Here is a 54,509-nt window from a genome sequence, read left to right on the forward strand (position 1 = left end):
TGCTGGCGCCGGCGCCGGAACAAAGAAGCCTCCCTGTGGGAGGCTTTGTCGCGTCTGGCGTTCTCCGGAGGCTCAGCGCTGCTTGGACGGAAAGCTGATGGTGAAGCTCGCGCCTTGGCCGGGCGCGCTGTCCAGCCGGATCTCGCCTTTCAAGATGGTGTGCACGATGTTGTGCACCATGGCCAGTCCCAGGCCCACGCCGCTTCGCCCCATTTGCGTGGTGAAGAAGGGGTCGAACACCTTGTCCTGCAGTTCCGGCGCAATGCCCTTGCCGTCGTCGGAGTAGCTCAGCAGCAACATCTCTTTCTGCGCTTGCAGCCGGATGCCGATGTGGCCGCGATCATGTCCGTCGAAGCCGTGGGCAAGGCTGTTGGCGATCAGATGGGACAGCAGCTGTTCCAAAGCCCCCGGATAATTCTCGATTTGCAGCTCAGGAGGCGCCTCCAGCGTCAGCCGGATGTCCGGATAGTGTTCCGGCGGCAGCAGCGCCTGGGTTAGCTGGGCGATGGTTTGAGCGGGCTTGAACGCGCGTTTGGGTTGGTTGAGCCGGTCGGAGGCGATCAGCTTGAAGCGGCCGATCAGATCGCCGGCCAGTTCGCTGTTTCTTTGCAGCAGTTCGCTGGTTTCGACCGCCTTGCGCAGGAAGTCTTGCAGATTGCCGCGCGAGAGTTGCTTGGCTTCGTCGGCGCGAATGATGGACTTGAGGTCCGCGTGCAATACCGAGGCGCTGAGCAGGATATTCCCTATCGGCGTGTTCAATTCGTGGGCCATGCCGGCGACCATGCGGGCGAGCGCGGTCTGCTTTTCCGCGATGCTGATTTGCTGCATGGCCTGCTTGAGTTCGGCGGTCCGCTTGGCGACGCGCTCTTCCAGGTGGCTGTTGAGCTGTTGCAGCTCGGATTCCGCCTGTTTGCGCAAGCTGATGTCGGAGTAGGTGCCTATCATGCGCGAAGGCCGTCCCTGTTCGTCGCGGCCCACCACCATGCCGCGGCTCAGCAGCCAGATCCAGCCGTCCCCGGCGCGGAAGCGATGTTCCGAGGTGAACGAGCCTTCCGGCCGCTGCCGGTAGCCGTTGATGCCGGCCTGCACCGCGGGCAGGTCGTCTGGGTGGATGCCGGTGTGCCAGAGCTGGAACGCGCCGCTGTCCCGCTCCTCCAGTCCCAGCAGTTGCCGGCAGCGGGCGGAGAGAAAGACCGCGTCGCCGGCGATGTCCCAGTCCCAGACGCCGTCGCCGGCGCCTTCCAGCGCGAAGTGCCAGCGCTCTTCGCTTTCGCGCAGGGCCTGCAGCGCTTTTTGCTCCCCGGCCCGCAGCGATTCGAACTCTCGTCTCACCCGCTCGGCTTCGTCCGCGCGAAGGATGGCGTCTTCCTGTTCCCTGGCCTTGTCGTGATAGACCTGATGCAGATCGCGTTCGACCATGGCGCGGAATTGGCTGAGCAATTGCTTGTGGGTGGGGCTGTAGGGATTTTCGGCGCTGTCGAGCACGCAGATGGTGCCGAAGATGTCTTGGTTCGGCCAGATCAAGGGCATGCCCAGATAGGAGATCATGCCCAGCTTGATGTCGGGATTGTGATCCCAGTCCGGGTCTTTCAAGGCGTTGGGCACCAGCAGCTCCCTGCGGCTGCTCATCACGGTCTCGCAATACAGGCCGGTGTCGAGGTCGGCCAATTCGTCTTCTTCGTAGGGGTTGCCCGGACTGTGGCTGGAGAGAAAGACTTTGATGCGGGGCGCCTGCTTTTGCATGATCAGCGCGGCGGGGATGTCGACGATTTTGGCCAGCAGATCCAGCACCTGCTGCCACTTTTCCGACAGTTCGTGGCTGATGCTCAGGTTTTGGGTGTCGATCTTGATGGCCGGCATCGGGGGCTCCATGTTTTGCTAAGCGCATTCATCTTTTTAGCATATGGGCCGATGCCGGCGGGGCGGGCTTTGAATCGTTTACAGCATCAGGTTGAGCATGCGGTCGATGCGCACGCGGCTCAGGCGGGTCAGCAGCTTTTTGATTTGCTCGGGGTAGGTGCGCACGTCTTCCAGTTCGCGGTAATGCAGCAACTGCCGGCTGTGGCGCAGAATGTTTTCCTGTTCCTGCTGGTTCTGATGCTTGAGTTCGGCCTTGGGGTCGCTGATCAGCAGCGCGTTTTCCATGTCCAGTCGGAAGGCGCGCGGATTGAGATTGTTGCCGGTCAGCAGCATGTGGCGCTGATCGCTGAACATGCCTTTGAGGTGGTAGGTGTTGTCGCCGTCTTTCCACTGATGCACGCGCAGCTGGCCGGTGCCGATGTAATGGCGTTGGCGCTTGGCGAAGCGGCGCAAGTTCATCTCGTAGAGATAAGGCAGCGCGCCGATGACGCGGAAGGGCTCGCTGGGCGGAATGTAGAAGTCGTTGGCGGTCTTGTCGCCGACGACGATGTCGATCTGCACGCCGCGGCGCAGCGCCTTGCTGATGGCGAGCACCACCGGCCGCGGGAAGTTGAAGTAGGGGGTGCAGATGAACAGCGAGCTGCGGGTGTTCGCAATCAGTTCCAGAATCACCCGGTTGAGCGCGTTGCCCTTGCCGATGCCGACGATGGGGCTGACCGCCAGCCCGTCTTCCGCGCCGGCCTGGTTTTCAATCCGGTAGTGGCTATGGCTGAGCTTGTCGCGGAAGGCGCGGATTTCCTTGCGTATGCTGCGAGTGGCCGGCGCGGGCTTGTCCAGTCGGAATACCGCGGGGTCGTTGAAGAACTGCTCGTGCATATAGTCGGCCATCGTGTCCGCCAGCGCCTGGTTGCGGATCAGGTGATAGCGGTCGAAACGGTATTTGTCCAACTTGTGCAGGTAGACGTTGTTGATGCTGGCGCCGCTGTACAGCACTTGGTCGTCAACGATCAGTCCTTTGAGATGCAGCACGCCGAACAGCTCGCGGGTTTGCACCGGGATGCCGTAGATGGGCACGTCAACGCTGTGCCGCAGCGCCTGGGCCCGATACCAGGCGGCGTTGCAGCTGTCCTGGCTTTCGCCGATGCGCCCGCGCTGGGCGCGATGCCAGTCCACCATGACGCGGATGTCCAGCTGCGGCTGGCGTTGCTTGGCGGCGAACAGCGCGTCCAGCACTTCCTGGCCGGCCTCGTCGTGCTCCAGATAGAGCGCGGCGATATAGATGCGGTGCCGGGCCAGCGCGATCGCCTCCAGCAGGCAAAGGCGGTAGTCGGCGGTCTGGTGCAGGGTGGTGATGGCGTCGGCTTGCATGCGCAGCTTGGGAAGCTGAGCCAGCAACGATCTTTTTAGCAGAAATGCCATGTAAGCGTTGGGTTTGACGTTTAATCGTGGAATCGTAGCATCGTTTTCGCCTCTTGGGGGAGTCCGCGCCTGCGCAATCCTTGCGCCAGCGCAGTTCCGGACGAAGTCAGGCCTTTGCGAGGCCGGCGATAGAGTCCATGGCAAGGCGGGGCGAAATGTGCAAAAATTCGTTCAACTAGATGAATTGCAGGTTTTCCAATGCTGGACCGGGACGGATACCGCCCCAATGTCGGAATCATCCTCATCAACGGCAAAAATGAGGTGTTCTGGGGCAAGCGTGTGCGAGAGCATTCCTGGCAGTTTCCGCAAGGCGGGATCAAGCCGGGGGAGAGTCCGGAAGCCGCGATGTATCGCGAGCTGCTGGAAGAGGTGGGTTTGCTGCCGCAACACGTGAAGATACTGGGACGCACCCGCGACTGGATGCGTTACGAGGTGCCGACCAACTGGGTGCGCCGGGAGTGGCGCGGCAGTTACAAGGGGCAGAAGCAGATTTGGTTTCTGCTGAAGCTGGTGGGGCGCGAGTGCGATGTATGCCTGCGCGCCAGCAGCCACCCCGAGTTCGACGGCTGGCGCTGGAACGAGTACTGGGCGCCGGTGGACGCGGTGATCGAGTTCAAGCGCGAGGTGTACGAGCGCGCGTTGGCCGAGCTGTCGCGTTTCCTGCGTGGAGTGGAAAGCCGGGAGGCCTATCTGGCCCGGCTTGGCCGCGCTCAGGAGCCGCATTGACGCGGCCGCCCTCGAAGCGACACGGCGGGCCTGGCCCGCTGTCTTTTTTTGCGCCGCGGCCGTTGCCGCGGCGTTTGGCGTAATTTGCTGAGCAACAAGATTCAAACATGACGCAACAATACGATGAGTCGTCGGTACGGGTGCTGAAAGGCTTGGAACCGGTCAAGGAACGGCCGGGGATGTATACCCGCACCACCGATCCCACCCATATCTGCCAGGAAGTGATAGACAACGCCGCGGACGAGGCCTTGGGCGGCTACGCGCGCAAGATCGCGGTGACGGTGCATCAGGACGGCTCCCTGTCGGTGGACGACGACGGTCGCGGCATTCCGGTGGGCCTGCATCCGCAGGAAGGCGTGCCGGTGGTGGAACTGGTGTTCACCCGCTTGCACGCCGGCGGCAAGTTCAACAAGAAGGACGGCGGCGCCTACGCCTTCTCCGGCGGCTTGCACGGCGTCGGCGTATCGGTGACCAATGCGCTGTCCACCCGGCTGGAGGTGGAGGTCAAGCGCGAGGGCGGCGTGCACCGCCTGGTGTTCTCCGGCGGCGACGTGATCGAGCCGCTGGCTCGGGTGGCGGACTGCGGCCCGCGCACCAGCGGCACCCGGGTTCGGGTGTGGCCGGACGGCAAGTATTTTGAAAGCCCGCGCTACTCCCTGCCGGAACTGGAGCGCCTGTTGCGCGCCAAGGCGGTGCTGCTGCCCGGCGTGGCGGTCACCCTGGTGGTGGAGCGCCCCAGCGGCGACGAGGTCAAGGTCTGGCAGTATCCGGAGGGCTTGAAGAGCTATCTGGCCGAACTGTGCAACGGCGACGAGCCGGTGGCGCCCTTGTTCGCCGGAGAGGCGTACATCGGCGACGATCACGAGCAGTTCGCCAAGGGCGAGGGCGCGCAGTGGGCGATGGCCTGGTTCGAGGACGGCGCGAGCGGCGAGAGCTACGTCAACCTGATCCCGACGCCGGTGGGCGGCACCCATGAAGCCGGCTTGCGCGCCGGCGTGTTCGACGCGGTGAAGAGCTTCATCGACCACCACAATCTGCTGCCGCGCGGCGTCAAGCTGATGGCGGAGGACGTGTGGAGCCGCGTGCGCTTCGTATTGTCCGCCCGCGTGCTGGACCCGCAGTTTCAGGGGCAGACCAAGGACAAGCTGACCAGCCGCGACGCCTTGAAGCTGATTTCCGGCTTGGCGCGCGATCCGGTGGAGCTGTGGCTGAACCAGAACGTGGAGTCCGGCAAGAAGATCGCCGAACTGGCCATCCGCCAGGCGCAGTCGCGCCTGAAGTCGGTAAAGAAGGTGGAAAAGAAAAAAGGCTCCGGCGTGGCGGTGCTGCCCGGCAAGCTGACCGATTGCGAGAGCGAGGACATCGAGCGCAACGAGCTGTTCCTGGTGGAGGGCGACTCCGCCGGCGGCTCCGCCAAGCTGGCGCGCGACAAGGAATACCAGGCCATCCTGCCCCTGCGCGGCAAGGTGCTCAACAGCTGGGAAACCGACAAGGACCAGCTATTCTCCAACGCCGAGATCCACGACATCTCGGTGGCCATCGGCGTGGATCCGCACGGCCCTAGCGATCATCCGGACTTGTCCGGCCAGCGCTACGGCAAGATCGCCATCCTGTCCGACGCCGACGTGGACGGCTCCCACATCCAGGTGCTGTTGCTGACGCTGTTCTTCCGCCATTTCCCGCGCTTGATCGAGAACGGCAACATCTACGTGGCCCAGCCGCCGCTGTTCCGCGTGGACGTGCCGGGCCAGGGCAAGCACCGTCCTCCGCGCAAGCTGTACGCGCTGGACGAAGGCGAGATGACCGCCATCCTGGACCGGTTGCGCAGCGAAGGCGTGCGCGAGAACGCCTGGAGCATTTCCCGCTTCAAGGGCCTGGGCGAGATGAACCCGGAGCAGTTGAAGGACACCACGATGAATCCGGACACTCGCCGGCTGTCGCAGGTGCGCGTGCGCGTCGGCGAACTGGAGCAGACGCTGTCCACCTTCGTCATGCTGATGGGCAAGGGCGAGGCGTCCAGCCGCCGCAGCTGGATGGAGGCCAACGGCAACGCGGTCGAAGCCGACATCTGAGCGCCTCGCTGCCGTTGAAAAACGAACGCCCCCGCGGGTTTGATCCGCGGGGGCGTTTGCATGTCCGGCTATAGTAAGGCTAGGCATCACAATAGGGGCGGCGGACATGGCCAAGCGATGGCGGGGACTGTTGGCGGGGTGGCTGGCCTTGCCCGCGCTGGCGGCCAGTTATCACTCCTCCAGTCAGGACATCGGTCCCTGGGGCGACGGGGCGAGCCAGGACGGCCTGGCGCCGCGTTTCATCCGTTTCGTGGCGCAGCAGGCGGGGCTGACGCTGAGCCAAGATGTCCGGCCCCTGCCGCGCGCGATCGAGGAGTTGAAGCGCGGGCACAACGCCTTGGCCCTGGTGACCGCCTCGCCGGAGCGCGCGCGCTTCGCCGTGGAGCTGTGCCGGCCGGTGTCTATCCGCATCTCGGTGCTCTACCATCGCCGCGGCCTGGTGTCGCCCGTTGACCTGTCGTGGTTCCGCCTGCGCAGCCTGGGCGTGTTGCGCGGCACCCATACCCTGGACGGTTTCATCGCCCAAAGCGGCGCGACGCCGGTGGAGGTGTCGGACATGCCGCAGGGCTTTCGCATGCTGCAAGCCGGCAGGCTGGACGCGATGATGTGCGTGCGCCCCGGTTGCGGGCACGCGTTGAGGCAGATGGGCGGCGGCCTGCCCAATCTGGCCGAGTATGCGCATGGCGACGAGCCGATGGCGCTCTACGTGTCCAAACGCAGCGAACTGGCGCGCGACGCCGTCATGCTGGGCAAATTGAAGGCCGCCTGCCTGTCCGCCGCCGGCAAGCGCGAAATGGCCGACTTGCTGGCGATTTACGATTGAGGCGGCGGGCTCACCAGACGCGCAGCGTCTGACCGGTCTGCACGCCGTCCACGCTGCGCACATAGGCCAGCGCCGCGCGCGCCGCCGGCACCGCCTCGAAGCCGGGGAAGAAGTCCCGGTATTGCTCCCAGGACTCCTGCAACACGTTGGGGCTGACCACATTGATGCGGCGGCCGTCGTTCAACTCCACCGCCGCGCCGCGCACAAAACCTTCCAGCGCCGAGTTCACCGCGCTGGCGTTGCTGCCGAAGCGGATGGGCTGCTCGCTGACGATGCCGCTGGTCAGCGTGATGGAGCCGCCGGCGTTCAGATAATGCTGACCGATCAGCGCCAATTCCACCTGGCCCATCAGCTTGTCCTTGAGGCCGACGCGGAATTGCTCGGCGCTCATTTCCGCCAGGGGGCCGAAGTGCAGCTTGCCGGCGGCGCTGACGATGGCGTCCACCTTGCCGACGCGTTCGAACAGCGCGCGGATGCTGTCGCCGTCGGTCAGGTCCACCAGCACATCGCCGCGGCGGCTGCCGGCCTTGATCACTTGATGATGGGACAGCGCCTGGCTGACGGCTTGGCCCAGCGTGCCGTGGGCGCCGACGATGAGGATTTTTTTCATGGGGAGTCTCCCTGGCAAGTACAAGATGCCCTCATTCTGCGCCGGTACGGCGGATGGATTAATCCGCTAAGATGAACAAGATTAAAAACCAGGGGTTATGAATGGCATGGATCGCCTATTGAGCATGGAGCTGTTCGTGGCGGTGGTGGAGCGCGGCAGCTTCACCGCGGCGGCGGAGGCGCACGGCTTGTCCCAGCCCATGGTGGGCAAGCATATCGCCAGCCTGGAGCGCCGGCTGGGCGGCAGGCTGCTGGCGCGCACCACGCGTCGTCAGCAACTGACCGAATTGGGCTCGCATTATTTCCAGCGCTGCCAGTCCATCCTGGCGGAAATCCGCGCGGCGGAAAGCGGGGCGGAGTTGATGAGCGGCGCGCCGCGCGGCGTGCTGCGCGTCAACGCCTCGGTGACCTTCGGCTCCTTGCGGCTGGCCGGCCTGCTGGCCGAGTTCATGCGGGCGTATCCGGACATCACCGTGGACCTGACCTTGTCCGACGACCTGGTCGACCTGGTGGCCGACGGCTACGACGCCGCCTTCCGCATCGGCCGGCTGCCGGATTCCGGCCTGGTGGCCCGGCCCTTGCAGCCTTACCGGATGATGGTGGCGGCGGCGCCGGCCTATCTGGCGCGAAAGGGCGTGCCGCGCGCGCCGGCGGAGCTGGCCGCGCATGATTGCCTGGGCTTCTCGCTGTGGCGCAAGGACGATGGTTGGGAACTGCTGGGCGCCGGCGAGTGGGCGCGCGCCAGCCGCTTCCAGTCCAATCACGGCCAGGCGCTGCGCATGGTGGCGCTGGCCGGCGGCGGCATCGTGCTGCAGGCCGAGGCGCTGCTGGGCGACGACGTGGCCGCCGGCCGGCTGGTGGAACTGCTGCCGGGCTGTTTGCCGTCGCCCAAGCCCATGCATTTGATTTATCTGCCGGATCGCCAGCCCCTGCCCAAGCTGCGAGTGTTCATAGACTTCATCGTGGAGCGCCTGGGCGCGCTGTGAGTTTTATTGACAGGGGCTGTCAGCGATTTTCGTTTGAGCTGCGGCGCGCATCGGCGTAGCGTGGACGCATCGATGATTTGGCGAGAGGAACGGGCATGGAGCCGGATTTGCGGGCGCCCAGCCGGCGCGATTTGTTCACCGGCTTTTTCGCTATCGGCCTGACCGGTTTCGGCGGCGTGTTGCCACAGGCGCACCGGATGATGGTGCTGCGCCGCCGCTGGCTGAGCGAGGCCGACTTCGCCGTGGTGCTGGGCCTGGGCCAAGTGCTGCCGGGGCCCAATATCGTCAATGTCGCGGTGGCGGTGGGTAGCCGCTTCCACGGCGCGAGCGGGGCCTTGGCCGCCGTCGCCGGCCTGTTGCTGGCGCCCATGGTCATCGTGCTGCTGCTAGCCTCCTTCTACGGCCATTACCGGCAACTGCCGCTGGTGCAGAACGTGCTGCACGGGCTGGCCTCCGCCGCCGCCGGCCTGATCGCGGCGATGGGACTGCGCTTGCTGGCGCGCATCGAGCGCAAGCCTTGGTGCGTCTTGGTGGCGGCGCTGACCTTCTGCGCGCTGGGCGTCTTGCAACTGCCCTTGCTGTGGTCGCTGGCGCTGTTGGCGCCCGTCGCCGTCGGGCTGGCCTGGCGCGACCGGCCTAAGGAGGGCGCATGATTCTGCTGACGCTGTTGTGGCAGTTCTCGCTGTTGTCGCTGGTGGCGGTGGGCGGCGCCAATGTGCTGATTCCCGAGTTGCAGCGGCTGGTGTTGGAACAGGGCTGGATGAGCGGGCGCGAGTTCGCCGCGCTGTTCGCCATCGCCCAGGCCGCGCCCGGCCCCAATGTGCTGGTGGTCAGCCTGATAGGCTGGCAGGTGGCCGGGGTGCCGGGCGCTCTGGTCAGCATGTTGGGGATTTGCGGCCCGTCTTCGGTGCTGAGCTTCTACGTGGCGCGCTGGTGGCAGCGTTACCAGCGGGCGCCGCTGACCCTGGCGCTCCAGCGCGGCCTGGCGCCGCTGACCATAGGCCTGGTGGCCGCCAGCGCCTGGCTGTTGAGCCTGGCGGCCAACGCCGACGCGGGGGCTTGGCTCTTGTGCGGCGCGGTGGCGCTGACCGCGTGGCGCAGCGCGCTCAACCCCTTGTGGTTATTGTCGGCCGGCGCTTTGCTGGGCGGTTTGGGCTTGCTCTAAGCAGAAGCCATAATGAACAGGGCTTTCTCGGGAGGGCGCGCGTTGACGCGAATCTTGATGCTGCTGTTGTGCGTTCTGGCCTTGCCGGCGCAGGGGCAAACCTTGTCGATCCGCTATGCGCTGGTGTCCGGGGAGCAGGACCCGCACCTGCCTTATATGCAGGCTTTGTTGCAGCTGGCCTGCAGCGAGGCCGGGCTCAGTTGCGAATTGAGCAGCGCGCTGGACATGAACCAGGGGCGGGCGCTGGAGCAGATGGCGCACGGCGACGCCGGCGTGGACCTGTTCTGGGGCATGAGCAGCCGCGAACGCGAACTCAAGGCGCTGCCGGTGCGCATTCCCTTGTACAAGGGCTTGATCGGCTGGCGCGTGCCGCTGGTGTCGCAAAAGCGCGGCCGCTTGTTCGAGAAGGTGTTCACGCTGGCGGATCTGAAGGCGCTGAGCGCCGGCCAGGGGCAGGATTGGCCGGATACGCAGATTCTGCGCGGCGCCGGCTTGCCGGTGGTGGCCAGCCCCTTGTATTTGCCGCTGTTCGCGATGCTGCGGCAGGGGCGCTTCGATTATTTCCCGCGCAGCGTGATCGAGGTGGGCCAGGAACTGGAGTCCGAGGCCGCCAAAGGCCTGACGCTGGACCCTTACATCGTGCTGCACTATCCGGCGGCCTTTTATTTCTTCGTGTCGCCGCGCCGGCCGGAGCTGGCCCGGGCGCTGACCCAGGGCCTGGAGGCCGCGATCAAGGACGGCAGCTTCGACAAGCTGTTCCTGCGCTTCAACGGCCCGCGCTTGCGCGCCTTGAACCTGGCGCGGCGGCGCATCATCGAACTGCCCAATCCCTTGCTGCCCAAGGATACGCCGCTGCAGCGCAAGGAGCTGTGGTTCTACCCGCGCTGAGGGTCAGGCGGCAGCAGGTCGGTGAACACGAAACCGTCCCGCTCCACCGTTTCGCCCACCGCGTGCGGCACCGGATGCAGGAACATCGGGCCGTCCCAAGCGAAGGAATGGAACTCGCCGTATTCGCCGCAGGGGTCGGCGTCCGGCGGCAAGGCGTCCAGCAAGTCCTGGCCGAATTCGCTGCCGGCCAGGCCGCGCGGCAGCTTGCGCGGGTCCAGGCAGGTCAGCCTGGCCTTGAGCCCGCTGCGCAGCATGGTCTGCGCCAACTCGGCGGTGGGCAGGCCCCACAGCGGGAACAGCGGCTCTATGCCGCTGCCGGCCAGGTTCCGCTCGCGGTAGGCGCGCACATCCTCCAGGAATAGATCGCCAAAGGCCATGTGGCTGACGCCGTCGGCGCGGCAGGCGCCGACGAAGTCCGCCATCCGGCCGGCGTAATCCTCGTTGCTGCAAGGGTAGGGGATGGCCACCTGGCGCAGCGGCAGCCCCAGCGCCGCGGCCTGCGCCTGCAGCAACTCCACCCGCACCGCGTGCATGGCCACGCGCTGGAAAGCCTGGTTGACGGTGGTGAACAGTCCGACGACTTCGACGTCGGGATCCCGGCGCAGCACATGCAGCGCCCAGGCGCTGTCCTTGCCGCTGCTCCAGGACAAGAGAACGGTTTTCTTCATGGCGCACAGCTTAGCCGCGCGGAGGCGCGCCGCCAAGCGGGGGGACTGAGCCGGGGGACTCGGGTATAATGACGCTCTATTTTTTCGCCTTTCAGGACTGATTGCCGCATGACCCAGCTCAAGAACGATACCTTCCTGCGCGCGCTGCTTGGCCAGCCCGTCGAATACACCCCGATCTGGATGATGCGCCAGGCCGGCCGCTATTTGCCGGAGTACCGCGCCACTCGCAGCCGGGCCGGCAGCTTCATGGGTTTGTGCACCAGTCCCGATTACGCCACCGAGGTGACGCTGCAGCCGTTGGAGCGTTTCCCGCTGGACGCCGCCATCCTGTTCTCCGACATCCTGACCGTGCCGGACGCCATGGGCCTGGGCCTGTACTTCGCCGAAGGCGAGGGCCCCAAGTTCGAGCGCCCGCTGCGCGACGAAGCCGCCGTCCGCGCGCTGACGGTGCCGGCGCTGGACAAGCTGAGCTATGTCTTCGACGCCGTGTCCAGCATCCGCAAGGCGCTGGACGGCCGCGTGCCGCTGATCGGCTTCTCCGGCAGCCCGTTCACCCTGGCCTGCTACATGATAGAAGGCGGCGGCTCCGACGACTTCCGCCACGTCAAAGCCATGCTCTACAGCCGGCCGGAACTGCTGCACCACATTCTGGACGTCAACGCCCGCACCGTGATCGACTACCTGAACGCCCAGATCGACGCCGGCGCGCAGGCGGTGCAGATCTTCGACACCTGGGGCGGCGCGCTGACCCAGGCGGCCTACCGCGAGTTCTCGCTGGCCTATATGCGCCAGATCGTCGCCGGCCTGAAGCGCGAGGCCGACGGCCGCCGCGTGCCGGTGATCGTGTTCACCAAGGGCGGCGGACAGTGGCTGGAGGAGATCGCCGCCATCGGCGCCGACTGCGTGGGCCTGGACTGGACCACGGACCTGGGCGCCGCGCGCGCGCGGGTGGGCGGCAAGGTGGCCTTGCAGGGCAACTTCGATCCCAACGCGCTGTTCGCCGAGCCGGCCGCCATCGAGCGCGAAGTGGCCCGCATCCTGGCCAGCTACGGCGCGGGCAGCGGCCATGTCTTCAATCTGGGCCACGGCATCTCGCAGCACGTCAAGCCGGAGCACGCCGGAGCCTTGGTGGAAGCGGTGCATCGCTTGTCCCGTCCTTATCACGCCCAGGGCTGAAAAGCCGGATTAAACGCCGTTGGCATGTTTTTGCCGCTCCGGCGGAGTTGCCCGCGGCGGACGCACCAAGTTGGCGCGGCCCGGCGGGCATTAAAGCCGGCTTTATCAGTGTCTAAATCCGGCATCAAGCCGCTGTTAGCGCGGCCCGCGGAAAAGGATTTGTTTTTTCAACAGAAAATTTAACTTTTCCCCTGACGCCGTTCGCGCGCCGTCGGGGTATCCTTACCCGTCCGGCCAATGGCTCTCCTGCGGCCGGATTGTATTTTTGCACTGTGATGAATAAGGATATTGACAAGGCGAACCATAGTCGTTCTCTGAGTTATGCACATTTGCTAGTCAGAGTTCAGGTCCTTGTCAAGCCGATTGCTCATGTTTTTTTGATCAATTTAAGTCTTTGAAAACAAAGAGAAAAATAATTGATTAATTTTTGCGCAATCTAACGGAAATGTTGATCTGGGGCCGTTTCGACCTCTAGGCGACAGCTTGTTCACAAAGTTATCCACAGCATCTGTGCACAGTGGCCGCAAAGCCTTGTCACAACAGCATTTGTCTTCGGGGGCGCACCGGATGGGGCAGCAAAGCATCGTGCAAGTGGCCGTGGACGTGCCGCTGCCAGGTACGTTCAGTTACCTGACCCAGTTGTCTGTCATGGCCGGGCAAAGAGTGGCGGTTTCCTTCGGGCCGCGCCGGCTGTGTGGCGTGGTTGTCACGGATATACCTCAGCAGGGTATCGATCCGGCCAAGCTCAAGCCGGTGGTGTCCGTGCTGTCCGGCCTGCCGCCGCTGCCGGAAGATTTCATGGCCCTGGTCCGTTTCGCCGCCGATTACTACCACCATCCGCTGGGACAGGCGCTGTTCACCGCCTTGCCCACCGGCCTGCGCGAGCCCCGGGACATCGTCTTGCCGGATGAACGCCCGTACGCGCTGACCCCGCAGGGCGAGGCGGAAGCGCCGCCGGCGCGCCAGCGCGCCCGGCTGGCGCTGTGGCAGGCGCTGCAGGACGGCGCGTTGACGCTGGCCGCCGCCAAGGCGGTGACGCCGCAGGCCGGCAAGGTGCTGGCGGATTGGCTGGCGGAAGACAAGGTGCGCCGCGTGGCGCCGGAGCCCGTCCCTTTGCGGGTGGCGGACAGCCCTGAACTGAACGACGAGCAGCAGGCCGCGCTGGACGCCTTGCGCGGCCAGGCCGGCTACCAGCCCTGGCTGCTGCACGGCATTACCGGCAGCGGCAAGACCGAAGTCTATCTGCGGCTGATCGCCGATCATCTGGCCGCCGGCCGCCAGGCGCTGGTGCTGGTGCCGGAAATCAATCTGACCCCGCAGCTGATCACGCGCTTCACCCAGCGCTTTCCGGACAGCCGCATCGCGGTGCAGCACAGCCATCTGGCCGATGGCGAGCGCCTGAGGGGCTGGCTGGACGGCTGGCAGGGGCGCGCCGACGTGATGATAGGCACCCGGCTGTCGGTGTTCACGCCGCTGCCGCGCCTGGGCCTGATCGTGGTGGACGAAGAGCACGACGGCTCCTTCAAGCAGCAAGACGGCTTGCGCTACCATGCGCGCGATCTGGCGATCTGGCGCGCGCGCCAGGCCGGCGTGCCCATTGTGCTGGGCTCGGCCACGCCCAGCCTGGAGACCATGGCCAATGTCGAGGCCGGTCGTTACCGCCGGCTGTCCCTGAGCCGGCGCGCGCACGGCGCGGCGCGGCTGCCGGAGGTGAGGCTGGTCGACGTGCGGCGGCAAAAGCTGGCCGAAGGCCTGTCCGAACCGGTGATCCAGGCGCTGCGCCAGCGGCTGGCGCGCGGCGAGATGAGCCTGGTGTTCATCAACCGCCGCGGCTTCGCGCCGGTGGTGGCCTGCACCGATTGCGGCTGGACCAGCGGCTGCCCACGCTGCTCCGCCAAGCTGGTGGTCCATCTGCTGGAGCGCAAGCTGCGCTGCCACCATTGCGGCTGGGAAGAGGCGGTGCCGCGAGCCTGCCCGGATTGCGGCAACCCCGACATCAAACCGCTGGGCGAAGGCACCCAGCGGCTGGAGTCCGCGCTGACGCGCTTGTTCCCCGAGGCGCGCATCCTGCGCATAGACCGCGACACCACCAGCCGCAAGGAAGCCTGGGACGAGATCTACCGCAAGGTGCACGCCGGCGAAGTGGACATGCTGGTGGGCACCCAGATGCTGGCCAAGGGCCACGACTTCGGCACCCTGTCGCTGGTGGTGGCGCTGGGCGCGGACGGCGGCCTGTATTCCGCCGATTTTCGCGCCTCCGAGCGCCTGTTCGCGCAGCTGATGCAAGTGGCCGGCCGCGCCGGCCGCGCCGAGGCCGCCGGCGAGGTGCTGATCCAGACCCAGTGGCCGGATCATGAGCTATACCAAGCGCTGACGCGCCACGATTTCGACGGCTACGCCAAGGCCCTGCTGGACGAGCGGCGCATCGCCGGCTTCCCGCCCTGCGCCTACCAGGCGCTGCTGCGCGCCGACAGCCCCAGCCTGGAACTGGCCACCGCCTTCCTGGCCGAAGTGCGGCGGCTGGCCGAGCCGCTGGCGGCGCAGGTGCTGATCGCCGGCCCGGCGCCGGCGCTGATGGCGCGCTTGGCCAACCGCGAACGCGCCCAGTTGGTGCTGGAAGCGCCGCAAAGGCAGGCGCTGCACGGATTTTTGAATCAATGGCTGCCGCAGGTGGAAGCGGCGGCCAAACGCCATGGACGCGGCCTGCGCTGGTCGCTGGACGTGGACCCACAGGACATGTGACCGCTCAATGAAAGCAAAAACGAAATCAAGCCTGCTGGCGGCCTGCCTGCTGCTGTCTGCCTTGCCGGCCCGCGCGCTGGACTTGCACGGCCTCAAGCCGGAGGAGGTGGCCGTCTGGGCCGCGCCGGTGGAGAGCGGCAAGACCCTGGCCGGCCATCGCGCCGACAGCGCGGTCAATCCGGCCTCCACCATGAAGCTGATCACCAGCTGGAGCGCGCTGAACCTGCTCAAGCCCGGCTACCGCTGGCACACCGGGCTGTGGTCCGCCGCGCCGCTGCGCGACGGCGCGCTGCAAGGAGATCTTTACTGGCTGGGCGCCGGCGATCCGCGCTTCAACAACGACAGCCTGCTCAATCTGCTGTACGGCCTGCGGCTGCGCGGCGTGCAGCGGATAGACGGCAAGCTGCTGCTGGACAAGAGCGCCTTCAAGGGCGCGTCCAGCGCCCACGACTTCGACGAAGACGCCGGCCGCGCCTTCACCGTGGAGCCGGACAGCCATCTGACCAATCTGAAAGTGGCCTGGCTCAACTTCTACGTCGACGCCGGCTGCGCGCGCGTGGCGCTGGATCCGCCGTTGGCCGGCGTCAGCGTCAACGCCAAGCTGCAGGCCGGCGGCCAGGGCGGTCCGAGCGATTGTTCCGACGTGCGCCGCTATGTCAGCATCGCCAACGATTTGCGTTCGGTCACCGTCAGCGGCACCTTGCCGCCCAGCTGCGACGGCGTCAAAACCTTCGTCAACGTGCTGGATCACGACGCTTTCGCCAGCCAGGACTTCGCCGCCCTGTGGCAGGCGCTGGGCGGGGCCGGGCCCAAGGGCGCGGCGCAGGGACGAGTGCCGGCCGGCGCGCGCGAACTGGCCGGCCACGACTCGCAGCCGCTGACGGTGGCGATCAGCGACATCAACAAATACAGCAACAACACCATGGCGCGCACCCTGTTCCTGACCTTGGGCAAGGAGGGCGGAGGCGGCGAGGACACCCGCGCCAACGCCGAGCACGCGGTGAGGCGCCTGCTGGCCGCCAACGGCATTTCCGATGAAACGCTGGTGTTGGAGAACGGCTCCGGCCTGTCGCGCCGCGAGCGGGTCAGCGCTAGGCTGATGGGGCAGGTGCTGCTCAACGCCGCGCGCGGGCCGTACGCCAGCGAATTCCTGGCCAGCCTGCCCATCGCCGGCGAGGACGGCACCTTGCGCAAGCGCTTCGCCGAGCAAGGGCCGCGGCTGCGGATGAAGACCGGCACCCTGAAGGACGTCAAGGCGCTGGCCGGCTACTGGCTGGGCGCGGACGGCCGCCGGCTGGCGCTGGCGGTGATCGTCAACAGCCCGCGCGCGCCGGAGATGGGCAAGGCGATGGACCAGATCGTCGCCGATCTGATCGACCGCTTCGAGGCGTCCAAATAAGAAGCTGGCGGCTTGACGGTTTCGGCGCGCGCGGCGGGAGTATAATATTCGGTTTTGCGCGCTCCTCGCCGGAGCGCCGGATTCCGCGAGAGCCATCGATGAAACCCGTAACCATGTACACCACCGCGGTATGCCCCTACTGCATCCGCGCCAAGCAAATCCTCAGCGCCAAAGGCGTGGCCGAGATCAAGGAAATCCGCATCGACCTGGACCCGGTCGAGCGCGACAAGATGATGGATCTGACCGGCCGCCGCACCGTGCCGCAGATCTTCATCGGCGATACCCATGTAGGCGGCTGCGACGATCTGGTCGCCTTGAACCAGGCCGGCAAGCTGGACCTGCTGCTGGCCGACTGAGCCGGCTTGCCCGCGATCAAGCCGCCGCTTGGCGGCGGTTGGCCCTGCGGCGCTTTCGTGCGATGATGCAGGCCTGTTTTAACCATTCCAAAACCGGCCGCTTGCGAGCGGCCTCCGTGTGAGACGAAGAGATGAGCGAACAACAAGAGCTGCAGCCGGCGTTTTCCATCGAGAAAATCTACGTGAAGGACATGTCCCTGGAAGTGCCTGGCGCGCCGCAGGTGTTCCTGGAGCAAGAACAGCCGGAAATCGACATGCAGTTGGCCAGCGAAGGCAAACAGCTGGACGACGGTTTCTACGAAGTGACCCTGACCGTGACCGTGACCGCCAAACTGCCGGAAAAAACCATGTTCCTGTGCGAAGTGGGCCAGTCCGGCATCTTCCAGATCCGCAACGTGCCGGCCGAAGACATCGACCCGATTCTGGGCGTGGCTTGCCCCAACATCCTGTTCCCCTACGCGCGCGAAGCCGTGTCCAGCGTGGTGAACCGCGCCGGTTTCCCGCCGGTGCTGCTGTCCCCGATCAACTTCGAGGCCCTGTACATGCAGCAACGCGCGCAACAGGCCGAAGCCGGCAACGCCTGAGGCGAAACCAGCGATGAAACGCCTCGTATACCCGCTGCTGGCGCTGAGCCTGGGCCTGCTGTCCCACGGCGCCGCCGCACTTGAGTTTCGCTCGGTCAAGGAAACCGGCGTGGCGCTGTACGAGGCGCCGACGCTCACTTCGAAGAAGCTGTTCGTGGTGAGCCGCTATTACCCGGTGGAAGTGCTGAGCAGCCAGAAAGAATGGTCGCGCGTGCGCGACGCCACCGGCGGCATCGCCTGGATTCCGGCCGCCGCGCTGTCCAAGCAGCGCTGGCTGCTGATCACCGCCGACAAGGCGGAAGTGCGCGCCGCGCCGGCCAACGACGGCCCGCTGGCCTACACCGTGCCCAAGGACGGCGTGGTGGAGCTGCAAGAGCCGCCCAAGGGCGGCTGGGTCAAAGTGCGCCACCGCGACGGCAGCATCGGCTATGCTCGTATTACCGACCTCTGGGGCTTGTAAGGGCTACGCATGAAACTGGCCATCCTGGGCGCTGGCGCGTGGGGCACCGCCCTGGCCATCGCCTTCGCCCGTCACCATCAAGTCACGCTGTGGGCGCGCGACGCCAATCAGGTGGCCGAACTGGCCGCCAAGCGCGTCAACCAGCGCTATCTTCCCGATTGCCCGTTCCCGGACGCGCTCAAGCTGTCCGCGGAACTGCCGCGCGCCATCCACGACGCCGAACTCATCCTCATCGTCACGCCGATGGCCGGTCTGCGGCCCACGCTGCGGGCGCTGACCGCGCTGTCCTCGCAACTGCCGCCGCTGCTGTGGGCCTGCAAGGGCTTCGAGGCCGGCTCCAGCCTGCTGCCGCACCAGGTGGTGGCCGAGGAGCTGCCGGCCAACCACCGCTGCGGCGTGCTGTCCGGCCCCAGCTTCGCCCGCGAAGTGGCGCAGGGCTTGCCGGCGGCGGCGGCCATCGCCTCCGACGACGAAGCCTTCGCCCGGCAAGTGGCGCGCGACCTGCACAGCCCGCTGCTGCGCCTGTACGCCAACGCCGACCTGGTGGGGGTGGAGGTGGGCGGCGCGGTCAAGAACGTGATGGCCATCGCCACCGGCGTGGCCGACGGCCTGGAGTACGGCATGAACGCCCGCGCCGCGCTGATCACCCGCGGCCTGGCCGAAATCACCCGCCTGGCCACCGCGCTGGGCGCCAGCCAGCACACCATGATGGGTCTGGCCGGCATGGGCGATCTGATCCTCACCTGCACCGGCGCGCTGTCGCGCAACCGCCAAGTGGGCCTGAAGCTGGCCGAGGGCAAGCCCTTGCAGCAGGCGTTGCAAGAGCTGGGCCACGTCGCCGAAGGCGTGGCCACCGCCCGCGAAGTGCTGACCATGGCGGAGCGGCTGGAAGTGGACATGCCCATCACCGCCGCGGTTTGCGGCCTGCTCTACCAGGGGCACGATCCGCAGCGGGTGGTGCTGGGCCTGCTCAGCCGTTCGCCCAAATCCGAGGATGGCGATCTATTGCAGTAAGGCCCCCGCTTGGATCGGATGCGACAACAGCCGCCTTGGCGGCTGTTTTTTGTCCTTGCAGCGAGCGCGCCCCTTAGTCTCTGCCTTTGGCGGAAACGAGGGCGAGGGGCTGGCTGCTTTTGTTGGATACCTTGCTTGAATCTGAGAATGCAGAATACTTTTCCCTTTGTAGAAGAAACGCGTTTTGGCAATTGGTTCCTGAATACGGCCACCTGGAAAGTGCACGTCTTGCGGCGCGCCTTGAACGATCTGGAGCGGATGATGCCGCCGCGGCGCGCGTTCGCCCGGGTGTTGGACGTGGGCTGCGGGTTTGGGCATTCCTTCGACGAGCTGGCCCGCAGATTCGCGCCGGACGAGATCGTGGCGCTGGACGCGGATCCGGCGATCGAACAGCGTGCGCGCCCGGCCGCCGACCGCTGCCCGAGCAAAGTGACGCTGGCCTTCGGCAATGCGTCGCGCATGGAGTACGCCGACGAGAGTTTCGACATGGTGTATTGCCACCAAAGCTTCCACCATCTGGTGGAGCAGGAGGCGGCGATGCGGGAGTTCTTCCGGGTGCTGAAGCCGGGCGGGGTGCTGCTGTTCGCCGAGTCGACCAGGCGCTACATCCACTCCCTGCCTATCCGTCTATTGTTCCGCCACCCGATGGAGATTCAGAAAACCGCCGACGAATACCTGGGCCTGCTGCGCGGGGCCGGTTTCGACCTGCCGGACGCGCGCGTGTCCATGCCCTATCTGTGGTGGAGCCGGCCGGACTTGGGCGCGCTGGAGTGGTTTGGCTTCAAGGTGCCGCAGAAGCGCGAGGAAACCCTGGTCAACGCGGTGGCGATCAAACCGGCCGTTTAATCCCGCGGCGAGGTTTTTGTTGCGCTTGCGACAAAATGGGACGGATTCGTAACCATCGTTTAATGCCGTATGCTTGTTTGCTTGTTGGCTGAGTGTGAACAATTTAGAATACGCTCCTTTTTTTGATTGACAGGCTTGCGGATGGCGGAAGTGACAATGAGCGGCGAACCCACGCTGGCGATTCGGCGTTGGGCGGCTTGGATGCCGGGCCGCGAGTCGGCCGCCGACTGGGCGCAACGGCCGTTGCAGAAGGCCGAGGCGCCCGTCGCGTATCCGGACTGCCGTTTTGTCGACGCGTCGCAGCGGCGTCGCTTGAGCCCGCTGGCGCGCATCTGTCTGCATTTGGCCCAAGCGTGCGCGGTGGACGTTCCGGCGGCGAAGCTGGTGTTCGCCTCCCGTCATGGCGAGGTCAACCGCACGCACTTGATGCTGGAAGACATCGCCGCCGACTCGCCGGTGTCCCCGACGGTGTTCGGGCTGTCGGTCCATAACGCGATTGCCGGCATGCTGTCCTTGCTGCGCCGCGACGCGTCGGCGGCGAGCGCGGTGGCCGCCGGCGAACAGACTTTGGGTTACGGCCTGCTGGAGGCGGCGCTGGAAGCGGCGGCGGATCCCTCGCAACCGGTGCTGCTGCTGTTCGCGGACCTGCCCCTGCTTCCCTTCTATCAAGGCGCCGACGACGGTCTGGATCAGCCTCAGGGACTGGCGTTGCTGTTGCAAGCCGGCGCGCCGCGCTGGAGCTTGCGGCAGGACGCGCATGCGCGCGCGCCGGAGGGCTGGCCGCAGCCGGCCTGGCTGGCGCACGGGCTGGCCGGCGAGCGGCCGCGGCTGGAGCTGAACGGCTGGAGGCTGTGCCGTGAGGGGGCTTAATTACTGCTGGCGCTTGTTGATGACGGCCTTGGCGTTCTCCTTGTTCAGCGAGGGCGCTTTGTTGCTGACCTTGGTGGTGTTTCCGGCTTTGCGGCTGGTGCCCAAGCGCAACGGCCGCCGCCAGCGGCTGGCGCGCGCCATCATCCAGCGCGCTTTCGCCCTGTTCATCGCCTTCATGCGCCGCAGCGGCATCATGACGCTGCGCATGAACGGCGAACGGCAACTGGAACAGGCGCGGGGCACGCTGGTGCTGGCCAATCACCCGACCCTGATCGACGTGGTGGCCATCATCGCCCGCATGCCCAACGCCAACTGCGTGGTAAAGGCCGCGCTGTGGGACAGCCCCTTCCTGGGGGGCGTGGTGCGCGCCGCCGGCTATATCCGCAACGACGATTCCGGCAGCTTGATCGCGGACTGCGCCGCCTCGCTGCGACGAGGCGACAACCTGCTGATCTTTCCGGAGGGCACGCGCACCGTGCCGGGGCGCGAGCTCAAGTTTCAACGCGGCGCCGCCCATATCGCGCTGGCGGCTCAGGCCCCCATCTTGCCGGTGACGCTGAGCTGCAGCCCGTCCACGCTGACCAAGGACAAGCGCTGGCACCAGATTCCGCCGCGGCGTTTCGACTTCGGCCTGGACGCCGGCCGGCCGCTGGCCTTGGCGGAGCTGTTGCCGGCTGATACGCAGCCGTCGCTGGCCTCCCGCCGTTTGAGCGAGGCCTTGCAACATTATTTCAGCCAAACATTGGCAAGGAAGGAAAGCTGGACATGAATGCGCTGGAACATGAAATCAAGTTGTTGATCATTTCGGCCTTGGAACTGGAAGACGTGAGCGCCGAGGATATCGACGCCGCAGCGCCGTTGTTTGGCGAAGGATTGGGCTTGGATTCCATCGACGCGCTGGAATTGGGCGTGGCATTGAAAAAGACATACAAGGTGAAGCTGGAAGCCAACGATCCCGCCACCAAGGCGCATTTCGCCTCGGTGGCCAGCCTGGCTCGCTTTGTCGCAACGCAACAGGAAGCATGAGAATGACCCGTGAGCAAATTTTGAATGAACTGAGGATCATTCTGCAGGACACTTTCGAGATCGAACCGCAACGCGTGACGGCGGAGGCCAATCTGTTCGTCGATCTGGAGCTGGACTCCATCGACGCGGTGGACCTGGCGATCAAGCTGCAGCAGTTGACCGGCAAGCGCATCAAGCCGGACGGATTCAAAACGGTGCGCACCGTGGATGACGTGATCACCGCGGTTGAGCAATTGCTGGCCGCCTGAGATGTCGGCGACGCGCCTGTTGGCGGCGCTGGGCGCTTGTTGCTATCCGCTCGCCGTCTTTCTGGGCCTGCAATATTTCTCGCCCCGCGCGGTGGGCGCCGCCTTGCTGCTGCTGCTCTTGCTGCGCTACCGGCGGCAAAGCCGCGCGCTGTGGCGCGATCTGGCCGCGGCCCAGCGCGGCGCCTTGCTGGGCATGATCGTCCTGTCCGCGCTGGTGGCGCTGACCGGCAGCGCCTTGCTGCTGCGCTTGACGCCGGCCTTCATCAGCCTGTCCATGCTGTGGGTGTTCGCCCATTCGCTGCGCCATCCGCCCACGATGATTGAACGCTTCGCCCGTCAGATCACGCCGGACTTGCCGCCGGAAGGCGTGGTCTACACTCGGCGCGTGACCCGCGTCTGGTGCGGATTTTTCGTCTTCAACGCGGCGGCGGCGCTGTATACCGCCTTGCCGGCGGGGCAGGCGTTCTGGCTTTGGTACAACGGCCTGGCGTCCTATCTGTTGATGGGCGCCTTGTTCGGCGGCGAATGGCTGTACCGGCGCTGGCGTTTTCCCGAGGCGCGGACATGAGCTTGCTGGCCCTGGAGCATTTGTTGAGCGGCGAGCGCGATCCGGAGCGGGTGGCGGCCTTGCGCGACGGCCGGCCCTTGTTGTGGCGAGACTTCACCGGCGCGGTGGCCGGCGCGGCCGCCACGCTTGAACCCGGCCGGCGCTATGCCTTGATCGCGGCGGACGCCTGGCTGTTCGCCGTCGGCCTGTTTGCGGTTTGGCGCGCCGGCGCTGAGGCGATGGTGCCCAACAACGCCTTGCCCGCCACCTTGAGCGCGCTGGCGCCGGCTTTCGACGAGGTGTTGGACGACGCCGCGCTGCGGGCGCGGATGAGCGCGCCGGCCGCGTCAGCGGCGACGCAGGCCTTGGACGGGGAGGGCTGCCGGCTGACCTTGTTCACCTCCGGCTCCACCGGCGAGCCCAAGTCCATCGTCAAATGCCTGCGGCAGCTCTCGGCCGAAGTCGCGGTGCTGGAGCGCAGTTTCGGCGCGCAGGCCGGCGACGCCTGCGTGCTGGCGACGGTGCCGCATCATCATATTTACGGGCTGCTGTTTCGTCTGCTGTGGCCCTTGAGCGCCGGCAGGGTGTTCGAAGCGACGCCGCATTTCCTGCCGGAGGACTTGCTGGAGGCCGCCGCCGGCGTGGGCCGGGCGGTCTTGATCGGCAGTCCGGCGCAGCTGTCGCGGCTGCCCGAGCTGATCGACCTGCCGGCCTTGCTGTCGCGGACGCGCTTGTGCGTGTCCTCGGGCGGCCCGCTGCCGGCCGACGCCGCAGCCGCTTTCGCCGCCGCCGGCGGCGAGCCGCCGCTGGAGATCTTCGGCAGCACCGAGACCGGCGGCGTGGCCTGGCGCCGTCAGCTCGACGGCGACCGCGCCTGGACGCCGCTGCCCTCGGTGAGCTGTTCCGTCGGCGAGGAGGGCGCTTTGCGGGTCGCGTCGCCCTTCCTGCCGGACGACGCGCCCTGGCTGGCCTCGGACGCCGTCGAGTTTCTGCCGGACGGCCGCTTCCTGTTGCAAGGGCGGCGGGACCGGGTGGTGAAACTGGCGGAAAAGCGGCTGTCGCTGGGCGAGCAGGAACAAAGACTGGCCGATCATCCGTGGCTGGCCGCCGCCGCTCTGCTGGTGCTGCCGGGGCGGCGCGACACGCTGTGCGCCGTCGTCGCGCTGTCGGCGCAGGGGAAGGAGCAACTCCATTCCCTGGGCAAGCTGGCCGTGCAGCAGACGCTGCGGCGCTATCTGGCGGCCTGGTACGAGCCGGTGCTGCTGCCGCGCCGCTGGCGCTTTGTCGACCTCCTGCCGCAGACCGAGCGCGGCAAGCCGGACCGGACGGCGATGCTGGAGCTGTTTTGAATTGGAAGGTATTGGCGCAATGACTCCCTCGCAGGCTTTCATGCCTCCTTATTCCGTGTTGGAACAGACGGAGGACGCCTGCCGCGTGGCCATCCCGCTGGCGGCGGACGCGGCCTGCTTTGACGGACATTTTCCGGGCTTCCCGGTGCTGCCCGGCGTGGTGCAGCTGCATTGGGCGGTGAGCATCGCCGCCCGGACGCTGGGCGCCGCCGGCGTTTTCGCCGGCATGGATCAGATCAAGTTCACCGGCATCGTCCAGCCGGGCGACGCCCTGGAGCTGGCCTTGCAGCTCGACGCGGCCGCCGGCCGCGTCAGCTTCGTCTACGAAGTGGAGGGCCGCAAGATGTCTTCCGGCCGGCTGCGGATGCAAGCGCAATGAGTTTTCGCCCCTGTCTGATCATTCCCTGTTACAACCATGGTTCCACCATGGGCGGAGTCTTGGAGCGGCTGCGGCCTTACGGCGTGCCCGCCTGGGTGGTGGACGACGGCAGCGACGAAGCCACCCGGCTGACGCTGGAGGCGCTGGCGCGCGCGGAGCCCTGGGTGCGGCTGCTGCGTTTGCCGCGCAACGGCGGCAAGGGCGCGGCGGTGACGCACGCGATGCGGCTGGCCTACCAAGAGGGTTACAGCCACGCCTTGCAGGTGGACGCTGACGGCCAGCACGCGCTGAGCGACGTGCCGCGCTTTTTGGAGCGGGCCGCGCAGCGGCCCGACGCGGTGATCGCCGGCCGCCCCCTGTACGACGCCAGCGTGCCCAAGGCCCGCTTGTACGGCCGCTACCTGACCCATTTCTGGGTGTGGGTTGAAACCTTGTCCTTCGACATCGCCGACTCCATGTGCGGTTTCCGCTGCTACCCGCTGGCGGCGACGGAAGCCTTGCTGCGGCGAACCCGCATTCCGCGGCGGATGGATTTCGACATCGAAATCATTGTACGTCTGCATTGGGCCGGCGCGCCGGTACTCAACCTGCCGACCAGGGTGACGTATCCGCCCGGCGGACTCTCCCATTTCGACGCCCTGCGCGACAATGCGCGCATCAGCCTGATGCACACCCGGCTGGCCTTGGGCATGCTGCCGCGCGCGCCGCGGCTGCTGCGCCGGCGTTGGCGCGAGGCGCGCGCGTGAGCTGGGCCGCCACCGCGGAGCGCGGTTCGCTGTTGGGCATGAAAATCCTGCTGTGGTTCTACCGCCTGCTGGGCGCGCGCTCGGTACGGCTGCTGCTCTATCCCATCGTCGCCTACTTCTTCCTCACCGGCCGCGCCGCCCGCGCCGCCTCCCGCGACTTTCTGCGGCGCGCGCGCACCGCCGACGGCGATTCGTCGCCGGTCCGCGCGCTGGACGTCTACCGCCACCTCTACAGCTTCGCCGAGGCCGCCGCCGACAAAATGGCGGCTTGGGCCGGCGGCTTGCCGCCGGAAGCGGTGGCCGCGCCGGGCAGCGACGATATGCGGGCGCTGCTGGCGAGCGGGCGCGGGGCGCTGCTGGTGGGCTCCCATCTGGGCAACCTGGAAATGTGCCGGGCGCTGGGGCACGCGGCCGGCGCGCGCCGGGTCAACGCCGTGGTCTACACCCGGCACGCCGCGCGGTTTTCCCGTTTGCTGGCCGCGGCCAGCGGCGACTACGCCGTCAACCTGATCCAGGTGCAGGACATGGGCGTGGACACCGCCATCCTGCTCAAGGACAAGATAGACAACGGCGAGTGGGTGGTGATCGTCGGCGACCGCACCCCGGCCAGCGACAACGGCCGGGTGCAGCGCGCCGAATTCCTGGGCGGCTCCGCCGCCTTCGCCGAGGGGCCGTGGATTCTGGCCAGCCTGCTCGAATGTCCGGTCTACCTGCTGTTCTGCCTCAAGGAGAAGCGGCGCTACCGCATTGCCTTGGAGCCGTTCGAGGAAAGACTGCGCCTGCCGCGCCGCGAGCGCGGCGAAGCTCTGCGGCGGACGATTCAGCGTTACGCCGATCGCCTGGCCTGGCATGCGCGGCGCTCGCCGCTGCAATGGTTCAATTTTTACGATTTCTGGCGCGCTTAGCCGGAATCAAAGCTGCCGCGTGGCGCGGCGAGAAAGAGTCCGTAGTGATGAAGAGCAAGGAGGCGCTCAGCGTGGGCGCCGGACGTTTGACGATTGAGGACGTGTGCGCGGTGGCGCAGGGACAAGTGCGGGCGGAGCTGGCCGGCGGCGCGTTTCCGGAGCGCATCGAACGCGGCGCCGCCTTCCTGGCCGGCCTGCTGGCCGAGGGCGGCGAAGTCTACGGCGTCAACACCGGTTACGGCGACAACTGCACGGTGACGATTCCCGCCGCGTTGGTGGCCGAGCTGCCGCTGCACCTGACGCGTTACCACGGCTGCGGCCTGGGCGACTACCTGGACGAGGCGTCCACGCGCGCGGTGCTGCTGGCCCGGCTCAACTCCCTGTCCCAGGGCGTGTCCGGTGTGCGCTGGCTATTGCTGCAGCGGCTGGCCGCCTTGCTGCGGCACGACGCGCTGCCGCTGATTCCGGCCGAGGGCTCGGTGGGCGCCAGCGGCGACCTGACGCCGCTGTCCTATGTGGCCGGGGTGTTGTGCGGCGAGCGCGAAGTGCGTTACCGGGGCCAAGTGCGGCCGGCGGCGGAAGTGCTGGCCGAACTGGACCTGCCGCCGCTGACGCTGGCGCCGAAGGAAGGACTGGCCTTGATGAACGGCACGGCGGTGATGACCGGCCTGGCCTGCCTGGCCTTCGCCCGCGCCGAATACCTGACCCGGCTGAGCGCGCGGCTGACCGCGCTGTCCTGCCTGGCCTTAAAGGGCAATCGCGGCCATTTCGCGCCGGAGCTGTTCGCGGTCAAGCCGCATGAAGGGCAGAACCAGGTGGCCGCCTGGATCTACGCCGACCTGGACGACGGCGGCGAAGCGCGCGAGCAGATCCGCCTGCAAGACCGCTACTCCATCCGCTGCGCGCCGCATGTCATCGGCGTGCTGCGCGACGCCTTGCCCTGGCTGCGCCGCGACATCGAGAACGAGCTGAACAGCGCCAACGACAATCCCATCATCGATCCGGACCTGGAGCGGGTGCTGCACGGCGGCCATTTCTACGGCGGCCATATCGCCTTCGCCATGGACGGCATGAAGAACGCGGTGGCCAATCTGGCCGACCTGATGGACCGGCAACTGGCGCTGCTGGTGGACACTCGCTACAACCACGGCCTGCCGCAGAACCTGTCCGGCTCGCGCGGCGAACGCGCCGCGATCAACCACGGCTTCAAGGCGGTGCAGATCACCGCCTCCGCCTGCACGGCGGAAGCGCTGAAGCTGACCATGCCGGCCTCGGTGTTCTCCCGCTCTACCGAATGCCACAACCAGGACAAGGTCAGCATGGGCACCATCGCCGCGCGCGACGCGCTGCGCGTGTTGCAGCTGACCGAACAAGTGGCGGCTTGCCTGACCCTGGCGGCGGCGCAGGGCGTGCGCTTGCGGCAACAGTCCGGCGAACTTGACCTGGCCCGGCTGCCGCCGGAGCTGAGCGACTTCGTCGCCGAGCTGGAGACGCTGTCCCCCTTCCTGGACGAAGACCGCCGCCAGGACGGCGAGCTGCGCCTGGCGATAGAGCGGATTCAGCAACGCGCCTGGAGCCTGTATTGATGACGGTGGACCTTAAAGCGGCCGCGAGCTTGCCGGCGGCGGAGATCGAAATCGAGATTCCTTTCCACGACGTGGACGTGCTGCACGTGGCCTGGCACGGCCATTACGTGAAGTACTTCGAGCTGGCGCGCACCGCGCTGCTGCGCAGCTTCGACTACGACTACCCGCAGATGCGCGATTCCGGCTACGCCTGGCCGGTGACCGAGTGCTACCTGAAATACGTGCGCCCGGCGCGTTACGGCCAGCGGGTGATCGCGCGCGCGCAGCTGACGGAATACGAAAACCGCCTCAAGGTGGTTTACCAGCTGCGCGACGCGCTCAGCGGCGAAAAACTGACCCAGGGCCACACCGTGCAAGTGGCCTTGGACCTGGCCGACGACATGGCGCTGCAATTCGTCACGCCGGCGGTGTTGTGGAACAAGCTGGGCATCCCATGCGAGGAATGACGATGTTGAAACCGTGGACGCGCCGCGCATGCGGCTTGTTGCTGCTATGCCTGGCCGGGGCCGCGCCGTTGGCGCAGGCCGAGGATTTGCTGAGCCAGATTTCCAGAAAGCTGGCGGCGAACTCGATCTTGCACGCGGATTTCGCGCAGAGCCGGCGCATGGCCGCCTTGAAAAAACCGTTGCAGCTGTCCGGGCGCATGGTGTTGTCGCGTGACAGCGGCGTGATCTGGTCCATCGTCAAACCATATCAGTTGGGCTATGTGATGACGCCCAAGGGCGTCAGCGAACTCCTGCCCGACGGCAGCCGCCGCGAGCGGGCCAGCCGCGACATCCCCGGCATCGGCTCGGTGGAAGGCTTGTTCCGCGGCTTGCTGGCCGGGGACAGGAACTTGCTGCAGCAGCACTTCGCGGTGGAGGCCAAGGGCAGCGCCGCCGCCTGGACCTTGTCGCTGACGCCCAAGCCGGGGCCCTTGCAAAAAGGCCTGGGCGCGGTCGAGCTCTCCGGCTCCGCGCAACTGGAGCGCGTATTGCTGACCGAACCCGGCGGCGACAGCACGCAGATCCGCTTCAGCCGCATCGACGCGCAAAGCCTGTTGAGCGCCGAGGAAAGCCGCTTGCTGGGAGGGCGTTGATGCGCAAGCGTTTTTACGGCTGGCTGGCGCTGATGCTGCTGTGCCTGGCCTCGCTGCTGCCCTATCTGGGCCAGCCCTTGCCGGTGCAGACCAATATGCTGGCGATGCTGCCGGACGACGCGCGCCAGCCCGAGGTGGAGCGCGCGCTGGCGCAACTGGCGGCCAAGGCGGGCGAACGTCTGGTGCTGATGGTGGGCCATAGCGATCCGGCCCAGGCCAGCCTGCTGGCGGAGCGGATGGCCGCCCGGCTGCGCGCCCAGCCGGCCTTGCGTTCGGTTCAAGGGAGAATCGGCGAGGTGGACCCGGCGCGCCTGCTGCGGCCTTACGCCCCTTACCGGCACGGCCTGCTGACCGACGCCGACAGCGCAGGGCTGCGGCAAAACCCGCAAGCGTATCTGGAAACCCTGCTGCTGCGTCGCTTGAGCCTGCCGGGCCAGGGCGCTTTCGGCCTGCCGCTGGCGGAAGACCCCTTCGGCCTGTTCGGCAATGTGCTGGCCGCGCTGCCCATGGCCAAATCGTCGTTGCAGATCAAGGACGGCTGGCTGGCGGCGGAGCGCGACGGCGTGTCCTGGCGGCTGTTGACCGCGCCCTTGAGCGGCGACGCCTACGATCCGGCGCTGCAGCAAGCCCTGAGCCGCGAAGTGGCCGAGCTGCGCGCGCTGGCGGAGGCCGACGGCGGCAAGCTGGCCGCCACCGGCGCGGTGCTGTTCGCCAGCGAGGCGCGCGGCGGCGCCGAAGCGGAAATGAATATGATAGGCAGCGTGTCGATGGCGGCCGTCATCGGCCTGATGCTGCTGGTGTTCCGTCGGCTGCGACACCTGGCCCTGTCCGGCGCGGTGATCGCCGCCGGCACGCTGACGGCGGTGGCCGCCACCCTGGCGGTGTACGGCCAACTGCACCTGCTGACCCTGGTGATGGGCGCCAGCCTGATAGGCGTGGCGATAGACTACTCGACCCATCTGTTCGCCAGCCAGTTGCAGGACGGGCCGGATTGGGACGTGGAGCGGGCGCTGGCCGCCATTCATCCGGCCATCCGCATGGGGCTGCTGACCACGCTGCTGGGTTACGGCGCGCTGGCCTTGCTGCCCTTCCCGGGGCTGCGCCAGATCGCCTTCTTCTCCACTGCCGGCCTGGTCGGCGCCTACCTGACCGTGTTGTGGTGCGTGCCCTGCTTTGTGCGCCAGGCCGCGCCGGCGTCGGCGCGGGGCATTCTGCCGCCGATAGGCCGCGTCTTCGACCGCTACTGCCAATTCATGCGCGGCCGCCGCCTGGCCGCGCTGCTGCTGGCGCTGAGCGCTTTGTCCTTGCCGGGGCTGGCCCGCTTGCAGGCGGACGACGACGTGCATCAGCTGATTCGGCCGTCGGCGGACCTGTTGGCGCAAGAGCACTTGATTCGAGAGCTGGCGGGGCAGGGCAACAGCCGCCAGTTCTTCCTGCTGGAAGCGCCCAGCGAAGCCGCTTTGCTGCGTCTGGGGCGGCAGCTGGACGGCCGCCTCGACCAACTGGTGAGCGCCGGCCAGCTGCAAGGCTACCAATCCTTGTCCAGCCTGCTGCCGCCGCCGGAGCGGCAACAGGCCGACCACGCGCTGCTGCGGGACGCGATGCGGCGCGCGGGTCGGCAAGTGCTGCTGGACGCCGGCGTGCGCGACGAGATCGCCGACGGCTATCTGGCCGGCCTGGCGCGACCGGCGCCGCCGTTGACGACGGAAACGCTGCTGGCCCAGCCGCTGGCCGCGCCGCTGCGCCATCTGTGGCTGGGGCCGCGCGACGGCGTCTGGCGCATGGCGGTGATGCCGGGCGATTTCCAGAAACTGGACGCCTTGCGGCAGGCGGCGCAAGGGCTGAGCGGCGTGACCCTGGTGGACAAGGCCGCCAGCGTGTCCGATCTGTTCCGCCAGTTCCGCGAAGCCTCCACGCTGATGTTCGCGCTGTCGCTGCTGGCCATCGTGGCGCTGATGCAACGCCGCTACGGCTGGCGGCGCGCGCTGTTGCTGGCCGCGCCGGTCAGCCTGGCGGTGCTGTTCACCCTGGGCGCGCTGGGCTGGCTGGGCGTGAGCGCCAATCTTTTCGTCGTGCTCGGCTTCCTGATGGTGCTGGGCGTGGGCGTGGACTACGCGATCTTCGTGGAGGAAGGCCGCCGCCACCACCAGCAGGCGGCCTTGCTGGCGGTGGGGCTGTCGGCCCTGACCACGCTGTTGTCCTTCGGCTTGCTGGCCGCCAGCGCCACGCCCGCGGTCAGCAGCTTCGGTTTGACCCAATTGATAGGCGTGGGCCTGGCGGTGCTGCTGGCGCCCATGGTGACCTTGTTCAAGACCGGGGACGCGGGACGGGCCGAGCCATGTTGAAACTGCTGCCCCTGCTGCTCTTGCTCACCGCCTGCGCCGGCGGCGGCCATTGCGTCCGCCTGCCGCAAACCCCGGCCTATTGCCTGCGGCCACCGGCCGAGACCTATGGCGCCAGCCAACTGGTGACGGCGAGCGGCCGCGGTTTTCGCGAACTGTCCTTGCTGCAGCTGGAGGCCGATGGGCAGCGGCTGTCGCTGGCGGCCTTGTCGCCGCTGGGCCAGCCCTTGCTGAGCGCCGGCTGGGACGGCCGCCGCTGGAGCGCGAGCTCGCCGTTCGGCCGCCGGGTCAGCGAGCAGGGGCCGGCGATGCTGGCCCTGGCGCAATGGCTGCATCTGCCTGAGGCCGCCGTGCTGGACGGCTTCGGCCGCGCGCCCGCCTGGTGGCTGCACGCGGCGGACGGCCAGCGTCGGCTGATGAACGGCGACCAAACCTTGCTGATCGACGCGCCGACGCCCAAGGGACGGCGCGTCCGGCTGCCGCAGCTGGGCATGACGCTGGAGATCGAATCCTTGGCGGCGATGGCGCCGGAGGCTCAATGACGGTTTATCTGAACGAATTGGCGATGATCAACGCGCTGGGCCGCGAGCTGCCGGAGATTCACCGGCGCTTGCTGGCCGGCGACTGCGGCGGCATGTGCGAGGAGGCCGGCGCGGTGGTGGGCCGGGTGGCGGGCGCGCTGCCGGAGATCCCGGCGGAGCTGGCCCGCTACGACAGCCGCAACAACAGGCTGCTGCTGGCCGCGCTGGAACCCTTGCGCGTCCGCGTGGAGGCGCTGGCCGCGCGTTACGGCCGTCATCGGATCGGCGTCGTGCTGGGCACCAGCACCTCCGGCATTCTGGAGACGGAGCTGGCGGTCGCCGCCGCGGCGGCCGGGCAGGCGTTGCCGGAGGGTTACGACTACGTGCAGCAGGAAATGGGCAGCCCGGCCTTGTTCCTGGCCGAGCTGCTGGGGTTGGACGGCGTCGCCTACGTCGTCTCTACCGCCTGCTCCTCCAGCGCCAAGGCGGTGGCCGCCGCCGCCCGGCTGCTGTCGCAGGGGCTGTGCGACGCGGTGATTTGCGGCGGGGCGGACAGCCTGTGCCAGCTGACTCAGCGAGGCTTCGCCGCCCTGGAGTCCGTCAGCCCGGACTTGTGCCAGCCTATGAGCGCGCGGCGCCGCGGCATCAATATCGGCGAGGGCGCCGCCTTGTTCATCGCCAGCCGCGAGCCGGGCCCGGTGGCCTTGCTGGGCTACGGCGAAAGCAGCGACGCCTGGCATATGTCGTCGCCGCATCCGGAAGGCCGCGGCGCGGAAGCGGCGATGCGGCAGGCCTTGAGCATGGCCGGCGCCGAGGCGGCCCAGGTGGGCTATGTGAATTTGCACGGCACGGCCACCGTCAAGAATGATGAAATGGAGAGTCTGGCGATGACGAGGGTGTTTCCCGACGGCGTGCCGGCCAGCTCCACCAAGCCCTTGGTCGGCCATCTGCTGGGGGCCGCCGGCGCCACCGAGCTGGGCTTCTGCTGGCTGGTGCTGAGCGACCGCCGGCGTCGCCTGCCGCCGCATGTCTGGGACGGCGCGGCGGACCCGGCCTTGCCGGCGCTGAATCTGACGCCCGCCGGCGCGACGCTGCCCGCGGGGCGGCCGCTGGTGATGAGCAACTCTTACGCCTTTGGCGGCAATAATGTGTCGCTGTTGCTGGCGGCAACAGCGGCGGACGAGAACGAACACGCATGATGTTACCGGCTATCACCGAAGTTTTGCCGCACCGCGGCGGCATGTTGCTGCTGGAGGCGCTGCTGCGTTACGACAGCGAAGGCCTGACGGCCAGCGCCACGCCGGACGCGGCGGCATGGTACGCCGACGCCGACGGCAATATGCCGGCCTACATCGGCATCGAACTGATGGCGCAGGCGGTGGCCGCCTGGGTGGGCCTGACCGCGCGCCAGGCGGGGCTGCCGGTCAAGCAGGGCGTGCTGCTGGGCACGCGCCGCTACCAGCCGGCCTGCGCGGCGTTCGCCGCCGGGCGGCCGCTGCGGGTCAGCGCCAGTCCGGTCTACCGCGACGAGTCCGGCATGGGGTCCTTCCTGTGCCGGATCGATTGCGGCGAAGACCGGCTGGCCGAGGCCACCGTCAATGTGTTCGAACCGGAAGATTTCGCCTTATTTCTGCAGGAAAGCAGCGCACAATGAAAAAAAGAATCCTGATCACCGGATCCAGTCGGGGCATAGGCCGGGCAGTGGCCTTGCAACTGGCGAGAGACGGCTTCGACGTGGCCATCCACTGTCGCAGCCGTCTCGAAGAAGCGGAGGCCGTGGCAGCGGCCGCCCGCGCGGAGGGCGCGGCGGCCACGCTGATGCAGTTCGACGTCAACGACCGCGAGGCCGCGCGCGCGGCCATCGAGGCGGACATCGCCGCCAACGGCGCGTTCTGGGGCGTGGTGCTGAACGCCGGCGTGACCCGCGACAACGCCTTCCCGGCGCTGGAGGGCGAAGACTGGGACCTGGTGGTCAACACCTCGCTGGCCGGTTTCTACAATGTGACCCATCCCTTGATCATGCCCATGGTCCGCGCCCGCAACGGCGGCCGCGTCGTCACCCTGTCCTCCGTCTCCGGCGTGATGGGCAACCGCGGGCAAGTGAATTACAGCGCGGCCAAGGCGGGCCTGATCGGCGCCACCAAGGCGCTGGCGGTGGAGTTGGCCAGCCGCAAGATCACGGTGAACTGCGTGGCGCCGGGCCTGATCGACACCGACATTCTGGAAGGCGTTCCGGTGGAGGAGGCCTTGAAAATGGTGCCGATGAACCGCGTGGGGCGGCCGGAGGAAGTGGCGGCCCTGGTGGCCTTCCTGATGTCCGAAGGCGCCGCCTACATCACCCGTCAGGTGATAGGCGTGAACGGGGGCATCGTCTGATGCGCCGCGTCGTGATCACCGGCATGGCGGGCATCACCAGCCTGGGCCATGACTGGCCCACCATCGCGGCCAAGATCCAGGCCGGGCGCAACGGCGTGCGCGCGATGCCGGAGTGGGAGAACTTCCCGGACCTGAACACCCGCCTTGGCGCGCCGGTGGACGACTTCGCGTTGCCGGCACATTACCCGCGCAAGATGTCGCGCGCGATGGGGCGGGTGGCGCAAATGGCGGTGTGCGCCACCGAACGCGCCTTGCTGGACGCCGGCCTGTTGCAAGACCCCTGCATCAAGGACGGCCGCATGGGGGTGGCCTACGGTTCCTCGTCCGGCAGCGTGGCGCCGATACAGGCCTTCGGCCAGATGCTGGCCACCGGCTCCATGGCCGGCGTCACCTCCACCAGCTACATCCAGATGATGAGCCACACCGCCGCGGTCAATATCGGCTTGTATTTCGGCCTGACCGGACGAGTGATTCCCACCGCCAGCGCCTGCACCTCCGGCAGCCAGGCCCTGGGCTACGCCTACGAAACCATACGCTTCGGCCGCTGCGATCTGATGATAGCCGGCGGCGCGGAGGAAATGTCGGCCGGCGGCGCGGCGGTGTTCGACACCTTGTACGCCACCAGCCAGCGCAACGACGAGCCGGCGCATACGCCGCGGCCCTTCGACCGCGACCGCGACGGCCTGGTGGTGGGCGAGGGCGCCTGCACCCTGGTGCTGGAAGAGCGCGAGCACGCGCTGGCGCGCGGCGCCGTCATCTATGCCGAAATCTGCGGTTTCGGCACCAATTCAGACGGCAGCCACATCACCCAGCCGGAAGCGCCGACCATGGCGCGCGCGATGCAGCTGGCGCTGGACGACGCCGGCCTGTCCGCCGGCGCGATAGGCTACGTCAACGCCCACGGCACCGCCACCGATCGCGGCGACATCGCGGAAACCCAGGCCACCGCCGCCGTGCTGGGGCGGGCGCCGATCAGCTCGCTGAAAAGCTATTTCGGCCACACCCTGGGCGCCTGCGGCGCGCTGGAAGTGTGGCTGACGGTGGAAATGCTGCGCGCAGGCTGGCTGGCGCCCACGCTGAACCTGGATCAGGTGGACCCCGCCTGCGGCGAACTGGATTACCTGACCGGCGAGATCCGCCGGGCCGATGTCGAATACGCGATGAGCAACAACTTCGCCTTCGGCGGCATCAACACATCCCTGATTTTGAAACAGGCCGGCTAAAGCGGCCAGGAGAGAAAACATGCGTCAATTACGCGCTTATATTGCAGCCTTGTTTTTGGCGATGATCGCCGTTTCCGCGCAGGCCGCGCCGGCCAGCGTGCCGGTGCGCGACGTGAGCGACCAACTGGTGGCGCGCATGGACGGCAAGCCGATGAGCGCGGACATGCTGCGTCGCGCCATCATCGCCGGCGCCGGCAGCAAAGGCTGGGTGGTGGTGGACGACGGCGAAGGCAAGCTGCTGGCCAGCCTGGACGTGCGCGGCAAGCATCAGGCCAAGGTGGCCATCAGCTACGGCGCGGACCGCTACAGCGTCAAATACCTGTCCGCCAACAACCTGAACGTGGAAACCAAGAGCGAGAACAAAAACTACAGCGGCGCCGCCGAAAAAGCGCCGGTGGGCACCACGCTGATCCATCCCAACTACAACCGCTGGGTCGCCATCATGGTGCAAGAGATCCAGTCTTCGGCCAACCAGATCGCGCCTTGAGCATGAAGCGTCGCGTCGTCGTCAGCGGCTATGGCCTGGCCAGCCCCATCGGCAACGATGAGGCGACGGCGCTGGCGGCCTTGCGCGACGGGCGCAGCGGCATTGCCGCGCGGCCGGATTTCGCCGAGCAAGGCATGAGCAGCCGCGTGGCCGGCGCGCCGCGCCGCGACGACATCGCCTTGCCGCCGCGCAAGCTGCAACGCTTCATGGCGGACGCCGCCCTGTACGGCTGGCACGCGGCCCAGCAGGCGATTGCGCAGGCGCGGCTGCCGGCCTCCGTCCTGCGGCATCCGCGCACCGGCCTGGTCGTCGGTTCCGGGGTGGGCTCGGCGGCCAGGCTGAGCGAGGCGATGGCCATCCTGGCCAGCCGCGGCATCCAGCGGCTGACGCCTTACTACGTGCCGCAGATCATGGGCAACACCGTGTCGGCCAATCTGGCCACCCACCTGGGCATCCAGGGGCTCAGCCTGGGCGTGACCTCCGCCTGCGCCACCTCCGCGCACGCCATCGGCTACGCTTTCGAACAGATTCAGTTCGGCAAACAGGACGTGATGCTGGCCGGCGGCGCGGAAGAAGTCAGCTGGCAATCCGCGGTGCTGTTCGACGTGATGGGCGTGCTGGCAGCCGGCGACGCGGCGGCGCCGGAAGCCTCCTCCCGTCCTTATCACGCGGACCGCGACGGCTTCGTCATCGCCGGCGGCGCGGGCGTGCTGGTGTTGGAGGCGCTGGAGCACGCGCTGGTGCGCAAAGCCCCCATCATCGCCGAGCTGGCCGGCTACGCCGCCGGCAGCGACGGACACAGCATGGTGGCGCCCAGCGGCGCGGGGGCCGAGCGCTGCATGCGGCTGGCCTTGGCGGACGCCGGACTGGAGCGGGTGGATTACATCAACACCCACGCCACCGGCACTCAGCAAGGGGACCGCGTCGAAGTCGAGGCCGTGCAGGCCGTGTTCGGCGCCGACGCCGTGCCCGCCTTCTCCTCCACCAAGGGTTTGACCGGCCACGCGATCGCGGCGGCCGGCGCGATGGAAGCCATCTTCAGCCTGCAGATGATGAGCCACGGCTTCGTCGCCGGCTCGCCGCAGTACGGCGCGCTGGACGATTGCCTGGCCGGCCTGCCGCTGGTGCGGCGCGTCCGGGCGGCCCGGCTGGACAGCGTGCTGTGCAACAGCTTCGGCTTTGGCGGCGCCAACGCCTGTCTGGTGTTCTCTCGCGCGGCGCTTTGACGCCGCCGCTTCTGGCTTACTTGAGCACCTGCGCCTTCAGCGCCACGCCCGCCATCAAGAAGCCGCTGCCGCACATATACTCCTTGGCGTTGCTGACCTCTTCAGACTTGTAATAACTGCGGATATTGACCACGGCGGAGCCGCCTTCCTTGCGCGCGCGCTCCTGGAACTCCAGTAGCGCGGAAATGAAGGCGCGCTGGCAGGCGGCGGCGTTGTCCTTGCCGAAGCTATTGGTTTTCTTATTGCTCACCCATTCGCCCAGCACCTTGCCTTTGCCGCCGCGGGCAAAGCGGAAGGTGATGCTTGGGTCCAGCTTCTCCTTGGCCAGATCGGTGTTCAAGGCGTCTTCGATGGACAGCATCAGTTTTTCATCCGCGGCGTGAGCGGCGGCGGGCAGCGCCAGCGCGCCGGCCAGCAGCAGGGGAGCGAACAGTTTGTGCAGAGTCATGGGTTTGGCGATTCGGCTGTTAAGAGGCTGATGGATGACGCCGGCCGCGCGGAAGCCGCGCCGCCGCGTCGAATCGAGGAGCAGGAGTTTACCCGTGCGCGCAACCCATTCCAAAGACATTATTAACATTGAAACGGCGCCGCGCGCCGCGCCTCCGGTTGACCTCCGCCGGAAAGGCCGTCCAGCGCGCGGACGCTTTCAACGCCGCGCCTGCAGCGCGTCCAGGCCCTGTTGCAGCCATTGCTGCGCCGGCTCCAGCGTCAGATGCAGCACATTGCAGGGGCAGGGCTGTTCCTTGGCCTGCGCCAACAGCGCCAGCACCGCGCGCAGGCTGTCGTGGCCCTTGCGCAGATCCAGCAGGGCGCTGCGCAAGCCTTGCTCGCGGGCGTAGAGCTGGCCTTCCAGCCGTTTCAAGGTGGCCGGCGCCACGCTGTTGAACGGGCGCAATTCGGAGAGCAAGGTATTCAGCGGAAGAGAGGGAGACAGCAGGGCGCGATAGCGCCGGGTTTGGTGCGTCATCGGAAGACTCCTGTGCGAAGCCTGCCTTCGCTGCTACGCGGATTTGGCAGGCGGATGACGAGGGTAGCAGACCGGCCGCACAGACACACCGGCAGGCGCACGCGTGCGCCTCCCCGCCACCGCCTGCCTTGGTGGGGCCGGTCTGTGGCGAGTCTGACGCTTTCGGGCTGCTACACCCAAATGCCGCGGAATGAGGCGGCACGCGGCGATTGTTACTGATTGGGGGTAGGGGGTCAAGCCGGTTGCTTTGGCGAGGCGGAAGGGCCGCAGCCGGGCGCGGTCGGCGCTTCCGGAGAGAAGTAGCGCCGCCAGAAAGCCTCGCGGCAGGCGTTGTTGAAGCTGATGTGGCCGGGCTGGATGGCGTCGCCGGACGGCTGATGGATCACTTCATAGCGAATCCAGCATTCGGCGCAGGCGGCCTCGGCCGGATAGTCGTCCTGTTCCGTCGTCCGCTGGATTACCGCGCCGTCGTCGAAAACATAGGTGGACTGCTCCGCAACGACGGTATAGCCCTGATCCGTCCAGCTGTCCCGGCTTGAGCCGTCCAGGCGCGCGCGGCGCGGGGAAGGGGCGTCCAGGATGGCGTTGACGTAGTTGACCAGATGATTCATGCGCGCACTGCTTGGATAGGGCGGAAGGCTGTAATGGTAGGCGCAAACGGGGCGGGGGTGAAGCGGAAGGACAAAACAAAAAAGCCCTGATTGCTCAGGGCTTCAATGTCTGGTTCTGGCGGAGAGGGAGGGATTCGAACCCTCGGTACGCTCGCACGTACGCCTGATTTCGAGTCAGGTACATTCGACCACTCTGCCACCTCTCCGACTCAGAGTGGGGCATTCTATTGGGCAAGGGATTGCCTGTCAATAGCCTTGTCGCGGCTAGCCATAAAAAACGCCGCCCGGAGGGCGGCGCATGGCGTGGAGCTGGTTTTGCTCAGTGCTTTTTCAGCTCGCCTTCCCACTTGGCCACCACCGCGGTGGCGATGGAATTGCCCACCACATTGGTGGCGGAGCGGCCCATGTCCAGGAAGTGGTCGATGCCCAGCAACAGCAGCAGGCCGGCTTCCGGAATGTTGAACTGGGCCAGGGTGGCGGCGATCACCACCAGCGAAGCGCGCGGCACGCCGGCCATGCCCTTGGAGGTGAGCATCAGGATCAGCAGCATGGAGATTTCCTGCGCCAGCGTCAGATCGATGCCGTAAGCCTGGGCGATGAAGATGACGGCGAAGGTGCAGTACATCATCGAGCCGTCCAGATTGAAGGAGTAGCCCATCGGCAGCACGAAGCTGGCGATCTTGTTGGAGCAACCGAAGCGCTCCAGCTGTTCCAGGGTCTTGGGATAGGCGGCTTCGGAACTGGCGGTGGTGAAGGACAGCAGCAGCGGTTCGCGCATCATGCCCATCAGCTTGAGCACGCGCGGGCCGATGAACATCGCGCCGGCCAGGATCAGCAGGCCCCACAGGATGCCGATGGACAGGTAGAACTCCGCCATGAACTTGCCGTAGGTGGCGAGAATGCTCAGGCCTTCCTTGGCCACGGTGGCGGCGATGGCGCCGAACACGGCCAGCGGCGCGAACAGCATCACGTAGCTGGTCACTTTCAGCATCACGTGGGCCACCACGTCGATGGTGTCGATCAGCAGCTTGGCGCGTTCGCCCAAAGCGGCCATCGCGCAGCCGAAGAACACCGAGAACACGACGATCTGCAGAATCTCGTTGGTGGCCATCGCCTCAAACACGCTCTTGGGGATGGCGTGGGTGACGAAGTCCTTCACCGACAGAGCGCCGGCCTGGATGCCGCTGGTGGCGTGGCTGTCCGGCAGCGGCAGGTTGAGCGCCACGCCCGGCTTGAGCAGGTTGACCATGATCAGGCCCAGGGTCAGGGACATCAGCGAGGCGCTGATGAACCACAGCATGGTCTTGCCGCCGATGCGGCCCACGGTCTTGGCGTCTCCCATCTTGGCGATGCCCACGATCAGGGTGGACACCACCAAGGGCGCGATGATCATCTTGATCAGGCGCAGGAAGATGTCGGTCAGAATGGAGATGTTGCTGGCGAAGGCTTGGATGTCGGCTTCGCTGGCGGCGTTCTCGCGATAGAGATAGCCGGCGATGATGCCCAGCACCAGGCCGATGAGGATCAGCCCTGTGAGTTTTTTCGACTGCATTGAGAAGTTCCTACCTGTATTTGAGAGCGTTTTGATAACAACACGGCAAGTTCGTAATGAAACAATGCCGGCGCCAGTCCGGTGGAGGGAGCAGCCGCTTCGTGTGTGTCAAGGTTGCCGATGTAGTGGCCCGCCTACGTTATTGTTGTTTGATTTTATTGGCATTGCTGCCAGTTGTAGGACAGTTATTGACCTATTTAGGGGTGGGATTATAGTGAATTAGCGAACGCTTGTCTTTGTTGTATTTCGAGTCTTGAATTTCGTAGACGAGTGTGTGTTGCGGAAACGAATGATGATGAACTTGCCATCGGGATGAAGGGCCGCCGCGGAGGCCTTGCTGCGGCGGCCCGGCGTTTCAGTGGTGGATGTCCAGCGTGACGTCGCCGCGTTCTTCGGCCACGGTTTCCAGAATTTCCAGGATGGTGGCGTAAAGGTCCGCGCCCAGCGCCTTGCGCGCCTCCTCGGTTTCGCGCCAGACGATCTCGAACGGGCCCGGCACGTCCTTGGCCAGGCTGTCGTACAGCGCGTCCAGATTGCGGCCGAAATGGGCCGGCAAGCGCAGCTGGCGGCTCAGTTCGTCAAACAGCTGGTCCAGGCTTTTGATGTGGTGCAGTTCGCAAACTTTCACTGGCATGGTGGCACCTCGATGAAGCGGTTGTAGTGGTCCACGGTGACGAAACGCTGACCGGAACCGGAGAACACGATGCGATAAGCGCCGCGCTTGCCCCCTTTATAGTTCAGGTCGGCTTCCTGCCATTGCCCTTTGGGCAGGCGTTTTTCGTAGTTGCCGAAGCGGTCGCCGCCTATGGACTTGCCGTTGAGGCCGGGCACGCTCCACAGGCTGCGGCCGGGCTGCCAGCCGGCGTTCTTGGCCTGGCGCTTGGTGACGAACTGCGGCGGCAGCTGGCCGGTTTTGCCCAGTTGGCTCAATACCGCGCTCAGCTCGTTCTGATTGAGCCGGTTGCCGGCTTGCTGATTGACCTGGGCGGCCACCAGCGAGCATTGCGGCAGCGCCCAGGCGGCGGGGGTGGCGATCAGGCAGGCCAGCGCCAGCAGGCGCGACAGACGTGGAATCATTGGGTTTGCTCCAGGGGCAGGGACTCAACCGGATAGTCGGCGCCTATCAGCAGCGGCAGAATGCGGCGCATGCCGGCGCTGTCGGCGTCGGTGGTGATGAAGCGGTAGGCCGGTTCGGCGGCGGGCGCGGCCTCCGGCAACAGCGAGACCACGCGCCGGGCGATGGCTTCGGCCGGGTCGTACAAGGCGATGCCGTCGCCGGTCAGTTCGCGGATCAGCGGTTCCAGGAACGGGTAGTGGGTGCAGCCCAGCGCGATGTGGTCGATGTTTTCGTCGAGTAGCGGCCGCACTACGGCGGCCACCAGTTCGCGCGTGCGCGGGCTGTCCAGTTCGCCGGCCTCCACTTGCTCCACCCAGCCCGCGCCCACGCGGCGCAGCACTTCGATGTGGTCGGCGTGGGTGTCCAGCAGTTTGCGCACCCGCTCGCTTTGCAGCGTGGCCTGGGTGGCCAGCACCGCGATGCGGCCGGTGCGGCTCATGGCCGCCGCCGGCTTGATCGCCGGTTCTATGCCCACCAGCGGGATGGATAGCTCGCGGCGCATGGCGGCGATGCCGGCGGTGGTGGCGGTGTTGCAGGCCACCACCAGCAGGGAGGCGCCTTGGTCTTGCAGATAGCGGGCCATCCTGACGCTGCGCGCGGCGATGTCGCTGTGGCTGCGTTGGCCGTAGGGGCAGTAGGCCTGGTCGGCCAGATAGGTGATGCCCCAGCCGGGCAGCGCGGCGCGCACGGCCTTCCATACCGAAAGGCCGCCGAGGCCGGAGTCGAACATCGCGATCATGATGTGTTTATCAGTTGTTCTGGATGACGATCTTGGGGAATTTGCCGGAGAAGTCCTGGGCTTTCTCGCCCACCTTCACCGCCACTTTGCGAGCGATGGCCTTGTACAGCTCCGCCACCTTGCCGTCCGGGTCGGCCGCCACCGTGGGTGTGCCGCCGTCCGCCGCCAGGCGGATGCCCATGTCCAGCGGCAAGGAGCCCAGCACGTCGACGCCGAAGTCCGCCGCCATCCGCGCCGCGCCGCCTTCGCCGAAGATGTGTTCGGCGTGGCCGCAGTTGGAGCAGACGTGGATGGCCATGTTCTCCACCATGCCCAGGATGGGAATGCCCACTTTCTGGAACATGGTGACGCCCTTGCGCGCGTCCAGCAGCGCGATGTCCTGCGGGGTGGTGACGATGACGGCGCCGGTGACCGGCACTTTCTGCGACAGCGTCAGCTGGATGTCGCCGGTGCCCGGCGGCATGTCGATGACCAGATAGTCCAGATTGTCCCAGCGGGTGTCGTTGAGCAGCTGTTGCAGCGCCTGGCTGACCATGGGGCCGCGCCAGACCATGGCCTGGTCCGCGTCCACCAGGTAGCCGATGGACATGGTCTGCACGCCGTGGCTTTCCAGAGGTTTCAGGCTCTTGCCGTCCGGGGTTTCCGGACGCTGGCCCTGCAAGCCCATCATCAGCGGCTGCGAGGGGCCGTAGATGTCGGCGTCCAGGATGCCGACGCGCGCGCCTTCCGCGGACAGCGCCAGCGCCAGATTGGCCGCGGTGGTGGATTTGCCCACCCCGCCCTTGCCGGAGGCGACGGCGATCACGTTCTTGACGCCGGAGAGCAGCGGCACGCCGCGCTGGGCGGAGTGGCTGGTGATCAGGCTGCCCACGCGCACGCTGAGCTTGCGTTGCTCGGCCAGCGGCGCCAGCGCGGCTTCAAAGCGCTGGCGAACCGGTTCGTGCTGGCTGTTGGCCGGATAGGCCAACACCACGTCCAGCGACAGTTCGGCGTCGCTGATCTTGATGTTTTTCACCGCCTTGGCGGCGACGAAGGGTTTGCCGGTGTTGTCGTCGATCAGGCTGGACACGGCTTCCAGCACTTGCGCATCGCTGAGTGACATGCTGTTTTCGGTTCCCGGTGAGGACTGGAAAAGGCGGGTGAGCTTGGAAAGCATGGGGAGGACATCCGTTGAATCTGTGGCTGTCCGGCAGTTTACCCCAACTTGCCCGCGCTGGCATCGGCGCGGGCGGGCAGGGCGTTCCGCCGGCCGGGTTTATTTGACCACGTTGCCGGCGACGTTGAGCACGTCCCAGGTGCGGGCGAAGGGCGGCGCGTAGCAAAAGTCCATCATGCCCAGTTCGCGCGCGCTGACGCCTTTGGCGATGGCCACCGCCAGCGCGTCCAGCCGGTGCACCACGTCGCCGTTGCGGCCTATCATTTGCGCGCCCAGCAGCCGCTGGCTGCCGGTTTCGTAGGTGAGCTTGACGTGGACTTCCGCCTGGCCGGGCACGTAATTGGTGTGGTTCTTGTCCTTGACCTGCACGCTCTTGCAATCGAAGCCGGCCGCGCGCGCTTGCGCGTCGGACAGGCCGGTGCGCGCGGCGTCCAGCGACAGCACCCGCACCGCGGCGGAGCCCAGGGTGCCGGGATAGGCCTGGCGGCCGCCGGCCATGTTCTCGCCCACCAGGCGGCCCAGCTTGTTGGCGCCGGTGGCCAGCGCCACATAGACCGGCTGGCCGGTCAACTGATGCGGCGCCGCGGCGCAGTCGCCGGCGGCGTAGATGTCCGGCAGACTGGTTTCGCCGTAGGCGTCGACCACGATGGCGCCGTTGCTCAGCCGCGTGAGGCCGGCGTCGGCGGCGAAGGCGGTGTTGGGGCGTATGCCTATGCTCAGCACCACCAGGTCGGCCGGGTATTCGCCGCGCTCGGTGAGCACGCTTTGCACCGCGCCGTCGCCGCGCAACGCGGTGACGGCCTCGGACAGATGCAGCGCCACGCCGTGTTCGCGCAGCTCCTGTTCCATCAGGCTGGTGATCTCGGCGTCGAAGGCGTCCGGCATCACCCGTTCCGCCAGCTGGATCAGCCGCACCCGCTTGCCCAGGCGCACCATGGCTTCGGCCAATTCCAGGCCGATGAAGCCGGCGCCGATGATGGCGACCTCGCGCACCTCGTCGCGGGCCGCGGCGGCGCGCAGCGCCAGGCCGTCCTCCATCACCCGCAGCGTGTGCACGCCGGGCAAGTCCAGACCCGGCAGCGGCGGGCGGATTTCGCTGGCGCCGGTGGCGATCATCAGTTTGTCGTATGCGGCGTCGAAGACCTCGCCGTCCGCCAGCCGGCGCACCCGCACCCGCTTGGCCGCGGGGTCTATGCTCAGCGCCTGGTGGCCGGTGTGCACGCGGATATCGCGCTTGGCGAAGTCTTCCACGCTGAATTCGGCCATATGGCCGGGCTCGTCGAACTCGCCGCCGACGAAGTAGGGCAGGCCGCAAGCGCCGAAGGAGATGATGTCGGACATCTCGTAGACGTCGATTTCGGCTTGGGGCGCGCTGCGGCGCGCCTTGGCCGCCGCGCTCATGCCGGCGGCTTCGCCGCCGATGATGACGATTTTCATATAATGCTCCCGTCTGGGGTTTTGCTGTGCCGCGTTGCGCCGGCTCGCACTAGGGCGTGCTCGGTTTGCATTATGGGGCTGTTGGCCGCTTTCATGGAAAAACCGCCGGGCATGCTGGGTTTACAGGCTGTAAGGCTGTAAACGGGGTAGGCATTCTCCGGCGGTTTTCAAGGCGGCGTCGCGCGTTGTGGCTGTTGTGGCTTAAGCCATCTCTTCGTCCAGATTGATCTCGCGGTCGCTATTGAACACTTGCATGTCGGTCTGGCCCAGCAGGCGGCTGGTCACGGTGCCGGCGGTGATGGAGCCGCTGACGTTGAGCGCGGTGCGGCCCATGTCGATCAGCGGTTCGATCGAGATCAGCAGGCCGGCCAGCGCCACCGGGAAGTCCAGCGCGGACAGCACGATCAGCGCGGCGAAGGTGGCGCCGCCGCCAACGCCGGCCACGCCGAAGGAGCTGATGGTGATGATGGCGATCAAGGGCACGATGAAGTGCAGGTCCATCGGGTTGACGCCCACGGTGGGGGCGATCATCACCGCCAGCATGGCCGGATAGATGCCGGCGCAGCCGTTCTGGCCTATGGTGGCGCCGAAGGAGGCGGCGAAGTTGGCGATACCGTCCGGAATGCCCAGCAGCTTGTTCTGGGTGGCCACGTTCATCGGGATGGAGCCGGCGCTGGTGCGCGAGGTGAAGGCGAAGGTCAGCACCGGGATCACTTTCTTGGTCCAGCGCAGCGGATTGACGCCGGCCAGGCCCACCAGCAGCAGGTGCACGGCGAACATCAGCAGCATCGCGCCGTAGGAGGCCAGCACGAAGTTGATCAGGTTGACGATGTCGGCCCAGCTGGAGCCGGACACCACCTTGGTCATCAGCGCGAACACGCCGTAGGGAGTCAGGCGCAGCACCAGGGTCACCATGCGCATCACGATGGCCTGGGCCACGGCGATGAAGTGGCTGAAGCTGGCGAACAGCTCGGGCTTCTTGCGGGCGATGCCGGTGGCGGACAGGCCGACCAGCACCGAGAAGATCACCACCGCGATGGTGGAGGTCTTGCGCGCGCCGGTCATGTCCAGGAAGGGGTTGGCCGGCAGGAAGTCCAGCACCAGCTTGCTGAAGGACAGCTCTTCCACCGTGCTCAGGTTTTTCACCAGCGATTCGCCGCGCGCCACTTCGGCCGCGCCGGCGGTCAGGCCCTCGGCGCTGAGGCCGAACAGATTGGCCATCAGGATGCCGGCGCCGGCGGCGAGCATGGTGGTGAACAAGAGCACGCCCAGCGTGGCGGCGCTGATCTTGCCCAGCGAGGAACCGCCCTCCAGCTTGAGCAGCGCGGCGATGATGGACACCATGATCAGCGGGATCACGATCATCTGCAGCAGCTTCACATAGCCGGAGCCGATGATTTCGCACAGCTCCAGGCAGGCGGCCAGCGCCGGCGATCCAGGCTGGGCCAGCCATTGCAGCGCGGCGCCGAAGGCGACGCCCAGCGCCAGGCCGGTGAAGACCCGCTTGGTGAAGGAGACGTGAGTGCGTTGCTGCTGCCACAGCAGCGCCAGCAAGGCCAGCGTGACGGCTAGCGTGGCGATGACGGTCAAGGTCATGGGAAACCCCTTAATCTATTGGTTTTGTCGTCAGGTTTCACTGGCCGCCCGGGCCGGCTGGTGCAGGGGGGAGTGTTGGGGCGGCGAGCTGGGCTCAGGGTAGCGACGGCAGGGCGCCGGTTTGTTGAGCGAGGTCAGACGAGCGTGGAATCCTGATAAAAAAAGCTTCATCCAGGCCGGGCGTCGCGTGCGGGAGGCTGCGCGGCCAAGCCGGGGAATGCGGCGAAAAGGCGCGATTTTACCGAGTTTCCCCGGGCTTGACCCATATTAATAAGCATAAGCTTATTGATTGTTTTTCTATCAGCCGCGCCGTCGTCTCGGCCCGCTGCGCTCAGGCGCAGGCGCGAACGGTGCGGCAAGCGTCCGCGCCGGCCGGGGAAGCCCGGCCGCTCCCCTGGTCTGGTAGGGCGAAACGGTTTGGCCGCAAATTGCTGTTTTTATTGTGTTTGTGGCAAAAATTGCTTTGCGCGCCCCCGGTTCTGCAGGTACAATTGCGCCCTTTTTTCGCTTTATTGGCCCTTGTCCGTCCGGCCGCATGGGCAAGCGCGCCGCTTGCCGGTCTCAGAAAGGCTGCATCTCCGTAATGTCCGCTCTACACGCAAAGCTTAGCCGTTCCAATCTATTGTTCCCGCTGGCCCTGGTGCTGTTCGAATTCGCCGTCTACATCTGCAACGACATGGTGCAGCCGGCGATGTTGGCGGTGACCCGGGAATTCCTGGTAGACGCCTCCTGGGTGCCGGCGTCGATGACCGCCTTCCTGCTGGGCGGCGCGCTGCTGTCCTGGCTGACCGGCCCCTTGTCCGACCGCATCGGCCGCCGGCCGGTGCTGCTGTTCGGCGTCGCCTACTTCACCGTGACCTGCCTGGCCACCTATCTGGTCAGCTCCATCGAAGCCTTCATCGCGCTGCGCCTGCTGCAGGGCGTCGGCCTGTGCTTCATCAACGCCGTCGGCTACGCCGCGGTGCAGGAAGCCTTTGAAGAAAAGGCCGCGGTCAAGGTCACCGCGCTGATGGCCAATGTGGCGCTGATCGCGCCCTTGGCCGGCCCGCTGGCCGGCGCCGCCTTGATGGAGCTGGCGCCGTGGCGCACCAGCTTCCTGCTGATCGCCGTTCTGTCCTTCCTGGCCTTGCTGGGCCTGCTGTGGAAAATGCCGGAAACCACCCAGCCCAGCCATGAGAAGCTGCCGCTGGCGCAGATGGGGCGCGATTACCTGAAAGTGTTCGGCAACGGCCGCTTCGTGCTGTCCGCGCTGTGCATTCCGCTGCTGGCGCTGCCGCTGATGGGCTGGATCGCCATGTCGCCGGTGCTGCTGATCAATGATCTGCACATGAGCGCGCTGGAATACGGCCTGATGCAGCTGCCGGTGTTCGGCGGCCTGATCGCCGGCAATCTGGCGCTGGTGCTGGTGGCCGGCCGCTGGCCGTTGGGTCGTTCCGCGCTGATCGGCATGTGGCCCATCGTGATCGGTCTCAGTCTGATGCTGTCCGGCGTGCTGTGGTCCGCGCATCCGCAATACTTCATGGTGGCCGGCATGATGCTGATGGCTTTCGGCGAAGGCCTGGCCTTCGGCGTGCTGTACCGCTTCGCGCTGATGTCCTGCGACGCCGCCGGCAAGGGCACGGTGTCCGCCAGCATGAGCATGCTGTCCATGGCCGGCTACGCGCTGGGCGTGGAACTGTTCCGCATCGCTTACCAGCAAGCCGGCATGCTCGGCTTCGCCTGCCTGTCGCTGGCCTTCTCGCTGGCCTATGTGCAAGTGGCGCGCCGCACCGTGCGCTGGGCGATGCTGGAGCGCGCGCAGCAGGCCGAGGCCAAGCAGCCGGAACTGGCCAATCAGGCGTCCTGAGCCTGAACCCGGCCCCGCTGGCACAGCCCGGCCCGCATGCGCGGCCGGGCTTTGTCTTGGCGGAGCCGGCTTCCCGGCGATCCGTCGTGACCGCCGGGGGCGACTGCCTCTATAATCGATCGTTTCAGATCGCACCTTTGGAACAATCCTAATGACCAAACGCAAGATTCTGGTGACCAGCGCATTGCCTTACGCCAACGCGGGGCTGCATCTGGGTCACATGCTGGAACAGATTCAGACCGACATCTGGGTGCGCTTCCAGAAGATGCGCGGCCACGAATGCTATTACGTCTGCGCCGACGACACCCACGGCGCCCCCATCATGCTGGCGGCGGAAAAGCAGGGCATCACCCCGGAGCAGCTGGTGGACAGCGTGCGCGAACTGCACCTGGCGGACTCCCAGGGCTTCCTGATCGGCCACGACAACTACTACAGCACCAACAGCCCGGAAAACAAGGCGCTGGCGGAGCAGGTCTACCTGGCGCTGAAGGCCGACGACAAGATCGCCTGCCGCACCATCGAGCAGCTGTTCGACCCGGAAAAGCAGATGTTCCTGCCGGACCGCTTCGTCAAGGGCGAGTGCCCGAAATGCAGCGCCAAGGACCAGTACGGCGACAACTGTGAAGTCTGCGGCGCCACTTACAACCCCACCGAGTTGAAGAACCCGTACTCGGCGGTGTCCGGCGCCAAGCCGGTGCTGAAAACCTCCGAGCACTATTTCTTCCGCCTGGGCGAATGCGCCGACTTCCTCAAGCAATGGACCGGCGGCGGCAGCGCGCGCGCCGACGGCGCGACCCAGCCGCATTTGCAGCCGGAATCGCTGAACAAGATGAACGAGTGGATCTCCGGCGGCCTGCAGGACTGGGACATCAGCCGCGACGCGCCGTATTTCGGTTTCGAGATCCCTGGCGCGCCGGGCAAGTACTTCTATGTATGGCTGGACGCGCCCATCGGCTACATGGCCAGCTTCAAGAACCTGTGCGATCGCAGCGGCCTGAACTTCGATGAATGGTTCGGCAAGCACAGCCAGACCGAGATGTACCACTTCATCGGCAAGGACATCCTGTACTTCCACGCGCTGTTCTGGCCGGCGATGCTGAACTACTCCGGTCTGCGCGCGCCCACCGGCGTGTTCGCCCACGGCTTCCTGACCGTGGACGGGCAGAAGATGTCCAAGTCGCGCGGCACCTTCATCCAGGCCAAGAGCTATCTGGACTGCGGCCTGAACCCGGAGTGGATGCGCTACTACATCGCCGCCAAGCTCAATGGCCGCATCGAAGACATCGACCTCAACCTGAACGACTTCGTCGCGCGGGTGAACTCCGATCTGGTGGGCAAGTTCGTCAACATCGCCAGCCGTTCCGCCGGCTTCATCGCCAAGCGCTTTGACGGCATGCTGGCCAGCCAGGTCAGCGACGGCGACATCCTCGCCAAGCTGCAGGCCGCCGCCGACGAGTTGGCCGCCGCCTTCGAAGCGCGCGAATACGCCAAGGCGCTGCGCGACGTGATGGCGCTGGCCGACGTGGTCAACGCCTACGTGGACGCCAACAAGCCGTGGGAACTGGCCAAGCAGGAAGGCCAGGACGCGCGTCTGCAGGAAGTCTGCACCGTGCTGATCAACGCCTTCCGCCTGCTCACCATCTACCTGAAGCCGGTGCTGCCCAAGCTGGCCGAGGGCGTGGAAGCCTTCCTCGACGTGGCGCCGCTCGCCTGGAGCGACGCCGCAAACCTGCTGCTGGGCAAGAAGATCAATGCCTACCAGCACCTGATGCAGCGCATCGACCCGGTACTGATCGACAAACTGATAGAAGCGAACAAACAGAATATGCAAGCCACCGCAGACGCGCCGGCCGCCGCTCAATACGAGCCGCTGGCCGAAACCATCAAGATCGACGACTTCGCTAAGCTGGACCTGCGCATCGGCAAGGTGCTGGAGTGCAACTTCGTCGAAGGCTCGGACAAACTGCTGCAGTTCACCGTGGACCTGGGCTTCGAGAAGCGCAACATCTTCTCCGGCATCCGCAAGGCTTACCAGGAACCGGAAAAACTGGTGGGCCGCAATGTGGTGGTGGTGGCCAACCTGGCCGAGCGCAAGATGCGCTTCGGCGTGTCCCAGGGCATGATCGTCTGCGCTTCCGGCCAGGACGACAGCGAAGGCCTGTTCCTGCTGGACGCCGACCAGGGCGCCAAGCCGGGCATGCGCATAGGCTGAGCCGGTAGTTCCTAATCCTGACTGTTCTTTTTGCTAGTTGGGTCCCGCGGCCCCTGCTGTCATATTGGCATGCAGGGGCCGCGTCATTTCGCGGCCCCGAAAGCTTCACCAGGCTGTCATCTGAGGCTGTTACATTGACCGCAAGCCAAATGCGAAACATTCTCGTCCGGCTGGCGGAACTTTTGAAAATATGGTATGTCTCTAGATGAAATGAATTTTGAACAACCCAAAAAAAAGAAAAAGGAATGAACCATCATGAAAATTTCTCAACTGAAACCCGGCTACAAAATCCTTGAGCACAAGGACAGCGGCTCTACCATGCATTACGAAGTGGTCAGCATCCGACAGGTTGGCAAGATGTTCGAAGTGACTTTCAAGTCCGCTTTGGGCTTGGCCAGCGCCTTGTATCCCGCCAACGCCTTCATTCAGGCGGCCGCCTGATGCCTCCCCCCTGCGTTTGTCCATTCCATTGCGCAGATTACCGATGAAGCCCCGCGAAACGCGGGGCTTTGTTTTTGGCCGGTCCTTTCCCTCCCTTGCAAAAAACTCAAGCCAGGCAGTTGACGTTTCGATGCAAATTGTTCATGCTTTTTGCATTTGATGGCGGAGGCGCCGTGCCGCAACGCTCAAAACTGATTCTGGAAATCATCGTCAATTTCCTGTTGCCCTGGCTGTGTTACCGCTATGGCGAGCCGCGCTGGGGCGAAGCCGGCGCGCTGATGTTCTCCGCCTTGCCGCCGGTGTTGTGGAGCGTGGTCGAGCTGGTGCGCTTCCGTCGCGTGGACGCCTTGAGTCTGCTGGTGCTGGCGGGTATAGGCTTGTCCTTGCTGGCCATGTTGTTGGGAGGCGACGCGCGCCTGCTGTTGCTGCGCGAGTCCCTGATCACCGGTTTGATCGGCTGCGGCTTTCTGCTGTCCCTAGCGCTGCGTCGGCCGCTGGTGTTCTATCTGGCGCGGGCGACCTTGGCGCGGGAGTCGGCGCAGGGGCGGGAACGGTTCGAACAGCTGTGGCGGCTTGACGGTTTCAGGCGCGCCATCCAGCTGATGACGCTGTGGTGGGGCTTGGGGCTGAGCCTGGAGGCCGGCGGGCGCGCTTATCTGGCCTGGACCTGGCCGGTGGAGCGTTTTCTGCTGGTGGCGCCCTTCATTAGCTACGGCGTGATGGGCGGGCTGTGCCTGATGACCTTGCTGTATCGGCGACGGATGCGGCGCGAAGCCGCTGTGGGCGTGGCCGCGCCTTGAAGCGGGCGGGTGGACGAATAAAAAAAAGGGCCGCATAAGCGGCCCTGAAGTTCCGTGATGAACACTTAGGAGGAAAGACACGGCTGCTCGATTTGCGGCTTCGCTGGCAGTCGAAACCGCAGCGGCAATGTCTTCCAAAATGCACAAAGATCGCGCCCGCATCGGCAGTGCCTGTTGGCAGACAGGCGGCTGACTTCTCGGGCCGCAATCGCTCGGGGAGAACGACTGCGCTGACCTTGAGTTCACTTTAGACGGTCTTTGTTGATCAGGTGTGTGGTAGCAAAGATCAACTGTTAACAAGTATGTATCGTCTTGGCGCGAACTTTCAGCGCGCCGGCAATCTTTTTTGTCAAAACGCTTGACCAAGAAAACGGGGCGGGGTATAGTTCACCCCTCTGCACGAAACACAGCAGACAGATCAGACGCGGGGTGGAGCAGTCTGGTAGCTCGTCGGGCTCATAACCCGAAGGTCGTAGGTTCAAATCCTGCCCCCGCAACCAGTTAAAAAAGCCTGAAGCTAAACAGCTTCGGGCTTTTTTGCGTTGGTTTCCCTTCTTTGTCCGGTAAGACTATCGAGTCGGCTTGTTTTTGACGCTTCTCAGCGTTCAGAAGATGAGTTTCCGCTCCCGCTCCGGAAAGACGTTCCCGCCGCGATATTGTCGCGGCAACTCCCTTCTTGGCCCATGCCGGGCCTCATTTCCTTGAGAGCAGCGGGCGCTTGGCCGCCCAGCGAGTTCGGCCGGATTGGCGCGCTTGGACGATTTGGAGCTTCGGCGGCAGGGGCGCCGCATCCTGCGGCGTTTGGTGGTTCCGAACCTGGGCTCTTGGGGAGAGGCGTCGCCGACTCATGATATTTTCTTGTCGGCCTGAGCATGAGGCTCCTGAACCGCCTGGGCAAGGAAGGGGGATTCACCTGGCAATCCGTTTTCAATTTTCTCGCCTTGCGGTGCCGCCCTCAAACAAGCAATAAACCATCCCGCGGCTTTGCTCAGGATTGCGCCTTCCCGTACCAGTAGCAGCAAGTTCACATCCGGCGGGCGCACGTCCAATGGCAATTCGACAAAGCGCTGCGCTGCCAGCGTCGATCTCAGGGCCAGATTGGACAGCGGCACCACGGCGTCCAGCATCGTCAGTAAAGCGCAAATCAATACATTCGAGGTGCAGCAAATGATGCGTTCCGGCGGCGGCAATCCCTGCCTGGAAAACATGTCGCAGATGAAGCGCTCATATTGGCCGCTTTGATCCGAGTGCAACCACTCGGCGTCCTGAAGTTGGTGCAGGCTGGCGGCATGCCGCAGCGGGCTGTCCGCGCTGACCACGAAGCCGGATCGCGACTTCAACAGTGATTCCGGTTTGACAAAGGCGCCATCGGGCGGGGCGGCGAAAGCCCCGAGTCCAAAATCCAATTGCCCGTTGCGCAAGCCGTCCAGCAGCTGTTGGCTGTCCAGCTCCAGAAAGTCCACGCGCACCTGCGGCATGGTCTTGCGGAACGCGGCGAACGCCTGCGGCAATATTTCCAAGCCGGCCAACGGGGTCAGGCCGATGCGCAGATTACGCTCGCGGCCGCTGCGCAATTGGCTCATTTCCTGTTGCGCCCGCTCCAATTCGCGTATCACCAGCCGCGCGTATCCCAGCAGCGTTTGGCCGGCGTCAGTCAAAGTCACCCCCCAGGAGTTGCGCAGCAGCAGCGACACGCCTTGCTCCGCCTCCAGCTTGCGCAGAGCTTTGGTAATGGCGGGCTGGGTCACGCACAAAGCCCTTGCCGCCGCATTGATGCTGCCATGATCCGCTACCGCCGCCAGCGCGCGCAGTTGGTGCTGCTTCAGCAAACTCACTCTAATAACTCCTGCTTATGGCTATCAATATTTGTGCTTATTCAGCACAAATAGTTTTGCATATCATGCAGCGACACCTTCCAAACCACGGGGCCCAAACCATGGCAAACCTTCCATTCATTCTCCCAGAAATCCTGCGCAACCTGGATGAGTTCATCGAGCTGCGCCGTCAGATCCATGCTCATCCCGAGCTTGGGTTCGAGGAAAAACGGACCAGCGAGCTGGTGGCCGCCAAGCTTGCCGAGTGGGGGTACGAGGTGCATGCCGGCGTGGGCAGAACCGGAGTGGTGGGGACGTTACGAGTTGGCGATGGCTGCCGCTCGCTCGGCATCCGCGCCGATATGGACGCGCTGCCCATCCAGGAGAACACCGGGCTTCCCTACGCCAGCACCTGCCCTGGAAAGATGCACGCCTGCGGCCACGACGGCCACACGGCCATCCTGTTGGCCGCGGCCAAGTACTTGGCCGAAACCCGCCGCTTCAACGGCACGCTGAACCTGATTTTTCAGCCCGCCGAAGAGGGCCTGGGAGGGGCTCCGGCCATGCTGGAGGACGGCCTGTTCGAACGCTTTCCCTGCGATGCCGTATACGCGTTGCACAACGCGCCCGGGTTGCCCGTTGGATGTTTTGCGTTGAAAGAGGGGGCGATGGCGGCCTCGTCCGACAGCGTGGACATACGCCTCGCCGGGGTGGGGGCGCACGGCGCCATGCCCAGTTTTGGCCGCGACCCCATCGTCGCCGCATCGTCCATCGTCATGGCTCTGCAAACGCTGGTGGCGCGCAACATCCCCGCAACGGAAGCCGGTGTGGTCTCCGTCGGTTCGCTCCATGCCGGCAAGACGTACAACGTGATTCCCGAGCACGCGGAGCTGAAGCTGACCGTGCGCGCGCTTAGCCGCGATGTCCATGCCACGTTGAAACAGCGCTTGCATGAAGTCGTCCAGTTGCAGGCGCAGAGCTTTGGCGTGGCGGCGGAGATCGATTACCGCACCATCTCGCCAGTGTTGGTCAATACGCCGGATGAAACTCGCTTGATGAGCGCGCTGATCCGCGAGCAAGCGGGCGCGCAGTGTTTGATCGAACCGCCGCAGGGAATGATGGGCAGCGAGGACTTCGCCTGGATGTTGGAGAAGAAGCCGGGCTGCTACGTGCTGCTGGGCAACGGTACTGAAAGCCGCGGCGGCTGCATGGTTCACAACCCCGGCTACGACTTCAACGACGAGGCGCTGCCGGTGGGCGCCTCGCTGTGGGCACGGTTGACGGAAAACTACCTGCGAGCCTGACGCGCATTGCGATCAAGCCGGCGGCACAGCCGGCATTGCACCACCAAGGAGAAACCGATGCTGCTGCGCCATACCTGGCCGCCTCTGCTGGCGGCCTGTCTGTCCCCATTCGCCTGGGCCGATTCTTTCTTAATGACCCGCCTGCAAGGCCTGCCTCTGTTCAACGGCGCTCTGAAGAACGGCGGCGTTGCCCCGTATGGCACATTGGACCTGGG

Annotated in this window: 56 protein-coding genes and 2 tRNA genes (1 of these 58 running past the window's edge); 42 read left to right on the plus strand and 16 right to left on the minus strand. The window is 66.1% G+C overall.

Annotated features, from left to right (window positions below):
* Positions 1–72 precede the first annotated feature (72 nt).
* On the minus strand, positions 73–1,860 hold the full coding sequence (locus JW897_RS14760) for a GAF domain-containing sensor histidine kinase (protein ID WP_048412439.1): 1,788 nt from the start codon (positions 1,858–1,860) through the stop codon (positions 73–75).
* A gap of 78 nt (positions 1,861–1,938) precedes the next feature.
* Positions 1,939–3,279, minus strand: coding sequence for a CDP-diacylglycerol--serine O-phosphatidyltransferase (gene pssA / locus JW897_RS14765; RefSeq protein ID WP_205466772.1), 1,341 nt, complete (start codon positions 3,277–3,279; stop codon positions 1,939–1,941).
* A 198-nt stretch (positions 3,280–3,477) separates the two neighbouring features.
* Between pssA and JW897_RS14770 the strand changes: the two genes are divergently transcribed.
* From JW897_RS14770 to JW897_RS14780, 3 genes are all read left to right on the plus strand, one after another.
* A complete protein-coding gene (locus JW897_RS14770) occupies positions 3,478–4,005 on the plus strand; it encodes an RNA pyrophosphohydrolase (RefSeq protein ID WP_019103838.1) in 528 nt (175 codons plus the stop codon).
* A gap of 107 nt (positions 4,006–4,112) precedes the next feature.
* Positions 4,113–6,077 (plus strand): DNA topoisomerase IV subunit B, encoded by a 1,965-nt coding sequence (gene parE, locus JW897_RS14775; protein WP_048412441.1) that lies wholly within the window; start codon positions 4,113–4,115, stop codon positions 6,075–6,077.
* A gap of 106 nt (positions 6,078–6,183) precedes the next feature.
* Positions 6,184–6,900, plus strand: coding sequence for a substrate-binding periplasmic protein (locus tag JW897_RS14780; protein WP_205466773.1), 717 nt, complete (start codon positions 6,184–6,186; stop codon positions 6,898–6,900).
* 10 nt (positions 6,901–6,910) lie between these two features.
* Here JW897_RS14780 and JW897_RS14785 read toward each other — a convergent pair whose 3' ends face one another.
* On the minus strand, positions 6,911–7,510 hold the full coding sequence (locus tag JW897_RS14785) for a short chain dehydrogenase (protein ID WP_205466775.1): 600 nt from the start codon (positions 7,508–7,510) through the stop codon (positions 6,911–6,913).
* 106 nt (positions 7,511–7,616) lie between these two features.
* Here JW897_RS14785 and JW897_RS14790 point away from each other — a divergent pair, with 106 nt between their 5' ends.
* The 4 genes from JW897_RS14790 to JW897_RS14805 all read left to right on the plus strand — a co-directional run bounded on the left by JW897_RS14790 (position 7,617) and on the right by JW897_RS14805 (position 10,548).
* Entirely contained in the window at positions 7,617–8,495 is an 879-nt protein-coding gene (locus tag JW897_RS14790) for a LysR family transcriptional regulator (RefSeq protein ID WP_205466776.1), read from the plus strand.
* Between the two features lie 95 nt (positions 8,496–8,590).
* The gene (locus JW897_RS14795; RefSeq protein WP_048412444.1) at positions 8,591–9,148 is read left to right on the plus strand and encodes a chromate transporter; all 558 of its coding nucleotides are present in this window, start codon (positions 8,591–8,593) and stop codon (positions 9,146–9,148) included.
* Positions 9,145–9,660 (plus strand): chromate transporter, encoded by a 516-nt coding sequence (locus JW897_RS14800; protein WP_048412445.1) that lies wholly within the window; start codon positions 9,145–9,147, stop codon positions 9,658–9,660. Before JW897_RS14795 ends, JW897_RS14800 begins: the two co-directional genes overlap by 4 nt.
* Positions 9,661–9,702: 42 nt before the next feature.
* The gene (locus JW897_RS14805) at positions 9,703–10,548 is read left to right on the plus strand and encodes a substrate-binding periplasmic protein (RefSeq protein WP_205466778.1); all 846 of its coding nucleotides are present in this window, start codon (positions 9,703–9,705) and stop codon (positions 10,546–10,548) included.
* Here JW897_RS14805 and JW897_RS14810 read toward each other — a convergent pair.
* Positions 10,536–11,216, minus strand: a complete 681-nt coding sequence (locus tag JW897_RS14810; RefSeq protein WP_048412592.1) for a Dph6-related ATP pyrophosphatase — start codon at positions 11,214–11,216, stop codon at positions 10,536–10,538. The genes JW897_RS14805 and JW897_RS14810 overlap by 13 nt on opposite strands.
* A gap of 108 nt (positions 11,217–11,324) precedes the next feature.
* Between JW897_RS14810 and hemE the strand changes: the two genes are divergently transcribed.
* The 28 genes from hemE to JW897_RS14945 all read left to right on the plus strand — a co-directional run bounded on the left by hemE (position 11,325) and on the right by JW897_RS14945 (position 36,702).
* A complete protein-coding gene (hemE, locus tag JW897_RS14815) occupies positions 11,325–12,392 on the plus strand; it encodes a uroporphyrinogen decarboxylase (RefSeq protein ID WP_048412447.1) in 1,068 nt (355 codons plus the stop codon).
* A 567-nt stretch (positions 12,393–12,959) separates the two neighbouring features.
* Positions 12,960–15,134 carry a primosomal protein N' gene (locus JW897_RS14820; protein WP_205466780.1) on the plus strand — a complete coding sequence of 725 codons (2,175 nt, stop codon included), beginning with the start codon at positions 12,960–12,962 and terminating at the stop codon, positions 15,132–15,134.
* Positions 15,135–15,141: 7 nt separating this feature from the next.
* A complete protein-coding gene (gene dacB, locus JW897_RS14825; RefSeq protein WP_205466782.1) occupies positions 15,142–16,533 on the plus strand; it encodes a D-alanyl-D-alanine carboxypeptidase/D-alanyl-D-alanine endopeptidase in 1,392 nt (463 codons plus the stop codon).
* A gap of 98 nt (positions 16,534–16,631) precedes the next feature.
* Positions 16,632–16,889 carry a glutaredoxin 3 gene (grxC, locus tag JW897_RS14830; protein WP_048412450.1) on the plus strand — a complete coding sequence of 86 codons (258 nt, stop codon included), beginning with the start codon at positions 16,632–16,634 and terminating at the stop codon, positions 16,887–16,889.
* 131 nt (positions 16,890–17,020) lie between these two features.
* On the plus strand, positions 17,021–17,473 hold the full coding sequence (gene secB, locus JW897_RS14835) for a protein-export chaperone SecB (protein ID WP_048412451.1): 453 nt from the start codon (positions 17,021–17,023) through the stop codon (positions 17,471–17,473).
* Positions 17,474–17,486: 13 nt separating this feature from the next.
* On the plus strand, positions 17,487–17,933 hold the full coding sequence (locus tag JW897_RS14840; protein ID WP_048412452.1) for an SH3 domain-containing protein: 447 nt from the start codon (positions 17,487–17,489) through the stop codon (positions 17,931–17,933).
* Positions 17,934–17,942: 9 nt separating this feature from the next.
* The gene (locus JW897_RS14845) at positions 17,943–18,947 is read left to right on the plus strand and encodes an NAD(P)H-dependent glycerol-3-phosphate dehydrogenase (RefSeq protein WP_205466784.1); all 1,005 of its coding nucleotides are present in this window, start codon (positions 17,943–17,945) and stop codon (positions 18,945–18,947) included.
* A 147-nt stretch (positions 18,948–19,094) separates the two neighbouring features.
* Positions 19,095–19,793, plus strand: coding sequence for a class I SAM-dependent methyltransferase (locus JW897_RS14850; RefSeq protein ID WP_048412454.1), 699 nt, complete (start codon positions 19,095–19,097; stop codon positions 19,791–19,793).
* Positions 19,794–19,934: 141 nt separating this feature from the next.
* Complete coding sequence (locus JW897_RS14855; protein WP_205466786.1) at positions 19,935–20,663, plus strand: beta-ketoacyl synthase chain length factor; 729 nt, start codon at positions 19,935–19,937, stop codon at positions 20,661–20,663.
* 19 nt (positions 20,664–20,682) lie between these two features.
* On the plus strand, positions 20,683–21,432 hold the full coding sequence (locus tag JW897_RS14860) for a lysophospholipid acyltransferase family protein (protein WP_048412594.1): 750 nt from the start codon (positions 20,683–20,685) through the stop codon (positions 21,430–21,432).
* Positions 21,429–21,689 (plus strand): phosphopantetheine-binding protein, encoded by a 261-nt coding sequence (locus tag JW897_RS14865; RefSeq protein ID WP_043590868.1) that lies wholly within the window; start codon positions 21,429–21,431, stop codon positions 21,687–21,689. Before JW897_RS14860 ends, JW897_RS14865 begins: the two co-directional genes overlap by 4 nt.
* A gap of 2 nt (positions 21,690–21,691) precedes the next feature.
* The gene (locus JW897_RS14870) at positions 21,692–21,937 is read left to right on the plus strand and encodes an acyl carrier protein (RefSeq protein WP_081575821.1); all 246 of its coding nucleotides are present in this window, start codon (positions 21,692–21,694) and stop codon (positions 21,935–21,937) included.
* A 1-nt stretch (position 21,938) separates the two neighbouring features.
* A complete protein-coding gene (locus JW897_RS14875) occupies positions 21,939–22,505 on the plus strand; it encodes a COG4648 family protein (protein ID WP_205466788.1) in 567 nt (188 codons plus the stop codon).
* Positions 22,502–23,833 carry an AMP-binding protein gene (locus JW897_RS14880; protein WP_053077177.1) on the plus strand — a complete coding sequence of 444 codons (1,332 nt, stop codon included), beginning with the start codon at positions 22,502–22,504 and terminating at the stop codon, positions 23,831–23,833. The genes JW897_RS14875 and JW897_RS14880 overlap by 4 nt, the downstream gene beginning before the upstream one ends.
* Positions 23,834–23,873: 40 nt before the next feature.
* Complete coding sequence (locus tag JW897_RS14885; RefSeq protein WP_161524213.1) at positions 23,874–24,212, plus strand: 3-hydroxyacyl-ACP dehydratase FabZ family protein; 339 nt, start codon at positions 23,874–23,876, stop codon at positions 24,210–24,212.
* Positions 24,209–24,958 carry a glycosyltransferase family 2 protein gene (locus tag JW897_RS24375; RefSeq protein ID WP_232060420.1) on the plus strand — a complete coding sequence of 250 codons (750 nt, stop codon included), beginning with the start codon at positions 24,209–24,211 and terminating at the stop codon, positions 24,956–24,958. The genes JW897_RS14885 and JW897_RS24375 overlap by 4 nt, the downstream gene beginning before the upstream one ends.
* A complete protein-coding gene (locus JW897_RS24620; protein ID WP_197082933.1) occupies positions 24,955–25,863 on the plus strand; it encodes an LpxL/LpxP family acyltransferase in 909 nt (302 codons plus the stop codon). Before JW897_RS24375 ends, JW897_RS24620 begins: the two co-directional genes overlap by 4 nt.
* A 47-nt stretch (positions 25,864–25,910) precedes the next feature.
* Positions 25,911–27,449: an HAL/PAL/TAL family ammonia-lyase gene (locus JW897_RS14895; protein ID WP_205466790.1), complete on the plus strand. Its 1,539-nt coding sequence runs from the start codon at positions 25,911–25,913 to the stop codon at positions 27,447–27,449.
* Complete coding sequence (locus tag JW897_RS14900; protein WP_205466792.1) at positions 27,449–27,895, plus strand: acyl-CoA thioesterase; 447 nt, start codon at positions 27,449–27,451, stop codon at positions 27,893–27,895. The genes JW897_RS14895 and JW897_RS14900 overlap by 1 nt, the downstream gene beginning before the upstream one ends.
* Before the next feature lie 2 nt (positions 27,896–27,897).
* A complete protein-coding gene (locus JW897_RS14905) occupies positions 27,898–28,527 on the plus strand; it encodes an outer membrane lipoprotein carrier protein LolA (RefSeq protein ID WP_205466793.1) in 630 nt (209 codons plus the stop codon).
* Complete coding sequence (locus JW897_RS14910) at positions 28,527–30,872, plus strand: MMPL family transporter (RefSeq protein ID WP_205466796.1); 2,346 nt, start codon at positions 28,527–28,529, stop codon at positions 30,870–30,872. Before JW897_RS14905 ends, JW897_RS14910 begins: the two co-directional genes overlap by 1 nt.
* Complete coding sequence (locus JW897_RS14915; RefSeq protein ID WP_205466797.1) at positions 30,866–31,411, plus strand: DUF3261 domain-containing protein; 546 nt, start codon at positions 30,866–30,868, stop codon at positions 31,409–31,411. The genes JW897_RS14910 and JW897_RS14915 overlap by 7 nt, the downstream gene beginning before the upstream one ends.
* Positions 31,408–32,589 (plus strand): beta-ketoacyl-[acyl-carrier-protein] synthase family protein, encoded by a 1,182-nt coding sequence (locus JW897_RS14920; RefSeq protein WP_205466798.1) that lies wholly within the window; start codon positions 31,408–31,410, stop codon positions 32,587–32,589. Before JW897_RS14915 ends, JW897_RS14920 begins: the two co-directional genes overlap by 4 nt.
* Positions 32,586–33,044, plus strand: coding sequence for a hotdog family protein (locus JW897_RS14925; RefSeq protein ID WP_043590879.1), 459 nt, complete (start codon positions 32,586–32,588; stop codon positions 33,042–33,044). Before JW897_RS14920 ends, JW897_RS14925 begins: the two co-directional genes overlap by 4 nt.
* Positions 33,041–33,766: a 3-ketoacyl-ACP reductase FabG2 gene (locus tag JW897_RS14930; protein ID WP_043590881.1), complete on the plus strand. Its 726-nt coding sequence runs from the start codon at positions 33,041–33,043 to the stop codon at positions 33,764–33,766. Before JW897_RS14925 ends, JW897_RS14930 begins: the two co-directional genes overlap by 4 nt.
* A complete protein-coding gene (locus JW897_RS14935; protein WP_338030575.1) occupies positions 33,766–34,989 on the plus strand; it encodes a beta-ketoacyl-ACP synthase in 1,224 nt (407 codons plus the stop codon). The genes JW897_RS14930 and JW897_RS14935 overlap by 1 nt, the downstream gene beginning before the upstream one ends.
* 19 nt (positions 34,990–35,008) lie before the next feature.
* The gene (locus JW897_RS14940; RefSeq protein ID WP_156187732.1) at positions 35,009–35,476 is read left to right on the plus strand and encodes a hypothetical protein; all 468 of its coding nucleotides are present in this window, start codon (positions 35,009–35,011) and stop codon (positions 35,474–35,476) included.
* 2 nt (positions 35,477–35,478) lie between these two features.
* Complete coding sequence (locus tag JW897_RS14945; protein WP_205466799.1) at positions 35,479–36,702, plus strand: beta-ketoacyl synthase N-terminal-like domain-containing protein; 1,224 nt, start codon at positions 35,479–35,481, stop codon at positions 36,700–36,702.
* 16 nt (positions 36,703–36,718) lie between these two features.
* On the opposite strand, the gene JW897_RS14950 is transcribed toward JW897_RS14945, so the two are convergent.
* The 11 genes from JW897_RS14950 to JW897_RS15000 form a co-directional block, all read right to left on the minus strand.
* A complete protein-coding gene (locus JW897_RS14950) occupies positions 36,719–37,150 on the minus strand; it encodes a hypothetical protein (RefSeq protein ID WP_053077179.1) in 432 nt (143 codons plus the stop codon).
* Between the two features lie 198 nt (positions 37,151–37,348).
* Positions 37,349–37,669, minus strand: a complete 321-nt coding sequence (locus JW897_RS14955) for a hypothetical protein (protein ID WP_043590888.1) — start codon at positions 37,667–37,669, stop codon at positions 37,349–37,351.
* Positions 37,670–37,902: 233 nt separating this feature from the next.
* Positions 37,903–38,280 carry a hypothetical protein gene (locus JW897_RS14960; RefSeq protein WP_205466800.1) on the minus strand — a complete coding sequence of 126 codons (378 nt, stop codon included), beginning with the start codon at positions 38,278–38,280 and terminating at the stop codon, positions 37,903–37,905.
* Positions 38,281–38,396: 116 nt separating this feature from the next.
* Positions 38,397–38,486 (minus strand) — tRNA-Ser (locus JW897_RS14965).
* A 113-nt stretch (positions 38,487–38,599) separates the two neighbouring features.
* Positions 38,600–39,832: a dicarboxylate/amino acid:cation symporter gene (locus tag JW897_RS14970; RefSeq protein ID WP_048412466.1), complete on the minus strand. Its 1,233-nt coding sequence runs from the start codon at positions 39,830–39,832 to the stop codon at positions 38,600–38,602.
* A 355-nt stretch (positions 39,833–40,187) separates the two neighbouring features.
* Positions 40,188–40,466, minus strand: coding sequence for a barstar family protein (locus tag JW897_RS14975; protein ID WP_048412467.1), 279 nt, complete (start codon positions 40,464–40,466; stop codon positions 40,188–40,190).
* Complete coding sequence (locus JW897_RS14980) at positions 40,457–40,909, minus strand: ribonuclease domain-containing protein (protein ID WP_205466801.1); 453 nt, start codon at positions 40,907–40,909, stop codon at positions 40,457–40,459. Before JW897_RS14980 ends, JW897_RS14975 begins: the two co-directional genes overlap by 10 nt.
* Positions 40,906–41,688: a glutamate racemase gene (murI, locus tag JW897_RS14985; RefSeq protein WP_048412469.1), complete on the minus strand. Its 783-nt coding sequence runs from the start codon at positions 41,686–41,688 to the stop codon at positions 40,906–40,908. Before murI ends, JW897_RS14980 begins: the two co-directional genes overlap by 4 nt.
* A gap of 10 nt (positions 41,689–41,698) precedes the next feature.
* Positions 41,699–42,790 (minus strand): iron-sulfur cluster carrier protein ApbC, encoded by a 1,092-nt coding sequence (gene apbC, locus JW897_RS14990; RefSeq protein ID WP_240352225.1) that lies wholly within the window; start codon positions 42,788–42,790, stop codon positions 41,699–41,701.
* A 153-nt stretch (positions 42,791–42,943) separates the two neighbouring features.
* On the minus strand, positions 42,944–44,281 hold the full coding sequence (locus JW897_RS14995) for a CoA-disulfide reductase (RefSeq protein WP_205466803.1): 1,338 nt from the start codon (positions 44,279–44,281) through the stop codon (positions 42,944–42,946).
* A gap of 201 nt (positions 44,282–44,482) precedes the next feature.
* Positions 44,483–45,877, minus strand: a complete 1,395-nt coding sequence (locus JW897_RS15000; protein WP_048412472.1) for an L-cystine transporter — start codon at positions 45,875–45,877, stop codon at positions 44,483–44,485.
* A gap of 583 nt (positions 45,878–46,460) precedes the next feature.
* Between JW897_RS15000 and JW897_RS15005 the strand changes: the two genes are divergently transcribed.
* From JW897_RS15005 to JW897_RS15025, 5 genes are all read left to right on the plus strand, one after another.
* Positions 46,461–47,723, plus strand: a complete 1,263-nt coding sequence (locus JW897_RS15005; protein ID WP_048412473.1) for an MFS transporter — start codon at positions 46,461–46,463, stop codon at positions 47,721–47,723.
* 151 nt (positions 47,724–47,874) lie between these two features.
* On the plus strand, positions 47,875–49,935 hold the full coding sequence (gene metG / locus JW897_RS15010; RefSeq protein WP_205466804.1) for a methionine--tRNA ligase: 2,061 nt from the start codon (positions 47,875–47,877) through the stop codon (positions 49,933–49,935).
* Positions 49,936–50,190: 255 nt separating this feature from the next.
* Positions 50,191–50,376 carry a hypothetical protein gene (locus tag JW897_RS15015; protein WP_019103612.1) on the plus strand — a complete coding sequence of 62 codons (186 nt, stop codon included), beginning with the start codon at positions 50,191–50,193 and terminating at the stop codon, positions 50,374–50,376.
* Positions 50,377–50,549: 173 nt separating this feature from the next.
* The gene (locus JW897_RS15020; RefSeq protein WP_205466805.1) at positions 50,550–51,176 is read left to right on the plus strand and encodes a VC0807 family protein; all 627 of its coding nucleotides are present in this window, start codon (positions 50,550–50,552) and stop codon (positions 51,174–51,176) included.
* Positions 51,177–51,599: 423 nt separating this feature from the next.
* Positions 51,600–51,676 (plus strand) — tRNA-Met (locus JW897_RS15025).
* Positions 51,677–52,021: 345 nt separating this feature from the next.
* Here the strand turns inward: JW897_RS15025 and JW897_RS15030 are convergent.
* Positions 52,022–53,011 (minus strand): LysR substrate-binding domain-containing protein, encoded by a 990-nt coding sequence (locus JW897_RS15030; RefSeq protein ID WP_205466806.1) that lies wholly within the window; start codon positions 53,009–53,011, stop codon positions 52,022–52,024.
* A gap of 101 nt (positions 53,012–53,112) precedes the next feature.
* On the opposite strand from JW897_RS15030, the gene JW897_RS15035 reads away from it, so the two are divergent.
* Positions 53,113–54,294: a M20 aminoacylase family protein gene (locus tag JW897_RS15035; RefSeq protein ID WP_205466807.1), complete on the plus strand. Its 1,182-nt coding sequence runs from the start codon at positions 53,113–53,115 to the stop codon at positions 54,292–54,294.
* A 57-nt stretch (positions 54,295–54,351) separates the two neighbouring features.
* Positions 54,352–54,509, plus strand: partial view of a porin gene (locus tag JW897_RS15040; RefSeq protein ID WP_205466808.1) — the 5' end (the start) only. Its footprint extends 1,018 nt past the window's final position; the window shows 158 of its 1,176 coding nt (coding positions 1–158); it begins with the start codon at positions 54,352–54,354; its stop codon lies beyond the right edge, outside the window.

Origin of the sequence: Chromobacterium alkanivorans (assembly GCF_016937655.1) — a bacterium.
Taxonomy (GTDB): Bacteria; Pseudomonadota; Gammaproteobacteria; order Burkholderiales; family Chromobacteriaceae; genus Chromobacterium; species Chromobacterium alkanivorans.

Excerpts from the sequence above, each read along its gene's own strand:
- JW897_RS14760 (WP_048412439.1), bottom strand. The coding sequence starts at position 1,860 with ATGCCGGCCATCAAGATCGACACCCAAAACCTGAGCATCAGCCACGAA.
- pssA (WP_205466772.1), bottom strand. The coding sequence starts at position 3,279 with ATGGCATTTCTGCTAAAAAGATCGTTGCTGGCTCAGCTTCCCAAGCTG.
- JW897_RS14770 (WP_019103838.1), top strand. The coding sequence starts at position 3,478 with ATGCTGGACCGGGACGGATACCGCCCCAATGTCGGAATCATCCTCATC.
- parE (WP_048412441.1), top strand. The coding sequence starts at position 4,113 with ATGACGCAACAATACGATGAGTCGTCGGTACGGGTGCTGAAAGGCTTG.
- JW897_RS14780 (WP_205466773.1), top strand. The coding sequence starts at position 6,184 with ATGGCCAAGCGATGGCGGGGACTGTTGGCGGGGTGGCTGGCCTTGCCC.
- JW897_RS14785 (WP_205466775.1), bottom strand. The coding sequence starts at position 7,510 with ATGAAAAAAATCCTCATCGTCGGCGCCCACGGCACGCTGGGCCAAGCC.
- JW897_RS14790 (WP_205466776.1), top strand. The coding sequence starts at position 7,617 with ATGGATCGCCTATTGAGCATGGAGCTGTTCGTGGCGGTGGTGGAGCGC.
- JW897_RS14795 (WP_048412444.1), top strand. The coding sequence starts at position 8,591 with ATGGAGCCGGATTTGCGGGCGCCCAGCCGGCGCGATTTGTTCACCGGC.
- JW897_RS14800 (WP_048412445.1), top strand. The coding sequence starts at position 9,145 with ATGATTCTGCTGACGCTGTTGTGGCAGTTCTCGCTGTTGTCGCTGGTG.
- JW897_RS14810 (WP_048412592.1), bottom strand. The coding sequence starts at position 11,216 with ATGAAGAAAACCGTTCTCTTGTCCTGGAGCAGCGGCAAGGACAGCGCC.
- hemE (WP_048412447.1), top strand. The coding sequence starts at position 11,325 with ATGACCCAGCTCAAGAACGATACCTTCCTGCGCGCGCTGCTTGGCCAG.
- JW897_RS14820 (WP_205466780.1), top strand. The coding sequence starts at position 12,960 with ATGGGGCAGCAAAGCATCGTGCAAGTGGCCGTGGACGTGCCGCTGCCA.
- dacB (WP_205466782.1), top strand. The coding sequence starts at position 15,142 with ATGAAAGCAAAAACGAAATCAAGCCTGCTGGCGGCCTGCCTGCTGCTG.
- grxC (WP_048412450.1), top strand. The coding sequence starts at position 16,632 with ATGAAACCCGTAACCATGTACACCACCGCGGTATGCCCCTACTGCATC.
- secB (WP_048412451.1), top strand. The coding sequence starts at position 17,021 with ATGAGCGAACAACAAGAGCTGCAGCCGGCGTTTTCCATCGAGAAAATC.
- JW897_RS14840 (WP_048412452.1), top strand. The coding sequence starts at position 17,487 with ATGAAACGCCTCGTATACCCGCTGCTGGCGCTGAGCCTGGGCCTGCTG.
- JW897_RS14845 (WP_205466784.1), top strand. The coding sequence starts at position 17,943 with ATGAAACTGGCCATCCTGGGCGCTGGCGCGTGGGGCACCGCCCTGGCC.
- JW897_RS14850 (WP_048412454.1), top strand. The coding sequence starts at position 19,095 with ATGCAGAATACTTTTCCCTTTGTAGAAGAAACGCGTTTTGGCAATTGG.
- JW897_RS14855 (WP_205466786.1), top strand. The coding sequence starts at position 19,935 with ATGGCGGAAGTGACAATGAGCGGCGAACCCACGCTGGCGATTCGGCGT.
- JW897_RS14860 (WP_048412594.1), top strand. The coding sequence starts at position 20,683 with ATGACGGCCTTGGCGTTCTCCTTGTTCAGCGAGGGCGCTTTGTTGCTG.
- JW897_RS14865 (WP_043590868.1), top strand. The coding sequence starts at position 21,429 with ATGAATGCGCTGGAACATGAAATCAAGTTGTTGATCATTTCGGCCTTG.
- JW897_RS14870 (WP_081575821.1), top strand. The coding sequence starts at position 21,692 with ATGACCCGTGAGCAAATTTTGAATGAACTGAGGATCATTCTGCAGGAC.
- JW897_RS14875 (WP_205466788.1), top strand. The coding sequence starts at position 21,939 with ATGTCGGCGACGCGCCTGTTGGCGGCGCTGGGCGCTTGTTGCTATCCG.
- JW897_RS14880 (WP_053077177.1), top strand. The coding sequence starts at position 22,502 with ATGAGCTTGCTGGCCCTGGAGCATTTGTTGAGCGGCGAGCGCGATCCG.
- JW897_RS14885 (WP_161524213.1), top strand. The coding sequence starts at position 23,874 with ATGCCTCCTTATTCCGTGTTGGAACAGACGGAGGACGCCTGCCGCGTG.
- JW897_RS24375 (WP_232060420.1), top strand. The coding sequence starts at position 24,209 with ATGAGTTTTCGCCCCTGTCTGATCATTCCCTGTTACAACCATGGTTCC.
- JW897_RS14895 (WP_205466790.1), top strand. The coding sequence starts at position 25,911 with ATGAAGAGCAAGGAGGCGCTCAGCGTGGGCGCCGGACGTTTGACGATT.
- JW897_RS14900 (WP_205466792.1), top strand. The coding sequence starts at position 27,449 with ATGACGGTGGACCTTAAAGCGGCCGCGAGCTTGCCGGCGGCGGAGATC.
- JW897_RS14905 (WP_205466793.1), top strand. The coding sequence starts at position 27,898 with ATGTTGAAACCGTGGACGCGCCGCGCATGCGGCTTGTTGCTGCTATGC.
- JW897_RS14910 (WP_205466796.1), top strand. The coding sequence starts at position 28,527 with ATGCGCAAGCGTTTTTACGGCTGGCTGGCGCTGATGCTGCTGTGCCTG.
- JW897_RS14915 (WP_205466797.1), top strand. The coding sequence starts at position 30,866 with ATGTTGAAACTGCTGCCCCTGCTGCTCTTGCTCACCGCCTGCGCCGGC.
- JW897_RS14920 (WP_205466798.1), top strand. The coding sequence starts at position 31,408 with ATGACGGTTTATCTGAACGAATTGGCGATGATCAACGCGCTGGGCCGC.
- JW897_RS14925 (WP_043590879.1), top strand. The coding sequence starts at position 32,586 with ATGATGTTACCGGCTATCACCGAAGTTTTGCCGCACCGCGGCGGCATG.
- JW897_RS14930 (WP_043590881.1), top strand. The coding sequence starts at position 33,041 with ATGAAAAAAAGAATCCTGATCACCGGATCCAGTCGGGGCATAGGCCGG.
- JW897_RS14935 (WP_338030575.1), top strand. The coding sequence starts at position 33,766 with ATGCGCCGCGTCGTGATCACCGGCATGGCGGGCATCACCAGCCTGGGC.
- JW897_RS14940 (WP_156187732.1), top strand. The coding sequence starts at position 35,009 with ATGCGTCAATTACGCGCTTATATTGCAGCCTTGTTTTTGGCGATGATC.
- JW897_RS14945 (WP_205466799.1), top strand. The coding sequence starts at position 35,479 with ATGAAGCGTCGCGTCGTCGTCAGCGGCTATGGCCTGGCCAGCCCCATC.
- JW897_RS14950 (WP_053077179.1), bottom strand. The coding sequence starts at position 37,150 with ATGACTCTGCACAAACTGTTCGCTCCCCTGCTGCTGGCCGGCGCGCTG.
- JW897_RS14955 (WP_043590888.1), bottom strand. The coding sequence starts at position 37,669 with ATGACGCACCAAACCCGGCGCTATCGCGCCCTGCTGTCTCCCTCTCTT.
- JW897_RS14960 (WP_205466800.1), bottom strand. The coding sequence starts at position 38,280 with ATGAATCATCTGGTCAACTACGTCAACGCCATCCTGGACGCCCCTTCC.
- JW897_RS14970 (WP_048412466.1), bottom strand. The coding sequence starts at position 39,832 with ATGCAGTCGAAAAAACTCACAGGGCTGATCCTCATCGGCCTGGTGCTG.
- JW897_RS14975 (WP_048412467.1), bottom strand. The coding sequence starts at position 40,466 with ATGCCAGTGAAAGTTTGCGAACTGCACCACATCAAAAGCCTGGACCAG.
- JW897_RS14980 (WP_205466801.1), bottom strand. The coding sequence starts at position 40,909 with ATGATTCCACGTCTGTCGCGCCTGCTGGCGCTGGCCTGCCTGATCGCC.
- murI (WP_048412469.1), bottom strand. The coding sequence starts at position 41,688 with ATGATCGCGATGTTCGACTCCGGCCTCGGCGGCCTTTCGGTATGGAAG.
- apbC (WP_240352225.1), bottom strand. The coding sequence starts at position 42,790 with ATGTCACTCAGCGATGCGCAAGTGCTGGAAGCCGTGTCCAGCCTGATC.
- JW897_RS14995 (WP_205466803.1), bottom strand. The coding sequence starts at position 44,281 with ATGAAAATCGTCATCATCGGCGGCGAAGCCGCCGGCATGAGCGCGGCG.
- JW897_RS15000 (WP_048412472.1), bottom strand. The coding sequence starts at position 45,877 with ATGACCTTGACCGTCATCGCCACGCTAGCCGTCACGCTGGCCTTGCTG.
- JW897_RS15005 (WP_048412473.1), top strand. The coding sequence starts at position 46,461 with ATGTCCGCTCTACACGCAAAGCTTAGCCGTTCCAATCTATTGTTCCCG.
- metG (WP_205466804.1), top strand. The coding sequence starts at position 47,875 with ATGACCAAACGCAAGATTCTGGTGACCAGCGCATTGCCTTACGCCAAC.
- JW897_RS15015 (WP_019103612.1), top strand. The coding sequence starts at position 50,191 with ATGAAAATTTCTCAACTGAAACCCGGCTACAAAATCCTTGAGCACAAG.
- JW897_RS15035 (WP_205466807.1), top strand. The coding sequence starts at position 53,113 with ATGGCAAACCTTCCATTCATTCTCCCAGAAATCCTGCGCAACCTGGAT.